Below are 57,671 nucleotides of genomic sequence, written 5' to 3' on the forward strand. Positions count from 1 at the left end.
CTTTAACAGTTTTGCGTCCCCATTTTTGAGCAGCGCTATCTGATCCAAGTAGGATGTCGATACGGTTACCTTTAATTGCACCGCCAGTATCTCCAGCGATCGCTTCTCCGTAACCTTCTACCCATACTTTAGATCCTAATGGGATTACTTTTGGGTCAACAGCGATCATTTTCATGTTTGGGTTCGCTGTTAGGTCATGACCCATTGCAGTTAATACACGGCCGCCGTATGTGCCACCGTTTTCACTTGGGTGAGCTGTATATGCTGTAGCTACAACTGTTAACTCACGACCATTAGAAGGTGTGCTAGTCTCAGCAGCTTTCACAGCAGGCTTAGCAGCTGGTTTTGCTTGTGCTGCAGGTGCTTGAGCTTTAGCTGGTGCTACAGTTTTAGCAGGAGCAGGTTGTTCTTGTTTCTCGATAACAGGTGCTGTACCTGTTAAGAAAGGAACGTGAACATAAGCTGTTTTCCCGTTATATTCAAATTGTAACCACTCATTTTGTACTTGGTTCGTTGTTTCGATCATATCGTCTTTCTTAAGCGTTCCAAGAATTTCTGAGTTTGTGTTCGCTTCAGCACGTACATTTAATACGTTAGCTGTTACATAGTAAGAGTTCTTTGTAAACTCTGCACTTACGAATGCGTCTTTACCATCTAATTTGATTTGTGACCATCCGTTTTCTGTATTTAGAACATCTAATTTATGACCATTCTGTAATTTACCGACAACTTTTGATTCAGTAGTAGGGTTTTCTCGTACGTTTAGTACGTCTGTTGTTACAACAGTTTCTGCATTAGCAGATGCGGTGAAAATCCCAAGACCAAAAACTGCTGCTGTTGCTATTCCAATTAATTTTTTCATGATAGCCTCCATTGCGTTTGTTTTCGTGTCCTCATTATAGCAACAGATTTTTTCGGATTTTGGGAAAACACACAATTACAAACCATTCGTAATAAGTCATTAACACTTTGTAATATAGCTAGAATGAGAGGAAAGCGTTTTTCATTCCATATAATTAGTAGGTTTCTAGTTATATTCAAAATATTTAATACAACGTATTTTTTTCGGCGCAAATAAAAATATTACAAGAGTGTTACATAATGATTACTATACAGTTACATTCCTTGAGTATTTTCCCGTTTTATGGGTAATATAGTTATATAAACATAAACATCTCGTTTGTGAAGTTATAAACACGCGCTATATACTAGCAAAAAACCGCATAATTGTTACAAGAAGAAAGGGTTGTAAAGAATAAATCTGCCCTTTTTTAAAACTGTAACACATCCTTTTTTGGGAAAATCTCTTCCCATCCGCATTTTTCTCACACAATTTGACAGTAGTATTCCAATCTTGTAGCTCTTGCAGAGTGGAAAGGTTGTACGGAAGGTAAGGCTGTCCATAAGAACTCTAATTGGTGAAGGCAAACTTGAGAGAGCCGAAAGAAAATCACCACAAAAAACTATGGTTTTCTATCCGATTTAACATATCGGAATTTATGATTTTTACAAGAAATGAAACATACGAAGGGGGATTTGATGAGGAAACTGACGAAAACATTTATTGTCTCATTAACATTATGTATTGCATTTACACTTTGGGGGATTATTCCCGAATCTATTATTGGAAAAGGTAGCTTAGGAAATGTAACGACTGTAATTCAAGCTGCGTTAGTTAGTAAGTTTGGATGGTTCTATATTATTTCCGTTTCTATTTTCTTAGGAATTGCTATTTTCTTAATTGTTTCTAAGTACGGTTCGATTCGTTTAGGTAAAGATGATGATGAACCTGATTATAGTTATATGACATGGTTTGCTATGTTATTTAGTGCCGGTATGGGAATCGGTTTGGTTTTCTGGGGTGTCGCAGAACCGATGAACCATTTATACACACCTCCGTTTGGAGAGAGTGCGACTGAAGAGAGTGCACGCCTTGCACTTCGTTTCTCATTTTTCCATTGGGGATTACATCCGTGGGGATTATATGCACTTGTAGCATTATGTATTGCGTATTTTACATTTAGAAAAGGAAGAGCAAGTACAATTAGTGCGGCGGTCGGTCCGCTATTTAAAGGCGGTGAACATGGCCGTATTGCCCATATGTTTGATGTTCTAGCTGTATTTGCGACAGTATTTGGTGTGGCGACATCATTAGGACTTGGGGCAAAGCAAATTGCCGGTGGTGTTAGTTATTTAACATCCATTCCAAACTCATTACCAACGCAGCTAGTAATCATCGGAATTGTAACTGTTCTTTATATGCTATCTGCGCAAACGGGACTCGATAAAGGAATTAAATATTTAAGTAATGCGAATATTATTTTAGCGTTTGCACTTATGATAATTGTATTATTTGCAGGTCCAACAAACTTTATTATGAATTATTTCACTTCAACAATCGGTTCATACATTCAAGAATTGCCGAGTATGAGTTTCCGTTTAAGTCCATTAAATGAAGGCGGAAATCAATGGATTCAGTCATGGACAATTTTCTACTGGGCATGGTGGATTGCATGGTCACCATTCGTAGGTACGTTTATTGCTCGTGTGTCGCGCGGGCGTACAATTCGTGAATTTGTTGTTGGTGTGTTACTCGTACCAACAGTAATTGGTGCGCTTTGGTTCTCTGTTTTCGGAGGAACAGGTATTCACATGGAGCTATTTGATGGTGCAAATATATATGGACAAATTAAAGAAATGGGCACAGAAGTAGGATTGTTTGCTATGTTAGACCAAATGGGTAGTATGGGACCGGCTTTATGTGTGTTAGCCATTTTACTTATTTCAACATTCTTTATTACATCGGCAGACTCTGCTACGTTTGTTCTAGCGATGTTAACGACACATGGTAGCTTAAACCCACCAAATCGTATTAAAATGGTTTGGGGTATTGTTCTAGCGGCGTTAGCTTCGATCTTATTGTATGTCGGAGGATTAGAGGCGCTGCAAACTGCGTCGATTATTGCGGCCTTCCCGTTCGTATTTGTTATTTTCTTTATGATTGCAGCACTATTTAAAGAGTTGCAAAAAGAAGGACGTATGAAACAACATTAATAATAGAAGAAAAAAATTCTGTATATATAAATAGTATTAGGACTGCCGACATTCGGCAGTCCTTTTTCACTGTTCTATACCATTGTAGGAAAAGCATTACTTTGTTGCGGAATACTATAGATATCGGTAATTTAAAAAGAAAAATCGATATAGTTCGACATTATCCGATATTTTACACATTATATTCATATTTTTGACAAAAATATGTCGGAAATGTGTTGTTACTTTTATGTATATGTGCTATATTATTTCCTGTAAGCGATTTCAAATAGTTTTAAAGCGCATTCAAGGGGGACAACTAGAATAATGAAACGTTACGAAAGAAAGTGGAAGCATATTTGTTTGAAACGTGTGGCACATCGAAATGCCCAAGAAAGCACGGAACCAAAGACTGAAACTCGTAAAGAGCATCAAGAGAAGCAATTGGTTCTACAAAAATAGCAATCACTTTTTCGTATATAAATGAAGGTCGATCGTTCGTTGGGGGATGGACGTGAAATAACTTTCAGCTAAGGGGTATTGTCTGATATATATAGTATTACGGTAAAAAATAAGCACAGAGCATACGGCGCTCTGTGCTTATTTTTTAATGAAATCTATTTTTCTTTTTTAAATCGTACTGTTTTATCCCAACCAATTACTTGTTTCTTGCTCTTTGCACGTAAGTAAAGAATGAGACTGCGAATAAACAAATACGTAAAGAGCTGTGCGTACGTAAAGTACATAATGACGCTTATGAAAATATTGGTCGGTGTAAAGGTTCGTTCGACGCTCTGAGCACTAAATAATTGAGAAACATATGTAATATATGCGACATACCACATAAATAGTAATGGAATGCTATATTGAATTTGGAATATGCCGAGCAGTCCAATTATAAACCAAACGTTTGAAATGATTAGGAATAGCCAAAATACGACATACACTAAAACTTGTTGTAAGGAATGGACGAGAAGTTTCCCTTTAAAAAAGCTTAATGAAGAAAACATTTTTTCTAAAATGTATAAGTTTCCTTGAAGCCAACGTGTCCGCTGTTTTATAAGAATTTTTAAATGTTCAGGTTCTTGTTCCCATGTAATCGATTCCGGGACGATTGGTAAGAGATAGCCCTTTTGGGTAATTCTTAATGTTAATTCAGCATCCTCTGCAATTGCATAAGGATCATAGCCGCCAAGTTCTTCTAATGCGGAACGACGAAGAAGCATGTTTGTTCCGGTTAGTGAACCTGTTTGGAATAATAGCCAGCGTCCAGATTGCATAAGGAGCTGGAAAATCTGAAATTCTAATGAAATCATTCGTGTAAGCCAGTTTCTTTTCTCATTTACTGTACGAACGTGTCCAACTGCTCCAACGGCATCCTTTGTTGTTTCAGCATGTTCTACGAGCATTCGCAGTGCATGTGGTTCAGGTTGATTATCTGCATCGTAAACACAGAAATATTCACCATCCGAAATGCTAAGGCCGTAGTTTAATACACGCGATTTTCCTTTCGGTTCGCCAGGTGGTACACGAATGTGATGAATATGAGCATAAGCTTTGTCGAAATCATCGCCAATTTCAGGTGTTTCATCTTGAGAGTTATCGTTTAATAAATAAACGTTTAGTTTGCCTGGGTATTCAATCTTTGCCATTGCTTCTAATGTATCTTTAATAACAACCCCTTCATTATGGGCAGGTATTAAAATATCTACACTTGGATAATGTTCTAGCGTACGATCTTTTCGCTTACTATTTCGATGAATTAAGCCTGCGAGTGTTAAGAGAGAGTAGTAAACGAGTAGGCCTGAGAATAGAAAGGCCGTAAAAATAAGTACATATTTGATTGAAAATGTGATGCTAATCCAAAATACGAGTACGCAGAACAGAAGGAATAAAAGGAGTATAACGAGTGTCATCATAATAATGTCTGTCCTTTTGTCGTGATTTGTTCTCGTTTTATTTTAATGTCCTGAATTGCTTCAGCAGCAAGCCATTGCTCCATTTTTGGATGTAGACGGTTCATTACAATGTCAGCACCGGCTTCATTTGTATTTTGTAATAAAATGACTAATGTGTTGCTGTCATATTCACCAGCAAGGTCAAAGTCAGCTCTGACTGTATCAACTAACAATGAAGCTACACGATCCATGACACTTTCCTTCGTATATTTACTAAAGGAAGTGAAATCAAAGAAAATGATAATGCCTGTTTCATTACGACGATTCATCGCAGTTGTTAATAAAGCTTGTCGTCTTTCGAATTCTTGTCTTGTTAATAATTTTGATTCTCCAATGTATTGCTCAAGCACTCTTACCCGTTCAGTTAACTCTTTATTTTTAAGGATAACCTTTTTTAATAGATGGGTTGAAATATAAACAATGAAGAAGTTAGCTGCCATCAGGAAGTGGGTAATAATATATTCCCATTGATCTGATGTACTCCATAAGTGAAGCCACGCTTGATAAAATAAATAGAATACTGAAATGATTGTTCCCAGTATGAAGAAAATAAATGCTGTTTTATCAGGTAAAAATAGGAATAGTACATTTATGATGACATATATAATTGTAAAAATGAGCGCGTGCTCATATTTCGTCACATGTACAGTAGTAAAATAAAATAAAATTTGTAAAATCCACATAGAGAGGACTTTATAGGACTTATCTTTCACGAAACGTTCCTCCTTAAAGCTAATTCGTGCTGGATATTTGTAGTATGCACAATTATTAAGAAATGGACCATGTAGCTGGAAGTCTTTTTTTAGCGAGCGATATCAGGTAGTATCCCTCTTGTACAAGAAAAAATAAACAGACATACTAATTATTGTAACATAGCGTCTATACATCTATACATAAAGTATTTAATATATATGAAAATTATATTTATGTTATATAAAAAAGCCTCCTCTTTAAAAGAGGAGACTTTACATGAGTTTATAGGAACATCATACCTGCGACTGCTGCGTTTAAGAAGTTCGCTAGTGTACCAGCGATAACTGCTTTAATCCCTAATTGTGCAATTTGTTTACGGCGAGTAGGAGCTAACGTTCCTGTTACACCTAATTGAATTGCGATAGAAGAGAAGTTTGCAAAACCACAGATTGCAAATGTTAAAATCATATTTGTTTTTGCAGAGAACTCTGCCATGTGTGGTCCTAAGTTTGCATATGCAACGAATTCGTTGATTGCAAGTTTTTGACCGATGAAACTAGCTGCTTGCACGGCTTCACCTGGAGAAACCCCGATTAAGATTGCAAATGGTGATAATAAGTAACCGAAGATTAAATCAAGGCTAAGTTTAATATCGAACCAAGAACCAACCCATCCTAATAAGCCATTTAATAAAGCGATTAATGCAATGAAGGCCATTAGCATTGCAGCTACGTTAATAACAAGTTGTATACCTTCAGATGCACCGCGTGCAGCTGCATCGATAACGTTTGCGTCTTCACGCTCTGTTGAAAGTTGAACATTATTATCTACTTTTTCTGTTTCTGGCATAATTAGTTTTGCAATTAATAAACTTGATGGAGCTGCCATAATTGCTGCTGCTAATAAATGTTCTAACGGAATTCCCATTGCTGCATATCCGACAAGAACTGATCCGGCAACAGCTGTCATACCACTTACCATAATAGTGAAGAATTCACTGTTAGTTAAACGTGCTAAGTATGGTTTAATTAAAATTGGTGCTTCTGTTTGTCCTAAAAATACAGTTGTTACTGCATTTAAGCTTTCTGCCTTAGAAGTTCCAAGAAGTTTACTTAATGCACCACCAACGATACTAACAAATTTCTGCATAATACCTAAGTAATATAAGATTGCAACTAATGAACTAATAAATACAATTGGAAGTAGTGCTTGAATAACGAAAACAAATCCCCAAGGGCCTTTTGCGTTGACTAAATCCCCAGCAACGAACCTAATTCCCTCGTAAGAAAAATTAATTAATCCTTGAACGCCGTCAGCAGCAACTTTTAAGCCTGCTTTTCCAGCATCCCATCGCAATACGATAAATGAAAATGTCATTTGTAATGCTAGCGCGATTAAAATTGTGCGCCAATTAATAGCTTTGCGGTTAGAAGATAGTAAGAAAGCAATTGCTAATACTCCAATCACGCCGCCAATTCCCCATAAAACATTCATGCAGTGTATGCTCCTTCCTCATAGTAAAAAAGTGTATAAACCAGTTGTCTATACTTTTGCGAATATAACATCTTAAGTAACTTATCATAATGGACATCGGAGGTCAAACGTCTAATGAAAAGTTTAAATAAAAAGAAAATTCTTTGAAAAAACACATATAAAATGAATAGACATGAAATAGGTTATGTTTTTTGTGGGAATATATTCATTATGATAACATTTTGGGAAATTTTAATAGAATATAGTGTATGAAATAGGAAAATGAACGCATAATTTTTTCGTAGAGAGAATGAAAGGGAAGTACTATATCGAGTCCTTTAAAAAAAGCCTTCTAGTAAACTAGAAGGCTCTGAAACTATAAATTAAGGTGCTTTCGTATACCCTAAGAAATGGCTTTTCCAATAAGAATTGTTTAATGAAGCGATTGCTACACCTTTATCTCCGGATTGGATGAATGACCCCCCGCCAAGGTAGATACCCATGTGAGAAGGACCTGCTTTATAAGTATCTTTGAAATAAATTAAGTCTCCAGGTTGTGGACTTGAAGTTTGTGGTAAGCTGCTCCAATATCCAGCAACACTTTGGCGGCTAATGTTATGACCAAATTTCTTAAATACGTGGTAGATGTAACCACTGCAGTCAACACCATTAGCAGAAGTACCGCCCCAAACGTATGGTACGCCTTGCATAGATTTCGCGTATGCAAGTAGAGAAGAACTGTCACCGCTATTATTATTGTTATTGTTGTTATTATTTTGATTGTTATTTTGGTTGTCGTTAGGCTTATTATCTACTGCGCCACCAACTGGTGTTTTAGATAGGAAACGTGTTCCGATGTAACCAGTTTGACCGTTGTAGTTGATTTTGCTCCATCCAGAGTTTTCAGAGATTACTTGAACCTTCTGTCCTTGTGGAAGTGCGCCTATGATTCTATAATTTGTACCTTCGCCGCTACGTACATTTAGTGCAGAAGCATTAATGTAGTAGTCGCCAATTGCACCTTGATCAGGTTGTTTTGGCTGTTCAGGCTGTTTCGGTTGTTCAGGAGTAGCTGTGCCACCTTTAACGAATTTTACAAATTCGCTACTAACATAGCCTGTTTTTCCTTGGTAGTTTACTTTAAACCAGCCGTTTTCAGATCCGACTACGTTTAATGTTGTGCCATTTAACACGCCGCCAATTACACTATGGTAAGCAGCAGGGCCTGTACGAACACGTAGAGATGTTGCGTTAACAACGTAAGTACCACCAGTTTGAATAGTTCCATTATTATTTTGCTCTTGGTTGTTACCTTGAGTGACGTTTTCGTTAGAACCGCCTTTTTTTACGTAGTCCTTGCTTAAGTAAGCTGTTTGTCCTGCGTAATTGATTTTGAACCAATCTTGAACTTCGCCTACAACTTTTACTACTTGTCCTTGTTTAACAGAACCTACAGTTGGATGAGAAGTGCTAGGACCTGTACGAACGCGAAGGGAAGATACATTTACTGTATAGTTTCCACTTGCTGGTTGAACAGTTGATTCATTGTTACTATTGTTGTTATTGCTTGTAGAGCCAGTATTTGAAGAAGCGCCTGATACAAATTGGCTACTAACATAACCAGTTTGTCCGTTATGGTTGATTTTCACCCAACCATTTTCTTCTCCAATTACGTTTAAAGTTTGTCCTTCATATACACGTCCTGAAACAGAACTAGAAGTGTTAGGAGCTGTACGTACACGTAATACATCAGCAGTAACTTTATTGTTTCCACCTGTGCTTACATTGTTATTCGTTGCTCCGTTTTTTGATACAAACTCGCCACTAACAAAACCAGTTTGTCCATTAACGTTAATTTTGAACCAACCATTTTCTTCTCCAATTACGTTTAATGATTGACCATTATAAACGCGAGAGATAACGTCGTGAGAAGTACTTGATCCTGCACGAACATGTAGTACGCTAGCATTCACCGTATATGATGAATTGTTTGATGCGGAAGCTTGGACAGTTTGTGTAGCAGCTTTTTGTGTATTTTGTTCAGGGGCAGCTTGAACACTATCAAGTGTAGGAGCTGCTCCTCCTGCTACAGACACTGCCGCAAGACCGGCAAGGTATTTTTTCATAATTTGTCGATTCCTTTCTGTCTGTAATGTAGTGAAGAAATATTTACCAACTGTTAAAAATTCTAAAGAGCATGTCGATTACTGTCAAGACTTATGTGGTAATCTGAATATGACAAAAAGGTTACAAAAAAAAAATCAAGGTATAAATCCGTACCTTGATTTCCATTTAAATACATATATTTGATGTGGAAAATGAGAAGATTATTCGTATTTAGGAAGATGTGCTGTTGGATTTTAAAAGGCTTTGAGAAAATGACCTTTGCAGTAATTTGGTGATAGGGCCAACTTGACCATCTTGAATCGCAGTTCCATCGAGATGGGTCATCGGTAAAATTTCAATAGTCGTTCCCGTAAAGAAGCATTCATCTGCTTGATAAACATCGCGAACGCTGAAAAGCTCTTCCTTTACAGGAAGTTGAAGAGTGTTAGCTAAAGAAAGGACGTACTGACGAATAATGCCGTTTAAAATAAGGTGATTGGCTGGATGCGTATACAGTGTTCCGTTTTTTATAAGAAAGAAGTTAGAGTGGCTACCTTCAGTTACAATACCATTTCGTACGAGAAGTGCTTCTTTACAACCTTTGCGTTCAGCTTTCGTATAAGCTAATACATTTGGTAATAAATTTAACGATTTAATATCACAGCGGAGCCAGCGTGTATCAGGTTCTGATATAGCACGTACACCGTATTCAATCCATAAAGATGGTCTTTCTTTTTTTGAAATATAAGCATAGATTGTCGGAGATATGTCATATGAAAATGCATGTGCTCGAGCTTGTACACCACGAGATACTTGTAAGTAAATTGTTCCGTCTTCGTGGAAATTATTGTTTTCAATTAATTTGTAGAGTAAGATGATGAGTTCGGCTTTTGAGAAAGGAAGTGATAATTCTATTTCTTCAAGGGATCGATATAATCTTGTTAAATGTGGGTCTAATAAGTGAAAGTTTCCGTTATAAAGGCGAATAACTTCATAGACGCCATCACCAAATTGTAAACCTCTTTCTTCAAGTTCTATGTACGCGCGATGTTTTGTTGTATCAATAACTGCATCATTCCATAGTACAAATCTTTCGTATGCCAATTTTCGTCCCATCCTTTCGTTAGTACATGAATAAAAATCACTATAGTAATTTTTATGTAAGCAATTCTCTACATATGACGTATATGTATTTGTAAATCACAGAGAAGTAGTGGTGATTTATCCTGCATTAACTGCCCGTAAACGCCCGATTGGTGAGGGCTAATAATCAGTGGTGGATGAACAAAACACCCACTGATTAAAGTTTCACTTTATAGCATTTTGTATATACAAATTCGGAAATGAGAAATAAGAATCCTTCTTTTTGAAAAAAAAAAGCAACATTCGTATGGAATGCTGCACAAGGAGGGTAGCTATCATTCATAGGGACATCGTCTTTAAAGGTTTCATTTATGCAAACAAAACACTTGGAAAGACAATTATAAGAAAGTTGAAAACAAATGATGCACACATTTCTCTAAGGGATCTTATTGAAGATGAGAGATAAGAAATATGTGGAACCTTGTTTACATATTTTATTATAAAGATGTTTCGTTAATGTGGTGTAAATATTAGGTGAAGGTTATGTAATTTTAAAGTTAATGAATAGGAGAGGAAGGATAGCAGAAAATAAAAAAAGAGGCTGAGATTACTCAGCGCTCTTCTTTTCTTCTTTAATAGCTGTCTTTACTTCACCAGTTTTGATCTTGTTACTTTCAGAGAAGCGAAGTAAATCACCTTCAATGATTTTGTCAGACATGTTCAATTCATTTTGGGCACGATCAATTAGTGGTTGAGATTCTTCTTTCGGTAATTGTACAACTTCGCCAGTAGTACGGTCGTAGAATGTACTGTTCGTGTACATGTACTTATCCGTAACGAAGCTACCGTCACGAAGAACAACGAATCCTTTATTTTCTGGTGAGAATACATCATGACCGAATTGAATTTGATTCGTAGAATCTACACCAAGTAAGTTTAGAATTGTTGGCTTAATGTCAATTTCACCAGTTGGTTTTGAAATTGTTTTACCTTCTTTTTGACCTGGAACGTGAATAAACATCGGTGTTTTTTGTAAGTTCATATGGTCAAATGTAGTGATTTCTTCTTTTCCTAAGAACTGTGCCATTGCACGGTTATGGTTTTCAGAAATACCATAGTGATCACCGTAGAATACGATAACTGAGTTGTCGTAAATACCTTCTGCTTTTAGACGCTCAATAAAGTGTTTCATTGCTTCGTCTAAATAGCGAGCAGTTACCATGTAACGGTCAAATACGCCATCACCAGAATTGTATTCATCGATTAATTTCGTACTGTCATCATAAGTGAATGGGTAATGGTTTGTTAAAGTAAGGAAGCGAGTATAGAACGGTTGCTTCACTTCTTTTAACATATCGATAGATTGATCGAAGTATTCGATATCTTTTAATCCCCAATTTAATTTTGTTTCTGGCGTAATTTTGTAGTCAAGCTCGTTGTAGTAACGATCATAACCAAGTGCCGGATACATAATGTTACGGTTCCAGAACGTTGCGTTATTCGCGTGGAATACTGATGTGTGATATCCTTGCTGACGCAAAATTTCTGGAGTTGCTGTATATTCGTTATTACCGTGTGTGAAGAATACAGCACCACGGTCTAGTGGATACATTGAAGTATCTACTAAGAATTCAGCATCAGACGTTTTACCTTGCCCAGTTTGATGGAAGAAGTTATCGAAGTAATAACTTTCTTTCGCAAATTGGTTTAGGAATGGTGTAACTTCTTGTCCGTTAACTTGCGCACCAATTAAGAATGTTTGTAATGATTCAAGAGAGACAACAATTACGTTTTTCCCTTTTGCAGTACCAAACATATTTGGATCTGGTTTACTTTGTGTTGTTTTCACATAGTTTTCTGCTTCTTGCAATTTACTACTATCAGCAAACGCTTTTTGTGAACTTGATTTTGCTTGTAAGCCAAGATCGTATGCTTGGTGTACATATAATCCTAGGTTTTTAACAAGCATAACGCGGTCGAATGAACGTGTTAATAGCTCTGGACGCTCAGCTTCTGCAAATCCTAGGTTTACGCAGAAAATAGCAACCGTTGACACGAAGTATAGAGAACGCATCGGACGTGCTACACGTTCTGTCGGTGCAAAATCTTTCTTCTTCTTCAATAGAACGAAGAATACGATAATATCCGCAAATGCAAGGATGATTTTGTAGTTAAATAATTCTTTCACACTAGAACCTAAACTTCCGAAATTAGACGTTTGTCCTAGTACTGGTAAAGTAACGAAGTCATTGTAGAATCCGTAGAACATTACGTTACCAACAAGAATGAACGTTAAGATAAAGTTAATTCCTAGTGCTATATAGTTACGTTTTTTCCCTTTTGCAAATAATGCAAGACCCACAAACAGTAATGATGCTGCTAATGGACTAATGAATAAAATGAATTCTTGCATGAAAGATTCAAGTTTTAAATCGAAGCTAGTGCGTGTAATGATGTAGGTTTTTAGCCATACGGCCAAAGCTACGAATAAAGTGAAACGCACATTTTGAAATTGTGATTTCATGGTTTCTTTCATTCATTTCCACCCTTTCTCTATCAGGCTTGGTCGATTTTGGAGCGAAAAATGTTAAAATAAAAAATACATAGTTTTCTTGGTCATAATTAGAGTTTCTATATTCACCCATATACGACTTTAACTATGCATACCCTTTTTGGTTTCTTGTGCTGCTCATAAGCATAACGTCATTTCTGTATTATACAACAAAATTCATTTCTGAGAAACACTATAACATTTTACATTTTTTGTATGTGATTTGTCACTACCAGAGAAAACTTTAACATTCGTTTATAGGCTCGTCAACTAGAAAATATAACAAAAATAGAAAAGAATGTTAAGCGGAATTGAAAGTTTTTGGTTGAGAAATATGGAATAGAAATCTTTAAGTGGTTGTCTAGAAAACTATTATATGAAGGAAAATACGAAAAAATTAACGAACACTTGTTCTTTTTGGTTTTGTTTGTTACAATGAAATTTCATTGATAGATTATGTGTAATTTTGATGAACTTTTACTGATAACATAACATATTGTAGCTTATTTTTTTTGAAAATAGGGAGGCTTTTGAATGAAACAAAAATTTTCAGTTGAAGCGTTTTGGAAGAAAATAAAACATGTTGCGAAGCAGGCAGGGCAGTCGGTAATCTATGCGAGTCTATTGTTGTTTTACGTGTTGCAAAGACCGGATGTTCCAAAACGAGTGAAAATTATTGTAATCGGAGCACTTGCTTATTTCATTGCACCGATTGATGCCATTCCAGATTTCATTGCTGGAGTCGGTTATACGGATGATTTAGGTGCGTTAATGGCCGCACTATTACAAGCATCGATATACGTAAATGAAGATGTGAAAGATAAGGCACGAGTGAAGTTGGCAGAATGGTTTGGTTCGGATATAGACACATCATTTATCGATCAAAAATTAGATCAATAGGTGAGAACTGTCATAGGATGACAGGGCGAACGTAAGCGAGGAAGTGCATTATGCCATCAGGAAGAACGCATACGAAAATAAACTTAATATCCCTTCCGGTTGTTTTGTTTATGCTCTTTTCGTATGGATTAACAAGTTTTGATTTTTTATTAACTTTTGCAATTGGCTTTTTAGTAGGTACTTCATTTTTAACACCGGATTTAGATACGTACAGTAATGCGTATAATAAATGGGGATTCCTCCGCATTTTTTGGTATCCATATAGGAGCGTAATGCCCCATCGTTCCTTCTTCACACATACGATTATAATTGGTGATATTATTCGTATTGCATACATGTTAATCGTGTTTTCTCCGTTTTTATTCCTATTAAATATAATCGCATTCGGTGGAAATTTAATAGGAATTGCGAAGGAACACGAGGTTGAAATTGTAACGTTTGTAATGGGGATTGTTGTGGCGAGTACGCTTCACATTATAGCGGATAAAGCGAATACGCGCCGAAAGAAAATGATGAGAAAAAAGAAGAAACGCAGAAGATAAAGAAACCGTCCCAAAAGGTATTTTGGGACGGTTTCTTTCTTATTAATAGGTAGGTTACTCTTGTTGAATCGCCGATAAAATTTCATTTACGATCATGCGACATTAATTTTTGGGCAGTTCCTTTTTAATTAAACGTTTGTTTAAAACTAAGCTTTCAGTACCTTAATACCTTTCACGATATTCCAAATGAAGTAGTATAAGCTAATGATTCCGCAAATGCATAAGACGATGATTGCTCCAATTCCAAGTGTTACGTCTGGTTGATCAGATCCGATGCCCATAATTCCTAAAATAACTAATCCAATAAATGAAGCGATGCTTGGAACGATATGTGTCCATAGAGCACGTTTCGCATGTGGTTTCGTTTCAGAATCGCCCACAATCCACACGATAATAGGGAATAAGATAGGTGCAAATAATACACTAAAGTATGATAAAGCTGCTAATATTTTGTTTCCGTTCATATATATCACCTCATAAGTAATGTCCGTTGTTATACTTTTAGTATGCGATAAATTTGGCAACCTTCCTATCGATTAACATTACAAAAACGTGACGCTTTTGTAAGATTTCCTTTTTAAATAATGAAATTTTCAAAAAAATCTTTTTAAATAAAAATTGTTGTGATAAAATTATTGAAAACGTTTTCTTAAACGTTTTGTATTTTTTAGACTTAAAGGTATGATGACCTGGTAGTCTATTGATAAGGTTATATCTTATTTAAAAGGGGATTCTTTAGGGGGAGAGAACAATGAACACATGGACACAAGTTTACGATCCGTTCGGTAACATTTGGATTTCGGCAGCAGTCGCACTTATTCCAATCATCTTTTTTTTCTTAGCTTTAGCGGTTTTCCGCATGAAGGGGTATGTGGCAGGATTTATTACAGTTGTATTAACGATTTTGGTGGCGTTATTTGCGTATAAAATGCCATTCACAATGGCAATGGCAGCGACCGGATACGGTTTCTTATACGGATTATGGCCAATTGCGTGGATTATCATTATGTCAGTATTTTTATATAAAATTTCTGTGAAAACAGGTCAATTTGATGTCATTCGTGCATCTGTATTATCCATTACGAATGACCATCGTTTACTCGTTATTTTAATCGGATTTTCATTTGGAGCATTTTTGGAAGGGGCAGCAGGATTTGGTGCACCAGTAGCGATTACGGCAGCGCTTCTGGCAGGTCTTGGGCTAAATCCTTTATATGCAGCAGGTCTTTGTTTAATCGCAAATACTGCACCAGTAGCGTTCGGAGCGATGGGGATTCCGATTACAGTTGCTGGACAAGTAACAGGCATTGATCCGCATAAAATTGGACAAATGGCTGGGCATCAATTACCGTTCTTATCTTTATTTGTTCCGTTCTTTATCGTATTTTTAATGGATGGCTTTAAAGGAGTAAAACAAACGTGGCCTGCTTTATTTGTAGCGGGTAGTTCATTTGCAATTACACAGTTTATTACAGCGACGTTTTTAGGACCAGAACTTCCGGATATTACGTCAGCGCTTGTAAGTTTAGTAAGTTTATCGCTATTTTTAAAAGTTTGGCAGCCGAAAGAAATTTATCAAACTAAGCAAGCGAATAGTGAAGTAGCCGCGGCGACGACAACGACATCTATGCCGAAACTAACGGTAGGAAAAGTAGTAAAAGCGTGGTCTCCGTTCATTATTTTGACTGTGATGGTAGTCATCTGGAGCCAGAGTTTCTTTAAAGCGTTATTCGCTCCGGGCGGCGCTTTAGAAAGTCTCGTATTTAAATTTGAAGTTCCAAGCTTGCACAATTTAGTAATGAAAGCAGAGCCAATTGTAAATAAACCAACACCTTATGAAGCAATCTTGAAATTAGATATTTTATCAGCGACTGGAACAGCAATTTTAATTGCTTGTATCATTTCTATCTTTATTTTGAAAATGAGTGCAAAAGATGCAGTAGCAACATTTAAAGAAACGTTAAATGAACTAAAAATGCCAATTCTATCTATTGGATTCGTATTAGGATTCGCATTTATCGCAAACTATTCTGGTCTATCTTCTACATTAGCGTTAGCACTTGCAGGAACTGGCGGATTATTCCCGTTCTTCTCACCATTCTTAGGATGGATTGGCGTATTCTTAACAGGATCAGATACGTCAGCGAACGCACTGTTCTCGAATTTACAAGCAATTACAGCGCAGCAAGTCGGTGTATCTGAAGTGCTTCTTGTTGCAGCAAATACAACGGGCGGTGTAACAGGTAAAATGATTTCTCCGCAATCAATTGCGATTGCTTGTGCGGCAGTTGGACTTGCTGGGAAAGAGTCAGATTTGTTCCGCTTTACATTGAAGCATAGTTTATTCTTCGTTACTATTGTTGGGATTATGACGTATGTGCAGGCTTATTATTTAACTTGGATGATTCCGTAAACAACAAAAGAAATAAACTTTGCATTTTTCAGATTATAGTGTATGATGGGAAAGTATTGAAAATTAAATCAGTGATAAACTAGGGGTGCCTAACGTATGCGTGGGCTGAGAGAGAAGCGTGTGAACTTCTTAACCCTTTGGACCTGATCTGGCTCGTACCAGCGTAGGGAAGTTAACGGCTTTACATAATTATGTCTTTATGAGCCAGGTCCTTATTCTTTTATGGACCTGGCTCTTTTTATTTTGGCATGCGCTGGCCATATCTCGTCCTTGTCACGAACAGGGGGGCAACAAAGGTTATGAAACAGTCTGTTTCAGCTGAGCAAATTGAATTGAAATCGAGTTTACCAGGAAGTAAGAAAGTGTATGTGGATGGAACACATGAAGGTATGAAAGTACCAATGCGCGAGATTGAACAAAGCGATACGAACGGTGTTCAAAATCCGCCAATCCGTGTGTATGATACGAGTGGACCTTATACAGATCCAGAGTATAAAGTGGAGCTGGAAAAAGGGTTGCAGGCGCCGCGCCACTCTTGGACCTTGGGGCGTGGTGATGTGGAAGCTTATGAAGGACGCGAAATTAAACCTGAGGATGACGGTGTGAAAGTGGCTTCAAAACATACACCTGTTTTCCCGCAAATGGATCGTAAGCCGCTTAGAGCGAAGCAAGGTGCAAATGTTTCGCAAATGCATTATGCGCGTAATGGCATTATTACGTCTGAGATGGAATATGTTGCGATTCGTGAAGGGGTAGAGCCTGAATTTGTTCGTAAGGAGATTGCAGAAGGTCGTGCGATTTTGCCGGCGAACATTAACCATCCTGAAGCGGAACCGATGATAATTGGACGTAATTTTCACGTGAAGGTAAATGCAAATATCGGAAACTCTGCTGTATCGTCTTCTATTGCAGAAGAAGTAGAGAAGATGACGTGGGCGACTCGCTGGGGTGCAGATACGATTATGGATTTATCTACAGGTAAAAACATTCATACAACACGTGAGTGGATTATTCGTAATGCTCCGGTACCAGTTGGAACTGTGCCAATTTATCAAGCGCTTGAAAAAGTAAACGGAATTGCAGAGGATTTAACGTGGGAAGTATATCGTGATACGTTAATTGAGCAGGCGGAGCAAGGCGTTGATTACTTCACGATTCACGCTGGTGTATTACTTCGTTACATTCCAATTACTGCAAAGCGTATGACAGGTATTGTTTCGCGCGGTGGTTCGATTATGGCGCAGTGGTGTTTATTCCATCATAAAGAAAACTTCCTATATACTCACTTTGAAGAGATTTGTGAAATTATGAAGCAGTACGATGTTTCGTTTTCTCTTGGAGATGGATTACGTCCAGGTTCTATTGCAGATGCAAATGACGAAGCGCAGTTTTCTGAGCTTGAGACACTTGGTGAATTAACAAAAATCGCTTGGAAACATGATGTGCAAGTTATGATTGAAGGACCTGGGCATGTACCGATGCATTTAATTAAAGAAAATATGGAGAAAGAACTTGATATTTGTCAGGGTGCGCCGTTCTATACACTTGGGCCGTTAACGACAGATATTGCACCAGGTTATGATCATATTACTTCAGCGATTGGTGCTGCGATGATCGGCTGGTTTGGAACGGCGATGCTTTGTTATGTAACCCCGAAAGAACATTTAGGTTTACCGAACAAAGATGATGTTCGCGAAGGGGTTATTACGTACAAAATCGCTGCGCATGCAGCCGATCTTGCGAAAGGGCATAAAACGGCTCATCAGCGTGATGATGCACTTTCAAAAGCACGATTTGAATTCCGTTGGCGCGACCAATTTAATTTATCTTTAGATCCTGAACGCGCGATGGAGTACCATGATGAAACGTTGCCAGCAGAAGGGGCGAAAACAGCGCATTTCTGTTCAATGTGTGGCCCAAAGTTTTGTAGTATGAGAATTTCACATGATATTCGTGAATATGCGAAAGAAAATGACTTAGAAACGACAGAAGCGATTGAAAAAGGAATGAAAGAGAAAGCGGTAGAATTCAAAGAAACTGGTAGTCACTTATATCAATAACACGTTACACCTCTTTACTTGATTGATCACACTGTACCTAACTTAAATATAGAAGAAGCCCCCTTTGCTAAGACGGTAGCAAAGGGGGCTTCTGTCGTCTATCCCGCTATTTGTGGGCAGTAAAACTCCCACCTCAAAATTCGGCTGGAGCAAAGAAGTTAGGTGGGAGATAAACTGTCCGTAAACGCCCGATTGGTGCGGGCTAATAATCAGTGGGGGATGAACACCCACCCACCTTATAAAGTTTCACTTTATAAGGTGAAGAATAATTGTACCCAGTAGTATAAGAGGAATAATGTGACGACTGTTGTGAGTGGGATTACGATGAGAGATACGCTTAAATAATCTTTCCATTTCACTTTAATTTTGTTTTGTCTTAAGATATACATCCAAATGAGGGAAGCTAGTGTACCGATTGGTAATAATAGTGAACCGATGTCACTACCGATGATATTTGCGAGATAGATAGTTTTTAATGTGACTGGATCTAGTCCCATTTCTGTTAATGTGATTGTACCAATCATAAGTGCAGGGTGGTTATTGAAGATGTTAGAGAGGAGGGAAACGAGTCCGCCCATTGCAAAGCTGGCATAGAGTAGATGCTGACTTACAACTGGTTCGAGCCAACTTACAAGTGCCGCTGTTAACCCTGCGTTATGAAGCCCGTAAATAATTACATACATAGAGAAAGCGAAAATTAAAATGTGCCACGGTGTCTTTTTCAAAATATCGACTGGGTTTGTTCGTAAGTAGTACCATCTCCAGATGAGAAGAACGAGTGAACCGAGTACGGCAACGATTTCGATTGGAATCGATAAGAAGGATGCAACGAATAGAAGACAGCGCATAAGGAAAACGAAGCCTAATACTTTTAACATGAATTTCGTACGTTTTTGTTTCGTATTAACAGAATTTTGTCCTTTTAACGGATGGAAGTTTTTCGTGAAGAAAATTTCTTCAATATCATATGAAGAAACAGGTAATCTTTCTGGAAGTTTTTTCTTTAAAACTGTATACATGAGCCATGACATAAACAGTAGTCCTAGTGTTGCAGGTACAAACATCATAGCTGTATGCATATAAAGAGTCATATTAACAATATTTAATGCGATTAAGTTTACGATATTACTTACACCGATTGGTGCACTAGATGCAGTGGCAATTAAAGCACCGCTTAATAAATAAGGGATTTGTTGATGAGGTTTTAATTGAAGGTTTTTCAGAAGTAAAATCAAAATCGGTGTTGTAATTAAAATGCTACCGTCATTATTAAATAAAAGAGTCATAAGAAAACATAGTAATTGAATGTACCAGTATAGGCGTCGTCCGGAACCTTTCGCTAAATTCGCGAGCTTCGCTGCAGACCAGTGGAAGAAGCCGAAGCTTTCTAATATAACCGCCATAACGATGGTCGCTAATATCGTTATAGAGGCACCGCCGATTTTACTTATAATGTCCATGACGTCTGGTTTTGATACAAGTCCAGTAATGAGGATAATGCTAGCGCCGACTGCTGCCGGCCACGCCTCATTTAAACCGCGAGGTCGCCAAAAGATAACAATCATCGTTAAGAAGAATACAATAATAGTAATCCATATTTCAATGCTCATATTTAACCTACCTTTCTATTTTCCCTTGAACAAATGTAGCTTGTCTCAAGTTTATATAGCATTATATTCAAAAGAAAATAAGAAGAACTAGGCATCTACCTTAATCTAGTGAATATGTGTATTTTGAGCAACAAGGCAAGTATAAGGGGTAGTGTAATAACTATTAGGAGAGGAGTCTAATAAATTAGGGGCATTCTATGTGTGAATGCCCCTAATTTACTATTTTTCCTTTAAAAATGTTCGATCTTTTAAGAATAAATTCCAGAAGAAAATAAATCCTGGTAGTAAAATTGCAATCCCGATTGCGTAAAGAATAAGAAGTGCATAGAATGTTTCGACCGTCGTAAAGCTTGTAAATACAGTTACGTCCGGGTAAATGATATAAGGTAAATGGGCGACGCCGTAAGCGTAGCTTGCAAATGCATATTGAGCGACGACAGCTAAAACTGCAATGCGAGGAAAGCCTAGTGTGCCATATTTCTTATTTGTCCACCAAAGAGAAGAGTATCCGATAACAAATAAAATGATAGAGACTGTAAACCATGGGAATTGCTTTATTAGTCCTTGCATAAGCCAGTGTGTTTCAGGGTCCATTACAACGAGAGCGATAATAGCAGTCACGAGCGTTGCAGGACCAAGTATGATGGCATTTCTTCTATAAATTCGGTACGTATCTTCAGAACCTTGTTCCCTAGCAAAATCAGCAAGAAAGAGAGATGATAGAAATAGTTCCGAAGTTAGTCCGAAGAGCATATAACAATAAATAACGGGACTAGAAAGAAGTTTTCCGTAAAGGAGCACTTCTTTTCCTTCAGACATCGTAATATAGGCACCTTCTGTAACTGGTAGAACGGTAATTAATAGAGCTGGGATTAAGAACCCGGTAATACCTGAAATAATCCGAAGAAGGTGTTGGTATTTTGGCAGGGAGTAAGCAAATACCATAAATGTACTACGAATCGCAACGAGTACTAAAATTAACATAACTGGTACAAACATAACGGTTGCAAGGGTGAAGGCCGCTTTTGGGAAGAAACCGAGAAAAGCAACGACGACAAAGACAAGAAACGTATTCGTTACTTCCCAAGTTGGTGATAAGTACCGATTAGCAAGCTTGGCAGCAAGCGTCGGGTGTTTAGCGTATACCATGCCCCAAAAACCAGCTCCAAAATCAATAGACCCTAGTATGCTATATACGAAAATAAGAGCCCATAAGATGATGATTGCAATGCTTTCCTCATGCACGAGAATCGCCTCCTTCGTGATGTAAATCATTCTTTAACGGATGTTTCTTAAAGAATGTCCGTAGTACAAAGACTGTTAAAATACCAAGTCCGATATATAAAATGATGAATAAAACAAATAAAGGACCGACGAAATCAGCGCGCGTAGAAGCATCTACCGTGCGTTGCATGCCATAAATTGTCCATGGCTGACGACCACTACAACTAAAAATCCATCCGAATTCAATACCGAGCAACATAACGGGTCCACAGGCGGCAGCTCCCCAAAGAAGCCACTTCGGTAACTCTACTCCTTTTTTTCGGTAAACAAAGTACCAATATAAGAGGGCAATAGCTGCAACTGCAAAGGTAAAGGCAGCGGTGCCGACCATTAAATTGAACAGTGTATGTGTGTAAAATGGTGGCCATGTTTCTTGCGGGAATTCCTTTAGACCTTTTACAACGGTGTTAGGGTCTAGTCCCACTAATAAGCTAAGCATGTTCGGAATTTCAAGGGCATAGTTTAGTTCAAGTGTGTTAGGGTCCACAACCCCGCCAATCGATAAAGGCGCGTGTGATGTCGTTTCAAACAAAGCTTCAGCAGATGCTAGTTTTTCAGGTGAATGTTTATGTAAGGCAATAGCAGATTCGTGTCCTGAAAGCCACATCGTAGCACCTGTGATAAATGTAACGACAAGCCCTAACAGTAATCCTTTTTTATGGTAAGCAATTTCACGAGCGCTTAAATTTTTCTTTAATAATTTAAATCCAGCGATAGAAGCGATAACAGCTGCTCCAGTTGTATAGGCCGTAATAACGACGTGGAATGCACTTGTGCCAAAGCTCGGATTAAAGAAAGCTTTCCACGGATCAACGTTAAAAACTGAGCCATCTGGATTCATTGAAAAGCCCGCAGGTGTATTCATCCATGTGTTTGCCGATGTAATAAGCACGGCAGATGCAGTGGCGCCAATCATAACGAAAAATAGCGAGATTAATCTCATAACTGGAGGTAGTTTATCAGCCGCATATACGTAAATAGACATGAATAAGGCCTCTAAAAAGAAGGCGAAAATCTCAATTTGAAACGGAACGGAAATAACTTGCCCAACAATTTTGGCGAAACCAGGCCAAAGAAGTGAAATTTGTACACCAACAATTGTTCCAGTTGGAATTGCTACACCGAGAAGGATAGCAAAAGCCTTTGTCCATCTTTTTGCCATAATGGCATAGTCGGAATCTTTCTTCCAGTGATAGAGTATTTCACTTATAAAAATCATTAAAGAAAGCCCGACTCCAAGCGTTGCAAAGATAATGTGGAATGCTAATGAAGAACCAAAAAATGCCCTTGCTAATGTTACGGTATCCATATGTATACTCCCCTTCTTTTTGCCATTATTTTCTGATTGAATTGGAAAATTTATTCAAAAAACTACCAAAAATATATATGTATTTAAAAAATGAGTACGGTAATATAGTGTTTAAATATTCTAAAAAGAAAGAAATTGATGTTTGGTAATATTTTATTTGTTTTTTAGGGCTGAATCTTTTATAATCTTTTATGCGAACGTAAGTTCTATTTCCGGGATGAGGAAGTTTATGTGAAATGGAGAGGGTGTTTTATGTATCCTGAAGTCATTAAAAAGATGGCATTTTCAAGAGAGCATAGAGATTTATTATTAAAGTTGTATAATAAAGAAATTACGCGTCGTGAATATGATCGACTTGTGGAATCGCTATATAGACCTTCTAAAGAGGCTTGCGAAGGATAAGGTGAGAGAGACAATCTAAAGGATTGTCTTTTTTATATTTGCGTATGTTCTGGTAAAATTAAGGTTAGCCTTAAAAGGAGGTGAAAAGCTTGCGAAAACGTTTATATATAGGGATTGGGGTTATTCTCTTAATCGCTTTAGGTGGAGTTGTATTTTGGTCAGCTTTACAAGGAAATCGTACCGAGCATTTTATTTTACGACATATGGTGAATGAAAATGAAACACTTGCAACGTATCGCTTAGAGGATACAAAGGCAGGTAAGGGTGAAGCGAAGGGGCATGAAGCTTTATCAGAATCTGCAGGGTTATGGCTACAATATACACTTGATAAAGATGATCAAGCTTTATTTGATGAACAAGTGAAGGTTATTCAAAATAACTTTGTACACAAGGATCGCATCGTTATATGGAAAATCTCTGAAAAGGGAGAAATGCAGTCAGCTACTAATGCACTTATCGATGATCTTCGTATTATAGAACAATTATATCGTGCTTATGAAATGTACAAGGAAGATCGCTATAAAAACCTTGCAGATCAATTGAGTGATTCTGTACTTCGTTATAATAAAAAAGGTAATTATTACGTTGATTATTATGATGCAGATACAGGAAAACAAAATAACTTTGCAACAACATCTTACATAAATCCGCATGCATTCTCTTATATGAAAAAGTATGGAAAAATTTCTGCACAGCAGTATCAGGAAGTTGTTCAGTTTTTAGCGGATTATCCAAGGCAGGGCTGGGCATTCCCGAAAGAGTATAAAGATGATGGGACATTTACGTACGATAAAGAAGTGAATCTTATTGATCAATCATACGTCGCTTATCATCGTAGTTTAGGCGGTCTTTCATCAGATGCTTATTTGGAATTTATAAAGAAGAAATTTCGCGAAGACGGAAAGTTATATGGTCGTTATAACTTAGAAACGGGAAAACAAGCTGTGAACTATGAATCACCAGCATCTTACGGATTAACAATTTTGTACGTACTACAAACAGGTGATACAAAGTTTGCGAAGGAATTGTATGGGCGGATGACTACATTCCGAAATGATAATGTATTTAGTAGATATTATGGTGGATATGTAACAGGTGAGAATAATAATACACATATTTTCGATAACGTATTGCCGCTTTTAGCGGAAATGGAATTGGGTAAGAGTAAAAAATAGAAGGTGCCACCCTATGGGGATGGTACCTTTTATTTGTGTCGTTATTTGTTTGTAAAGCGATATAATTTTACGCCCTAATATTGGAGAAGTAATCAATCACGAATTCACGAAATTGCTGGGCGGTGTTTGATAAATAGCGCTTCTTCGACCAACTTAAGCCGATAGTTCGTTCGCAATTAGGTTCAATAATACGTAACTTATTTGATGCTAAAGTAGAATTTTTTAATAAAGTTAAACTTGGGACAAAGGCGATGCCAAGACCTTGCTTAATGAGATCGCTAATCACGGTTGGTTCATCTACTTCAAAAGCGATATGTGGAGTGAAACCAGCTTTTTTACAAAATTCATCTGTTAAGTGCCGAAATCCGTAACCAGTGTTCATACTAATAAACGATTCGTCTTTTACTTCATGCAAATAGATACTTTCGCGGTTTGATAACCGATGTCCTGAAGGAACAGCTAAGAAAATTTCTTCTGTGATAAGTGGTTCCCAAACCATTTCCTCGCCTTCAATTGGTATAGAGGAGATACAAAAATCAATTTCCATATTATCTAGTTGCCGTTTCATAGAAGGAGTAGATGCGAGAAATTGTTGGAATCGAACGTTAGGGTGTTCTAGTAAAAAAGAACCGAGTAACTCGGGTAATATTCTTGGAATAGAAACTGCAAGTGTAATAGAGCCTTGTTGTAATTCAGCTAAATCTTTAATTTCGCGTTCCCCTTCACTCAATTCATGAAAAATGCGTTCTACTCGTTTTAAAAATACTTTGCCGAAAGAGTTTAATGTAATCTGTCGACCTTGGCGATCAAATAAGGGGACGCCTAAGTCCTTTTCTAGTCTAGCGATTGTTTTACTGAGTGAAGGCTGCGCGATATGCAATTCTTCAGCTGCTTTTGTCATATGTTCTAGTCGTGCGACTGTCTGAAAGTATTTTAATTGAAGAAGTTCCACTTCGAATCTCCTTTCTATAGACCAAAAGGAATGAATTGATAATTAAAGATGTATTATACAGTATGGAAAGTGACGTGTATAGTAAATCTGTTAAACCATTCGAAGGGTGTTAAATTAGGAGAAGGAGTATGTTTCATGAAGGGAATTCAACTTATATTTAAAGATTGGAAGGCGATGTGGAACCATAAACATGGACGTATCGCTTTAATTTTTTTATTAATCGTTCCTTTAATTTATTCAGGATTCTTCTTAGCTGGATATTGGGATCCGTACGGAAAATTAGATAAATTACCTGTTGCAGTTGTTAATTTAGATAAGGGTGCTGTGATGGATGAAAAAAAAATCCAGGCTGGAGACGATTTTGTTAAAAATTTAAAAGAGAATAAGGAATTGGCGTTTCATTTCGTATCAGAAAAAGATGCTGATGAAGGGCTAAAAGAAGATAAGTATTATATGGTGGTTACGATTCCGGAGGAGTTCTCTAAAAAGGTAAGTACACTAATGGATGAGAAACCAGAGCCGGCACAATTGCAGTATAAAGTAAATCCAGGTAAAAACTTTGTAGCAGCTCAAATTGGAACGACAGCTGTTGAAAATATGAAAACAAAAATTTCAAATAGTATTACGAAATCTTATACAGAAGGTGTCTTTTCAAAGTTTCAAGATTTGGCACAAGGGTTGAGTGATGCAAGTAATGGCGCTGAGAAGTTACATGAAGGAACGACGGATGCAAAAAATGGGGCGAATCAGCTTACAGATGGTATTCATCGTTTAAATGATGGAACAGTGAAGTTAAAAGAAGGAAGTGATAAGCTTGCCTCTAGTCAATCGGCCTTAACTGGGGGAGCAAATGAGCTTAGTCAAGGAGCGACATCACTTCATAATGGTATGGAGCTGCTAGCACAGGGTGAGAAGTCTTTACAATCAGGAGTTAGTGAATTAAGTGCTGGTACAAATGAATGGGTGAACGGAAGTGAGAAACTTGCTGAAGGGCAAGTGAAAGCGGACAATGCAGCAAATAGTGTAAAACAACAATTAGAAGAGTACGTGAAAAGTCATCCAGAAGTGCAGCAAGATCCTGCTTTTCAAAAGATCATTGCTACTTCTAACGGATTAGCTAAAGCAACAAACACTTTAAATAATAGCCAACAACAATTGACACAAGGTGCGCGGAAGCTTACTGATGGTCAGCATAAGATTGAGGAAGGCATGAATACATTCGGAGTTAAGTTAAACGAAGCTACCGCTGGAACGAAAAAGATAGCAGATGGTGCTGAGAATGTAGCTGATGGATTTACGAAGTGGGGAAATGGATTTACATCATTACAAGAAGGTGTAAATCACCTTGCGAGTGGCGGAACAGAGCTGAATCATGGTGCTGATAAGTTAACGAACGGACTTGTTAAACTTGACGATGGTGCGAAAGAACTTTCTACGAAATTGGGAGAGGGCGCAGAGAAGATAGCGGATGTTCGCAATGATGATGCACGCAATACGATGTTCTCAGAGCCGGTTCACTTAGTGAAGTCGACAGTTTCTGATGTGCCTAACTACGGTTCAGGTATTGCACCATACTTTTTATCACTGGCATTTTATGTTGGCGGAATTATGGCATCGAATATTTTACCTCTTGGCCGTAGACAAAATATGAAGGTAAGCGGAACAGTACATTTTATTAATAAACTAGGATTAGTATATTTAATTGGACTCATTCAAGCACTACTTGTAGATGTGGTAGTGTTAGGAGTTATGAAATTAGAAGTTGCAAGTGTATCACTCTTTGTTTTATCAAGTATTGTTATTTCCTTTACGTTCATGACATTTATTCTTATGTTAGTAACGGTATTCGGCATTGTTGGGAAGTTCGCAGCGGTAACGCTTCTCGTTCTTCAATTAGCGACGAGCGGAGGTACTTTCCCAGGAGAGTTAAATATAGCTGTGCTTAGCAAAATTGGACAGTTTCTCCCAATGTCTCATTCTCTTAGAGGATTACAAGATGTTATCTCTTTAGGAGATTGGTCGCAATTGCGAATGCAAATTTTAATTTTATTATGCTATCTCGTTGTCGCTGGTGGAATCACATGGGTTACGAGTCATATACAGCATAAGGAAACGAATGCAGAGCAAGTTTCTTAATAAAAGAAGCTATCCGAAAAGGTTTTATTATGACCTTTTCGGATAGCTTTTTCTTATTTCTTTTCCATAACTGCAAAGTAGTTATTTTCATTATCAGCAAAGTTGAACGCTCTACCAGTGGGTAAATCTACAACTTGTCCAACTGTAACATTTTTCTCAGAAAGATCTTTATACAGTTGATCTAAGTTATTAGAGAAGAACATAAGTGAAGGGGTATTTAAGTTTAATTCAGGTTGCATCTTCGCAATTAACGCCTTATCGTGAAGGACGATGCTTGTTCCAGCTTCTTTTGCCGGCGCAATTTCAATCCAGCGAAATCCTTGACCGTTATTTTCTTCCGCAACGATTTGGAATCCTACTGTTTCTGTCCAAAATTGTACTGATTCATCTTGGTTATTTACATATAACATAATTTGTCCAATTTGATTAATCATAGGTGTGTCCTACTTTCTTTTCTTATATGAAATACTATTATATCAAATATATGGTTTAAATACTTTTTCATGATTTTTCCGAATGGCAATCTTCGCCCATTTCATATTTGTCGTAGGGGAAGGCCCTGTAATCCACGTATGAAATGGTAGTATGCTGCCAATGACCATTGCTGAAATAGAGATTGTGGTCGTTAATATAAATAGTAATAGGCTATATAATATTGTGTTTTCTTGCAGTGCGAATAAGGAAAGAAATTTTGTACATAGTTGCAAGAAGAAAAAATGAGCTAAATAAGCGCCATACGTGTAATTCCCAATAAAACGTAAAGCTTTATATAAGAAACCACGTCGCTGTACAATTGTAATAGATAACACGTACAGTATCATAATTTCACAAACAATATATAAAAACATGGACGGTTTTAAATAAGTAGAAACCGTTAAATGAATAGAATTGGCGCCGTAAAAACTAAATAACTCATAATTGATGAATAAAAATAAGATGAAAAATAAGATTGTTATAAGCGGAATATGTTTCATGACAAATATACGCCAAGTTTTTAATGATACAGCAGCTATTCCTCCTATGACGAAATAGAATGAGTAGAAGAAGAAGGAACGATCTGTATAATGTAAAATGGTTGAACTAGTCAGTTTCTCTCCATTAAAAATGTAGTGAGAAGAGTACCACATTAAGAAGAAATATAGACAAGCGAAAATGGTCATATATTTATATATGTCTTTTTTATTTTCTGTTCGTTTTTGAAACCAATAAAATAGTGTGCATAGTAAAGGGAACAATAAGTGAATTTGGAACATCATAATAACGTACCAAAGATGAGGTGCAGCTGTTCCGAGTAATAAACTTTTTATTCCGCCTTGTAGTGTAATGACATCGTTTGTTGTTAATAGGTAAAGAATAGACCAGAAGAAATAAGGAATGAGTAAATGTGCGGCTTTTTCATAAATATATTCTCTGTAAACGAGTTGCTTCGTATATAGCCGAATTAAATGGAAGCCGACGATAAATATGAATGCAGGCGCTGAAAATTTTGCAAGATTAAATAGCATGCCCATAATGAGGGATTGCTCGAGTAAGACATTTCCTTGATTCATTGTATATAATAAGGAACTTTGCAAAACGACAGCAAGAAATGCAATGCTTTGCAAAACTTTAAATTCTGGTGCACTTTGAGTCATTACGTCCATCTCCTTTTCCATACATGATTATAGTACGGAGAATGGATAATGGATGTGGAATATTTGTGAAGATTATAACAAATTTGTGGCGGGATGGGATTATATCGACATTTCGACAAATAACAACAAAAAAGAGGATGCTCCACCGAGCATCCTCTTTCTATATATTAAGCAAATTTATTTTTGATCCAGTTTTTACCTTCTACAAGGCGAGCTGTCATTACGGCACAAGCGTTATCTCCTGTTACGTTTAACACTGTTGCAGGAGGATCGATGATTGTACTAATTGCTGCGATAATTGGCAATGCTTCTGGTGGGAATCCGTATAGAGAAACGATTAACATTTCACCAATCATACCCCCGCCCGGAATAGCACCCATTACTGTTCCTACTAATAGAGAAACAACAAGTGCAATTGCTAATGTTTTCGGTCCTTCGAATTCCATGTTGAAAATACCGAATAAGAAAGCAATTTTCAATACCCCGCCTAAAACAGATCCGTCTTTATGAAGTGTAGATCCAAGAAGGACAACTGTTTCACGAACGTCAGAAGAAATACCCATTTTCTTCGTTGCTTCTAAGTTCGCTGGAATACTTGCGGCACTACTACAAGTTGCAAGTGATGTAACTGTAGGAGAGACCATGTTCTTCCAAAATACTTGTACACCTTGTTTGCGACCTGCAAGGTACGCATAGAATGTAAAGAATACAAAGAAGTAAATAAGAGAAGCTGGATAGTATACCATTGCTGCTCGGAAGTAAGTTCCAAGAAGTTGTGGTCCGAATTCACCAACTAATGCTGCGAAGTAGGCAGCTAGTCCGATTGGAGCGTAGTACATAATGAAAGATACGACTTTCATTGAAATTTCTGCACCAGCTTGTAAGAATGTAGCGAATGGTTTCCCTTTTTCGCCAACTGCTGAAGTTGCAACCCCCATTAAGATAGAGAAGAAAATAAGAGCTAACATGTTCTCGCGAGATAGTAACTTTGAAAAGTCTGATACTGTTATGATACCAACAATTTGATCAGCAACGCTAACTGCTTTTTCAGCTTTATCAGGCTGCGTTAGTTCTAATACAACACCTTGTGCTGGCGGGAATACTTTCACGATAATAATCATAAAAATAGCAGCTAAAATACTTGTAAATAAGAAAGTTCCAGCCATACTAGACATAATTTTACCGAAACGTTTTAATCCATCCATATTAGCAATAGATGACGCGATGCTAAAGAATACTAAAGGTACAACAATCGTAAACATTAAGTTTAAGAAAATGTCACCAAGCGGCTTTAAAGCAACTGCATCGGCACCCATGAAATAACCAATGAAACCACCAATTAGGATAGAAGATAATAAAATAAGCGGAAAGCGATATGCCTTCATAAATATACCCTCCTATCGATTATAAAAAATCATACTGAATCATTATAGCGAGTTAGAGACTTCTTTACTAGGAAAATACGGATAGATGGAATAGCGTGAAAACCGAGAAATTTTTGTTTTTAAGCTCGGCATACAGTTAGAAATCTAGACATATATATTTGTAACCTAGTGGTGGCAAGGGCTACACCATAACTTAGGTTTGGAAAAAGGGGGAGGGGAGCGAGATGAATATTTTACTTTGCTGTGCAGCGGGAATGTCTTCCAGTTTGATTGTTACAAAAATGGAGAAAGCAGCAGAGGCAAGAGGGATACAGGCAAAGATTTGGGCAGTATCAGGTTCAGAAGTGCGAAATCATATTGATACTGCAGATGTACTTTTACTTGGACCGCAAGTACGTTATTTATTACCGAAAATGAAAGAATTATGTAAGGAGAAGGGAATACCTGTTGATGTCATTCAATCCGTCCATTACGGACTTTGTAATGGAGAGGCTATCTTACAAGCAGCTTTGTCCATGAAACCATGAGGAGAGTGGGATAGATGATAAAGTTTTTAGAGAAATATGTGATGCCAGTGGCAGGGAAGGTTGCAGAGCAGAGGCATTTGCAAGCGATTCGTGATGGAATTGTTTTAACGATGCCTTTCTTGATTATTGGATCATTTTTCCTTATTATTAGTGCATTACCAATACCAGGATATAATGATTTTATGGCAGGTTTATTTGGTGAGAATTGGCAGAGGGCTTTAGGGTATCCAGTTAGTGCAACTTTTAATATAATGGCTTTAATAGCTGTTTTTGGAATCGCTTACAGACTTGGAGAATATTATAAAGTGGACGCTTTAGCATCCGGAGCATTGTCGCTTGTGACGTTTTTACTTGCAACTCCATTTCAAGTTGCATATATTATACCAAGCACGAAGGAAAGTGTGATTGTAGATGGAGCAATCCCAGCGGCGCTAATGGGAAGCCAAGGTTTATTTGTAGCGATGATTATTGCAATTATATCTACTGAACTTTATCGGTTTATTGTACAAAAAAAGATGATTATAAAGATGCCGGAGACAGTTCCACCAGCTGTGACACGTTCATTTGCGGCACTTGTTCCAGGTTTTATTGTTGTAACGGTTATTTGGATTTTGCGCTTAATTATAGAAAATACTTCTTTTGGCAGTATCCATAATATTGTGGGGCAAATTTTACAGGAACCACTTAGTGTACTTGGTGCTAGTCTTTGGGGCGCAATAATAGCAGTTATTCTTGTTCATGTTCTTTGGTCGTGTGGAATTCATGGTGCTACTATTGTTGGTGGTGTAATGAGCCCCGTTTGGTTGTCGTTAATGGATCAAAACCGAGTTGCTTTCCAAGCAGGGCAAGATGTACCGAATACGATTACCGCACAGTTTTTTGATTTATGGATTTATATGGGTGGTTCTGGTGCAACACTCGCTTTAGTTGTAGGAATGTTACTATTTGCGCGAAGTCAGCAATTAAAAAGTTTAGGGCGATTGTCAATTGCGCCGGGTATATTTAATATTAATGAAATGGTAACTTTTGGTATGCCAATTGTAATGAATCCAATTTTACTTATTCCATTTATATTGGTTCCAGTTGTGTTAACGATTGTTTCTTACTTTGCAATGGATTGGGGATGGGTCGCACGTCCGAGCGGAGCGGCTGTACCTTGGACGACACCTATTCTTTTTAGTGGATATTTAGGATCAGGCGGGAAAATTTCAGGAGTTATTTTACAGCTCATTAACTTTGCACTTGCATTTCTTATTTATTTTCCATTCTTAAAAATATGGGATAAACAAAAAGTAGCGGAAGAAAAGGGGGAGTAAAGAACTAACATGGATACGATAGAGACGAAAGCTTTTCACTTAATTTTGCATGGTGGTAATGCGAGAAGCTGCTCAATGGAAGCAATTGATTGCGCAAAGCGCGGTGAATTTCAGGAAGCAGAAGCGAAACTACAAGAAGCTTTAAATGAATTGCAAGAGGCGCATCGCTTACAAACAGAGCTCATACAGAAAGAGGCTGCCGGGGAAAAAAACGAAGTTACCCTTTTGATGGTGCATGCACAAGACCATTTAATGAACGCAATTACGGTGAAGGAATTGGCGAGTGAGTTTGTAGAATTATATAGGAAGATGTCGGTGGATGAATGAACCTTGCTTAGGCAAAGTTTTTTTATGTATGTGTCCGTACCATCAGTGGAGTGTTTGTTCCACTGATGGTATTTACAATCCTCCTTTTTACGGATGAGTAAGAGTGATAATTAATCGGCAGTAATAATCTCTCCTGTACCACGAATTAGTTTTTTTATATGCATCTCATTTGGTCTTAATATACTTACGATATAATCAATCGCTATTTGCGGTTCAACGGTCGTACCGCACGTATAACAGTCGATGGCTGCAAAGTTTTTTTCTGGATAAGTGTGAATTGAAAGGTGGCTTTCGGATAGTAAAACTAAAACAGTAACGCCATGCGGATCGAATTCTTTTGTACTTACGTTTAAAATATGGGCACCAGAGCAATCTGCAGCGTTAACTAAATGATATTCTAAAAAGTGAACATCATCTAATAGGGAAAAGTCCACTCCCCATAAATCTACTATTATATGCTTACCAAAAGTAGAATATTCCATAGGGTAGCACTCCTTACTATAATATTGTCAAAACTCCATTTCCTTTTTGTAACATTGATGTAGGATAAGATTCGATTCTGAGTTTAAAAGAGCGAGATTACGTTGTTCTAAATATTCTTCTTTAAATTGAAACAAAGGAGAAAGAAGAGAAGGTAATGTTCGAGGAGTTGGTATTACATATAATTGCTCAATTTGATCGAGTACATAGGCAGAATTAGCAGCAATATGAAATCCCCAGTCAGTTCCGAAAGAAGGAACGATTGTATGATAACTTTTCACAGTTAATCCAGCATGTTCAATAGTGTTACCGATGCTCCAATATACTAGAGGTGCATCAGCAGGTGAATTAGATTGGCAGACGAACGCACCATCTTCTGTTAAAAACGTAGCTATACGAGCAAAAAGTTCGCTTGTATATAAAGTACTTAATAACTCTGTCGCTGGATCAGGGAAATCAATGATGATTACATCGTATAAAGATGAAGGTGAATTTAGAAATTCTTTTGCATCGCATACGTGCACGTTCACGCGATTATCAAAAAAAGCGTTTTTGTTTAAAGATACTATTTCTGGAACATTACGTGCCATATTAATCATTGCCTCGTCTAAATCAACAAGGTCTACGTGTAGCACAGTTTCATATTTCAAAACTTCTCGTAAGGCAAGACCATCGCCACCACCTAATATGAGAACGCGTTTTGGATCAATTACTTTTGCCATAATCGGATGTACAAGCGCTTCATGATAAATTTGCTCATCAACGGAGCTGAATTGTAGTTGCTTGTCCAAGTATAAGCGAACATCGTTTACTTGGACTAAATTAATATTTTGATAATTACTTTTTTCTTCAAATAAATTTGTATGTTCCCCAGCTTGTATTTCCTTTAGAGAAATTTCATCCCATATATCTAAGTTGTGTGAATCTGTGGGTACTATAATTACATTTTCCGATTGTACTTGCTTATCGTCTTCATCCTCGTCGTGTTTATCTGGTTCGTCGTGTTTGTCAGGTCTGTCTTGTTTATCTTCAGTGTCCTGTCGATCTAGTGCATCCATGTTGGAATTTAATTCAAAATCCTCTTCTTGTTTATACCATTTATTTTGAACCTGTATTCTATAAATCTTCATTCTCTTCTTTTTTCTATGCTTTGGCATTGGAATCCCCTTTCAAAATACTTTATTTTATTCTATGTAATTTAATAGAGTTTGACTGGACAATAACTAGACGGGTGTCTTGAATAGGTATTTGTTTTGATTTGAGTTGAAATATTATATTTTTTGGTACTATATTTTCACACTTTTAAAAAAATTAGTGTTTTTTTGTTTTAAACACAACTAGACAACTAAACACTAATCTATTTTCATACAGTTATGTGTTAAAAGTGAGGTGTTTTATAACACACTGTGTGTTTTTTTGGGGACACACTAATTGAAAGCGGTAACACACAAAGAAATCACTCGAAAAAACGCTGATTTTAGGCGTTTTGAAAAGTTGGCACGGTAATTGCATTAATAAATAGCGTAAAGAAAAATAAAAAACATAAATTTTTTATACCACACAAGGGGGATTTATAAATGAATATTTTATTATGTTGTTCAGCAGGGATGTCTACAAGTTTACTAGTTACAAAAATGGAAGCGGCTGCAAAAGCTCGTGGTCTAGAAGGTAAGATTTGGGCTGTATCTGGGGATGCAGTAAAAAACAATATCGATCAAGCAGACGTACTATTATTAGGACCGCAAGTTCGTTACATGCTTTCTACAATGAAAACGCTTGCCGATGAGAAAAACGTTGGAGTCGATGTTATTAACCCAATGCACTACGGCATGATGAATGGAGAAGCAGTTTTAGATCACGCATTAACACTAAAAAAATAATTAGGGGGGAAGCGAAATGCAAAAAATTATTGCATTTATGGAGAAATATTTAGTTCCAGTCGCAGGAAGAATCGGATCGCAGCGTCATTTAGTTGCAATCCGTGATGGTTTTATCGCAGTTATGCCTCTTATTTTAGTTGGATCGTTTGCAGTACTTATAAATAATCTACCGGTTGATGCATTCCAAAAACTTATGAAGGGTGCATTTGGGGATGTTTGGAAAGATATCGGCGGTGGTATGTGGACAGGGTCCTTTGCAATATTAGCCCTCATAGCCGCAGTTGGGATAAGTTATAATTTAGCGAAATCTTACGGTGTAGACGCGTTGTCAGCAGCAATTATTACATTCGGTGCATTAATTATTATATCTCCGACAACACCAAAAGAAGGCGGTATTGATTTAGCTTGGACAGGATCACAAGGTTTATTCGTTTCTATCATTGTAGCTCTTCTTGTAACCGAGGTATTCAGGTTCTTTGTTCAAAGGGATATTACAATTAAGATGCCAGATGGTGTTCCACCAGCAGTAATGAAATCCTTTGCAGCATTAGTACCAGCATTTGTTATTTTAATCGCAACAGCAAGTATTCAATTAGCTGTGAAATTAGCGGGAACAAGTATTCATAAAATCGTATTTGAAACAATTCAATTACCTTTACAAGGTTTAGCAGGTACATTACCAAGTGCAATTATTGTTGCTCTACTTATTCACGTATTATGGTTCTTCGGATTACATGGCCCTAATATTATTGGTGGTATTATCGACCCAATCTATTTACCAGCACTAGAAAAGAACATTAAATTATTTAACGATGGTATGTCTGCATATGATGTACCGCACATTTTCACAAAGCCATTCTTTGATGTATACGTATACATCGGTGGATCAGGTGCAACATTAGCATTTTTAGTAGCAGTAATGCTTGTTGCAAAGAGTGCGCAACTTCGTGGTGTAGGTCGCGTATCTATCGGTCCTGGTTTCTTCAATATTAACGAGCCAGTTATTTTCGGTACACCAATTGTATTAAACCCAGCGTTAATCATTCCATTCGTACTTACACCAGTTGTATTAGTTATTACTTCTTATACAGCAATTTCCTTAGGATGGGTACCAAAAACAGTTGCTTTAGTTCCGTGGACAATGCCACCAATCTTTAGTGGTTATCTTGTAGCGGGCGGAAGCATTGCTGGTGCTGCATTGCAGCTAGTAAACTTTGCAATCGCGGTAGTTATTTACTATCCATTCGTATTAATGTGTGACCGTACGTATGTACAAGCTGCGAAAGCTGAAACAAAAGGAAACGACAATTCAGTATCACTTTAAAAAGTGTTGTTCTGACGAGTTTTTATAGCTCGTCAGAACAACTAACTTTTATATCATGTTCAGAAAGATGAGACCCATCTACAAGAACACCAAACTATCATTAATAAAATAATAATTTAATAGAAATGTTCAAACTGAAGGGGTATTTAAATCGGTTGAACCATAATAGAGAGGGCGGTAATTATGATGACTACAGCAGAACAAATTCCATTCCAATTGATTTTAAATAGTGGTAATGCACGAAGCTTTGCAATGGAGGCACTGCAATTCGCCAAACAGGGGAAAATGGCAGAAGCTGATGAAGCGATGGTAAAGGCGAAAGAAGCGATTAATGAAGCGCATCATTTCCAAACAGAGCTCATACAATCAGAAGCAAGAGGGGAAAAAACAGAGATTAGTGTTCTTTTAATTCATGCGCAAGATCATTTAATGAATTCTATTACGGTAAAAGAATTAGCGGCAGAATTTATTGACCTTTATAAAAAGCTAGAAGCGAAAGGGGAATAAAGCATGACTGGAATTAAAATTGCTACAATCGGCGGTGGCTCTAGTTATACACCAGAGTTAATTGAAGGATTTATTAAACGTTATGACGAGCTTCCTGTTCGTGAAATTTGGTTAGTAGATATTGAGGCAGGAAAAGAGAAGTTAGAAATCGTTGGTGACTTAGCGAAACGTATGGTGAAAAAATCAGGTTTACCAATTGATATTCATTTAACACTTGATCGCCGTGAGGCATTAAAAGATGCTGACTTCGTAACAACGCAGCTTCGCGTTGGTTTGTTAGAAGCACGTGCAAAAGATGAAGCAATTCCATTAAAATATGATGTAATTGGTCAGGAAACGAATGGTCCTGGTGGTTTGTTCAAAGCGCTGAGAACGATTCCTGTTATTTTAGATATTTGTAAGGACATGGAGGAACTTTGTCCGAATGCATGGTTAATTAACTTTGCGAATCCGGCTGGTATGGTAACAGAAGCTGTACTTCGCTACACGAACATTCAACGAGTAGTTGGTCTATGTAACGTTCCAATCGGAATTCGTATGGGTCTTGCAAGATTACTTGAAGTAGATGCAAGCCGGGTACACGTTGATTTCGCTGGTTTAAATCATATGGTATACGGATTAGATGTATACTTGGATGGCGTAAGCGTAATGGATCGTGTATTAGAACTTGTAACAGATCCAGAAAAGCAAATTACGATGGAAAACATTGCTGCGCTTAACTGGGAGCCAGACTTTATTCGCGGTCTTCGTGCAATTCCGTGTCCATATCATCGTTACTACTATAAAACACGTGAAATGTTGGAAGAAGAGAAAGCAGCTTCGATTGAAAAAGGTACACGTGCAGAAGTAGTAAAACAATTAGAAAATGATTTATTCGAGCTATATAAAGACCCGAATTTAGATATTAAGCCACCACAATTAGAAAAGCGCGGCGGAGCTTATTATAGTGACGCAGCATGTAGCTTAATTACGTCTATTTACAATAATAAAGGTGATATCCAGCCTGTTAATACACGAAACAACGGAACAATTGCAAGCTTGCCACATGATTCGGCTGTTGAAGTGAACTGTATTATTACGAAAGAAGGTCCAAAACCAATTGCGGTCGGAGATCTTCCAGTACCAGTTCGCGGTTTAGTACAGCAAATTAAATCATTTGAGCGCACAACAATTGAAGCTGCTGTTACAGGGGATTATCATAAGGCGCTGCTTGCTATGACAATTAATCCACTTGTACCATCAGATAAAGTTGCAAAACAAATTTTAGATGAAATGTTAGAAGCTCATAAAGAACATCTTCCACAATTTTTTAAGAAGATAGAGAAATAAAGCGGCGCTATTTAGCCCGCTTTTTTTTATTCTAGTAGGAGGTATTGCGATGATTAAGCTAATTGTAAATGCAGATGATTTCGGTCTTACAGAAGGTACGAATTACGGAATTATTGATGGACATAAAAACGGGCTTGTAAATTCAACGACGATGATGATGAATATGCCAGGGACAGAGCATGCCGTACGCTTAGCGAAAGAGTATAAAACGTTAGGAGTAGGAGTGCATCTCGTATTAACGGCAGGAGAACCGCTTCTTAAAGACGTTCCATCACTTGTGAGTAGCGATGGATTGTTTCATAAACAAAGTGTTGTATGGGAAGGCAATATAAATCCAGAAGAGGTTGAAAGAGAGTGGACGGCTCAAATTGAGAAATTTTTGTCTTACGGTTTAACACCAACTCATTTAGATAGTCATCATCACGTGCATGGATTACCGCTTTTACACGACGTTCTTGAGAGCTTAGCAAGTAAATACAATGTTCCAATTCGTCGTTGTGAAGAAGAGCGAGCGGTGCGCCCATTTTCAGATGTATTTTACAGTGACTTTTACGCTGACGGTGTGACGGAAGATTACTTTGTGAAGTTAAAGGAAAGAGTACAGGATAAACAAACGGTAGAAATTATGGTGCATCCAGCTTATATTGATCCAGAGCTTGTGAAGCGTTCTTCTTACGTAATGGATCGCGTGAAAGAGTTGCGTATTTTAACGGAGAGCGAGTTGCCTGAGGGAATGGAGCTTGTGAAGTTTTAATAGAAAAAACGACGGCTAAATGGGGCCGTCGTTTTTTGTGCTTACAAAATGGATAGAACATATCCACCGAAGGCTCCGATTATAACGATAACCCAAGGTGGTGTTTTCCAAAAAGCGAGTAAGCAAAATAGAAGAGAAGCAAAAACGAAATCTACAGAATTCATAATTGTACTCGTCCAAATTGGATCATAAAAAGCTGCAAGTAAAATGCCGACAACGGCTGCGTTTACTCCAAGTAGTGCACCTTGTATGTAAGATACTCTCCTTACACTGTCCCAAAATGGTAAAACGCCAACAACGAGCAGGAAGGCAGGAAGAAAGATAGCGATCGTTGCAACAACTGCTCCGGCGGTTCCATTTAGCACTGCTCCTATATAAGAAGCGAATGTAAATAGTGGCCCTGGCACTGCTTGTGTTAATCCGTATCCAGCAAGAAATTGTTCTTTTGTCATCATCCCGTTTTGTACAAACTCACTTTCAAGAAGAGGAAGTACGACGTGCCCTCCTCCGAATACAAGTGCACCAGAGCGATAGAAGCTGTCAAATAAAGAGATGAAATAAGAGTACGGTCGTAACATTGGTAGCAGTATTAATAGCCCGAAGAATAAGATGAGACAAGACATGGCTACCATTTTTGAAATAGGTACGTTTATTTTATTTGCTTGGCTAATTGGCTGACCGCGATATAAAAACCAACCAATAAAGCCAGATACTATAATGAGAATGACTTGTGTCCAGCTACTTGGCCATAATAGGGCGATTGCGGCAGTTACAATCGCGATTGTTACACGGTTTCGATCCGGTGTTAACTTTTGAGCCATTCCCCATATTGCATGAGCGACAATTGCGACCGCTACAAGTTTCAGTCCATGAATCCAGCCTGTACTTCCAAGTTCGAACTGGTTCAGGAAGGAAGCGAAAAAGACTAAAACGAGCACAGACGGGAGAGTGAATCCAATCCATGAAATAATGGCTCCTAATAATCCGCCGCGTAATAATCCAACTCCCATCCCGACTTGGCTGCTAGCAGGGCCAGGAAGGAATTGACATAGCGCTACTAAGTCCCCGTAACTTCGTTCATCCATCCATTTTCTTTTTTGCACGTATTCGTGGTGGAAATAACCAAGATGAGCGACAGGGCCTCCAAACGAAGTAAGTCCTAATTTAAATGATACGAGAAAAATCTCCATTAATAATCGAAAAGAGTAGTTGTTAATCTTCAAAAGAACCTCCTAGAATGTTTTTCTATGTGCATTATACAAGAGGCAGTAAAGTGAATGAAATGATTTCTATGTAAAGATTTTGTGAATCTTTTAGTTGTAATTAAAATTTGAAAAAGTCATAAATGATTATGTCTAAACCATAAAGTAGTAGAAGTAGTGCTGGGAAATTTATATGAGGAGAATGCCCGTATGACAACACATTTCTTTGCTAGGTTAACAGGAAAGAGGGAAGTACCTCCTGTAAATACAGAAGCTTACGGTGTGACAGAGCTCATTTTTAGTGAAGATTTAAAGAAGTTGCAATATCGGGTCATATTAAAAAACATAAAAAAAATCACGTCATGCCAAATTCATTTAGGAAAAGCGAATCAAATTGGGCCAGTTGTTTTAAGTTTGTTTGGTCCGTTAGAGCAAGGAATTAGTGTGAATGAAGGAGTCGTTACTGGTGTAGCTAGAGTAGAGGATTTTGAAGGGCCTTTACAGGGGAGAGCATTTGACAGCTTGTTTCAAGAGATAATGCAAGCAAATGTATATGTAAATGTTAATACGAAATCTAATAAAAAGGGAGAAATAAGGGGGAGAATAAGGGAAGTAAAGAAGTAAGCGAAAAGGCTGTCCAAAAAACATTTTGGAACAGCCTTTTCTAATTATATAGAGTGCTACAATATCCCCTAGTTTAATTTTTTACAGGCTGATTTTTAATGAAGAAGTCCATTATATAAAATACTTCGTCATCTGGGATTTGTATTTCAAATGTATTTTCAATAGGTTGCAATGCTTTTTTCACTTTCATATACATCCAGTACTCATCTTGTCTTCGTTTCTCTTTATCAGGATGAGGGAGGAGACTTTCACCTTTTTGAAGACGGTCAACCATGCAGCTCATATGCAAAATCACACCCATTAAACTGTCGGGAGTTAGCTGTAAAGAAATCAATTCTTGAATTGTATTTAATGCATAACGAATTGTTTTAATAAGTAATGCTCCATCGTTACGCTGCATTTGTTGTTCAAGAATATCAGCCATTTTTGCATAGGTTTCTTCATACGTAATCAATTCTTGAATTGGTTGAATAGCTGTGTAGTTCACAATGTCTTGGAAATGATATGTTAAGCAAGGTATTTGCATATCGAAATTCGTGACGATACAAATGATATTACGCTCTTTTTTTATGTTCTCGATCATTTTCGTTAAATCTTTTTCATGAACGATGCTAATCGGAATAATTTCAATTAAGTCTTTATCAAAGCGTAAATAGTTCTCTAACATTTTTTGAATTGCTAAAGCACTTCCTTCGCCGGTTAAACAAGCTGTTAAAATCACGGATTTCATTGGCGATAGTGGCTTTTTCTTTTCTTCCTGTACGTTTAAATAGAACGGCGTTAAGTTCTTCACTGTTTCGTATAGTGCATCTAATGAATAGCCAAGCTGAGCTTTTCGAGCTGCTTCTAGTGCGTGTGGTGTACTCGTCATGGAAAGAACACGTACAGGGATTTTGAATTCAGTTTCTAATATATCACCAATATAAGCGAGAGATCCCATATCAACAAGTAAGAGAAGCCCGTTTACATTTTGAAGTGTTTTCATATACACTTTAACACGCTCTAAGAAGTCTTTTGGTGATTCATGCAAGGGCATATCGATACCAGTTACTTCATCGATACCGAGAAGTTCGTTTGCAACGTTTGCCATTTCTGTTGCGATACCATTACCGTGTGCTAATATTAATACTTTTACTTCTGTTTGTGAGGCAGGAATTGGATCAACAACGAAGAACATTGTTAAAAAGCCAGCTTCATCAATAGGTATTGTTATTTGTAATTCTTCTTCTAATAGCTGAATACATTGCATAGCTACGGAAAAAGCTTCTTTATATTTCGTACGAATTTGATTTAATTGTGGGTGGTGAATTTGTTTCCCGCCCTGTAAACGTTGTAGAGTTGTCTGTACATGTAAACTTAAAGCGAGAAATACTTTTTCATCGAAAGTTTTAGATAAATATTTTTCAGCTAGTTCCGCAATTTTTTCACATACGGAAACGATATTACGATCCACAATTTTAAAAACATTTTCATGACTTGTTTTTTTAGATATTTGGTTAAAGTATTGGACAAAAAAGCTTTGAATATCATTTTCTATTAGTAATTCTAATTCTTCCTCTTCAATGCCGCGTGCTTGAAGTTCTTCATATTTATAATCAATATAATCGTAAATAGAAGAGCGACTTCCTTCGGGTTTTATTGTATGTTTACTCCAACCTTCATCACCTGTAAATACAAATGTTTCATTTGGTATTTGATATAGATGACGGCTCTTTCTTTCAATAAATAATCCTTCTTTCATATACCAAGGTAAATCTGTACTTGAAACACAGACAGAATCACGTTTTTTTGTTACGAAATCAGAATAAGCTTTCGCACAGGCAATTTGTACGTCTGTTTTCAATTGACCGATGTTATTTGGACAATTGTAAAAGACGAAAGCACGCATTGTATTTGGACTAACATGAATCTCTTTCCTTAGACGAATTGCTTCATTTGTGAAAAATAGTTGCAGTAAAGCAAACCGTTCTTTATGTGTTCGCTCACGAAGTGGTGGAAGCGTAACGGTCATCGGAATACGTCTTGTAAATGTTTTTAATAAAAATGAATTTGGTTCTTCGGTTGTTGCAGTAATAATCAACACTCGTGCCTTACGTTCATTTTCCGTTTCTCCAAGGCGGCGGTATACTCCGCGATCAATAAATGTGAAGAGCATCTCTTGTCCTTCTGGAGGAAGGCGATGTACTTCATCTAAGAAGAGAATTCCTTCATGTGCTTTTTCAATTAACCCTTTTTGATCACTGGCACCTGTGTAAGCTCCTTTTTTTATCCCAAATAACTGTCCAAGTAGTAGTTGTGGATTGTTTGCATAATCAGCACAGTTAAAGACGATAAAAGGTGCATCTTTTGGAAGTTGTTCCACTTCAATTGCGTATTCGTGCATTAAAGAAGCGAACATCGATTTTCCGACACCTGTTTCTCCAAGTAGTAAAGTATGCATACCGTTTGGAGGATAGAGAATAGAAGCTTTTGCCTTTTCAATTGCAATTTTTAGGCTTGTATTTTCAATAGCAAATGTATCTAATGAAGTGCCCTTTGTTGAATGCGTTTCCAATGAAGTGTTCGTTTCTATATAAAAACGGACAGGGCGTGTACTCGTTTTTAATAAACGATTATCTTTCACAAGCTTGTTTAAATCGCTACTAACATTTGCACGGTCTAACTGTAGAAGTGTAGCGAGTTCTGATGCTGTTATACCTTCTGTATAATTCCCTTTTTGTATTGCGTTAAAAATGAGATCTATTCGTTTCATTTCTATTCACCTCGAAACTTCATCACTATTTAAAATTCTACACAAAAATGAGAAGTGTGGGAAGAGAAAAATAAAGTGAAACTTTAATCAGTGGGGTTTTTGTTCATTCCCGCTGATTATTAGCCTTCACCAATCGGGCGTTAACGCGGGGTAAAACAGCTTTAGTACATAGGCACTAAAGCTGTTACAATCTTGTGTCTTTCCAAAAATTCACTTCAAGATGGGAAGATGGATTGTAGGGAAGTAGTTTATATCCTTGTGAGTGTAAATAATCAATTACTTTTGGGAGTATTTGCACTGTGACACTAGAATCATGCATTAAAATAACCTCTACTTGTTCATCGCTTTGATTTCGTACTCTTTCTAGTATTGCGGAAGGATTATCATAGCTTTTCCAGTCATATGTATCAATTGTCCAATCCCACATTTTATACTGGGCAGATACGAGTGCGTCACGGTAATTCTTTTTTAAGTAAGGCATGCTACCGTATGGGACCCGAACGAGATGTGTATTTAAATGTGTAACTTGCTGGACAATGTTTTGGGTTTGCTCCATTTCTGCAATTAAAACAGATGGATCGCCAGTATAAAGACGTTTTACATCATGCGACATACTATGGAGACCGATATAATGTCCATCTTTAATCAATCGCTCCATCATTTTTTTATAATGTGGCACCTTTCCGCCAATAACGAAGAAAGTTGCTTTTCCGTTCTTCTCTTTTAAAATATTTAAAATTTGTGGTGTGTATTTATTTGGTCCGTCATCAAATGTTAAGTACGCAATTTTTGTTGTAGGAGAGGTAGTTTGAGTACTTTGGTAATCTTTTAATTGAATGTCTGTAGTTGCTTTTGTATTCGATGATGCGTACATAGTAATAGTTAAAAATAAAATTATACATTGAAGTAATCGCTTGATCATAACATTCACCCTCAGTTTGACAATCAAGATGTAAAAATGAAAATTTGATACTTTTTTCGTTATACGTATATCTTTCTCCAATAGAGGCACTCTCAAACAATCTATATTTTGGAAATGGGGAATAAGGATTAAAAAATAAAAAATAGCATCCTCTTATGAAAAGAGGATGCTATTTGAATATTTCATAATAGTAAAGGCTATACTACAATTAGTCTTCGCGTTTTTTCACTTTTTTATAGAAGGAAATAATTGGTTTGTAACGTTCGTGTACAAGACCGATTACTTCAGCAATGATTTCTGTAAAGAAGATTAAAATGAAAAGAAGAATAATGGATAACCATAATGTTGCACTACTGAAAATAATTGCATTTACACTAAAGAAAATACCCAATGCGTAAATAATTAGTACCGTTTTACGATGAGAGAATCCCATTGCAAGCAAACGGTGATGTAAATGCGATTTATCAGGTGCTGAAATAGGCTTTTTATTTACGATACGGCGGATAATTGCAAATGTCGTATCAAATATAGGTACACCTAAAATAATGATTGGAACGATAAAACTGAATAACGTTACGCTTTTGTATAATCCAAGTAACGATATAACAGAAATACAGTATCCTAAAAATAGTGCTCCTGTATCTCCCATGAAAATTTTTGCTGGATGGAAGTTGTAGAATAAAAATCCAATTGTACTTGCTAATGTAATCAGTGCTAGAGGTAATATAATAGCTGCTCCAGTACCCCATGGGCTAGTGAAGGCCATATATGCTAGCGTTGCAAGTACGATAGATGAAATCCCTGCGGATAATCCATCTAATCCATCAATTAAGTTGATGGCATTTGTAATACCTACAATCCAAAATACAGTAATTGGATAAGCAAGCCATCCGAGTTCAGTATCTCCGAAAATTGGAATATATAATACTTGCACTAATAATCCACTTTTGACAATCATGATGGCAACTAATAGTTGTCCACCGAATTTTACCCTCGCAGATAGTTCGTACATATCATCTAAAATCCCGATGATAACAATGATGATAGCACCTAAAGTTATCGATAACATTCTTTGTTCGTACAATCCACCGACAACAAATCCTACGGCTACACCGATGAAAATTGCTAACCCGCCAAGACGAGGCATAATTTTTTGGTGTACTTTACGCGCATTTGGCTTGTCTGTTGCTCCTATTTTGAAAGCTAATTTAATAACTAAAGGAGTAACGACGAGTACAGTGATGAAAGATGCCAAAATGGCATAAATCACTTGTGAGTCCATTAATACCCCACCCTTTATAGTTTAACGTAATTTTTTCAATCTTATTTATCTGAAAATTATGATGTTTATTTACAGGCTCATAACATATGGTATCACAAAAAGATTAGAATTCAATCTTTTTTTCTTTTGGCTGTAAAGGGCAGTGAATAGAATATATGACAATTGGATATGGAATGTTGTGTCCTTAGAGAAGGTTGATCTCATATTGTGTCTTGTAATATGACATTGTACTCCCCTCTCATATAGCGATGACTTTTGTTTCAGTATTATAAGTGTTGCACGTAAAATGAGTAAGTTCCGTGTTAAATTGTGGGAATTTACATTTTGTATATATTGCATCATTTAACTTTACAAAATCTTAAAAAATAATAAAAAAACGATTCATATAATAAAGAAGTGAAAGAATTTTCTCATTCTTAGTGTGAGAGGGGGAAGCGCAGGAGGAGTTCTATGTATTCGTATATTTTCTTATGTATATTCCTGTGCGAAAAGAAAATGAAAATTACGATAATAGGTACCGGATATGTTGGATTGATTACAGGAGTAGGATTGGCGAGATTGGGACATTCAGTCACATGTTTCGATATAAATAGTGGGAAAATTGAACGGATTAAACAAGGCGAGTTACCTATTTATGAATGTGGATTAAATGAATTAATAGATGAAGCATATGAGAATAATCATTTAACTTTTACAGCAAGTAAATCAGCGGCATTTAATGATGTAGAGTTTATATTTATTGCAGTTGGAACGCCATCTTTATTAGATGGAACAGCAGATTTAACGTATATTCGTAGTGCTTGTGATGATATTGGAACATATGTGAATAACGATATTATTGTTGTTACGAAAAGTACGGTTCCTGTAGGGACAAATGATGTAATGAGAGAATGGATTGAGGATAAACTACAAGGTAGACATGAATTATATATTGTATCGAATCCAGAGTTTTTAAGAGAAGGTTCTGGTATTTATGATTTTTTTCAGGGTGATCGTATCGTAATTGGAGCATGTAGTGAAGAAGCTGCAAGGAAAGTAGAGAATTTGTACAGTAAATTAAGCTTACAAACGTATATTACAGATATTCGAAGTGCTGAGATGATTAAATATGCATCTAATGCTTTTTTAGCTACGAAGATTAGTTTTATTAATGAAATTTCTAATATATGTGAGCAAGTGGGTGCAGATATAGTAGATGTAGCTACAGGGATGGGGATGGATAAGAGAATTGGTGCATCTTTTTTAAATGCAGGCATCGGATATGGAGGATCTTGTTTTCCAAAAGATACGAAAGCGCTTGTGCAAATTGCAGGGAATGTTTCTCATGATTTTCGCTTGTTGAAAGCAGTCATTGAAGTGAATAATAAACAACAGTTGTTGTTAGTTGAAAAAGCGAAGAAAATTATAGATATGAAGAAAAAGCAAATTGCGGTTCTTGGTGCAGCATTCAAACCGAATACTGACGATATTAGGGAAGCACCATCTCTTATTGTAATAGAAGAATTAATTAATATGGGTGCGGATGTGGTTTTATATGACCCACAAGCTATTCAAAATGTAAGAAGTTTATTTGGAAATACGATACGATACGCTGAGTGTATAGATGAATCGATTAGAGAGGCGCATGCAGTTTTTATCGTAACAGAATGGGAATCAATTCGAAATTATCCGCTAGAAAAGTATGCACAGCTTATGAGGGAACCTATTCTATTTGATGGGAGAAATTGTTATACTAATGAGGATGCCGAGAAGCATGGATTAGATTATTACTCAGTTGGGCGAAAAGACGTCTGTAATAGTAATGTTTCTCAGGCTCGTTAAAAAATGTATTTTCACATGCATATTTTTATATGCGATAATAGAAGTTTTAACTAGTGAAAGAAAAGAGGCAATGAAATGACTGAACGTTTAAAAGTAATGACAATTTTCGGGACACGACCAGAAGCAATTAAAATGGCACCTCTTGTATTAGAGTTGCAAAAGCACCCAGAAAAGATTGAATCAATTGTGACTGTAACAGCACAACACCGTCAAATGTTAGATCAAGTATTAAATATCTTTGGAATTACGCCGGATTTCGATTTGAATATCATGAAAGATCGTCAAACGTTAATCGATATTACAACACGTGGTTTAGAAGGTTTAGATAAAGTAATGAAAGAAGCGAAGCCTGATATCGTACTTGTGCATGGTGATACAACGACGACATTTATTGCAAGCTTAGCTGCTTTTTATAATCAAATTCCAGTAGGACATGTTGAAGCAGGACTTCGTACATGGGATAAGTATTCTCCATATCCAGAAGAGATGAATCGCCAACTAACAGGTGTAATGGCGGATCTTCATTTCTCACCTACAACAAAATCAGCAACGAACTTACAAAAAGAAAATAAAGATGAGTCACGCATTTTCGTAACAGGAAATACAGCGATCGATGCACTGAAGACAACTGTAAAAGAAACTTATAGCCATTCGGTGTTAGAGAAACTTGGAAATGATCGTCTTGTACTTATGACAGCACACCGTCGTGAAAATTTAGGAGAACCAATGCGCAATATGTTCCGTGCAATTAAGCGTCTTGTTGATAAGCACGAAGATGTACAAGTTGTATACCCTGTTCATATGAATCCTGTTGTTCGCGAAATAGCGAATGATATTTTAGGCGAGCATAGCCGTATTCATTTAATTGAGCCGTTAGATGTAATTGATTTCCATAACGTTGCAGCTCGTTCATACTTAATGTTAACTGATTCTGGTGGTGTACAAGAGGAAGCACCATCACTAGGTGTGCCAGTCCTTGTCCTTCGTGATACGACGGAACGCCCAGAAGGTATCGAAGCAGGTACGCTGAAATTAGCAGGAACAGATGAAGAGACAATCTTTGGTCTTGCTGATGAGTTGTTATCTGATAAAGAAGCTCATGATAAGATGACGAAAGCATCTAACCCTTACGGCGATGGTCGTGCATCAGAGCGTATTGTAGAAGCGATTTTACAATACTTTAAGAAGTAACAACAATTACGTGAAATAAAAAGAGCCAAATCGTATACGATTTGGCTCTTTTTTTATTCATGATTCCTCATAATCCACTCTGCATGAGCATTTGTAGAAGGGGGAGGAGGTGGTGTTTTGTTCTCACTCGGCTCTTTCTTTGCTTTTGCGCTGGAGTTAGAATTTGAATCGGAATTTGTATTCTCATTTTTCGTAGTCTCTGTTGGAACTTTTGCTTTTTCTCCTATTTCCTTTTCAATTTCGTTACGTGCAGTCTCTACACTGATTGGATCTGGAAGGAAGTAATAAATACCGCCAATTTTTCTGTCTTCTCCTTCAAGTTTTAACGTTTGTATTGTAGAAGGATCGAATCCAGAGATTTTATTGTAAAGAGCAAGTCCGTCTGAAATAGGAATATCGGTTTTTATATATTTTCCAACTACCTTTGTTAAATCTTTAATTTTAAATACGGTAGAAGCAGAGTTTAGCTTTTGGGCAACAGCAGCCAGTACTTGTCTTTGTCTAGCGGCTCGACCATAATCACCGTTAGGATCTTGCTTTCGCATACGGACGTATGCGAGTGCTTCTTCACCATTTAAGTTCTGTTGACCTTGTTTAAATTGGATTTTTTTATAGTAATCCACGTCAGAGCGTTCCCAGAAATCGAAGGGGACATCAACGGTAATACCGTCAACAGCATCAACGATACCTTTAAATCCTTGGAAATCAATTTTAATATAATGATCAACAGGAACTTTTAAAAACTCTTCGACGGTGTCGATTGCCATTTTTTCTCCACCGTAAGCATGGGCAGCGTTAATTTTGTCTTCTTTATTTTTGCCAACAATCTTAACACGAGAATCGCGTGGGATACTCATAAGTGAAACCTTTTTTGAGTTTGGATTAACTGTCGCGAACATGAGTGAATCTGTTCGGCCGTTTTGACCATCTGTTGCGTAATCCTCAATACCCATAATTAGTATTGTGAAAGGTTTTTTTGTGATTTCCACATCTTCTGCTCGTAATTTAGATTTTTCACGGCTAAATCCACTGTACATCCCCATGAGAGAAGTGTAGGAATTTAACATATAAAGTCCTACGCTACCAAATAAAAATGCGAAAATAAGAAAGATGAAAAGTTTTCTTCTACGTTTCTTTTTTATTCTGCTATTTTGGAGATGATTATAACGTTCTTCCATATATAATCTCCTTAGTTCATTTGTAGGGAATTAATTCACTACATTAATCTTTAAAGGCGAGACGTTAGCTATTCTTAGACAACGCCTTGTTCTAAGTACAACATATCTCCTTCTTTAATTGTACACTTCCCGTTTGTTAATTCAATCATCCAATCTGTGAATGGTTGTCTTTTGTCCTCTTCTACATACGCATCAAATGTGACATTTTCTAGATAATGTATATCTTTAATAGCATATTCTGAATTGCGTAATTCATTTTCAACTTTGCCAAGTAAAGTGTAATCAATTTCTGTTTGCATAACGCGCATTAGTTTTCGTTCAACAACGCCTACATGGTTAAGACCTTCACTTGTACATTTTCCATATGCGCGAATTAATCCACCAGCACCAAGTTTAATGCCGCCAAAATAGCGCGTAACGACGACGACAGTATCTTTTAGACCTCGTTTTTTTAATACCTCTAACATAGGCACACCAGCTGTGCCGCTCGGTTCACCGTCATCGTTCGCTTTTTGAATTTGATCTTGTTCGCCGATTAAATATGCGGAACAATTATGTGTTGCATTCCAATGCTGTTTTTTTATTTTTTGTATAAATGTTTGAGCTTCCTCTTCCGTTGTGGCGCGATTCACATAGCAAATGAATCTTGATTTTTGAATCACAATTTCGTGCTCTCCATAGCCTTTTATTGTTAAATATTGTAATAACAATGGTATACGCCCCTATCTTTCAAAATAACTAGTACTTTACATTTTAAAAGCGAGCGTTTTTATATTCAAACATTTTTTACAAATATGTTGAAATTTTTGGTGAGTATTTTATCTTTTTGTTGTAATTTGTCGAGCGAGTGATTGTAGTTTCTAGCCGGCATTTTTATGTATGGATGCACCTTTTCTAGTTTTCGTGTAAAATTAGGGGATAAAAATTTTTTATAAGGCAGGTACGAAAATGAAAACAGCTATTGTTACCGATAGTACAGCATATATACCGAAGCATATTCGTGACGAACTCAATATATATATGATTCCATTAAACGTTGTGTTTGGAACGGAATCTTATCAAGAAGAGGCTGAAGTTTCAGCAAATGATTTTTATATAAAAGTACGTGAACAAGAGGAACTTCCGAAAACTTCGCAACCAGCAATTGGAAAGTTTTTAGAGTTATATGAAGAGTTATCTAAAGAATATGATGCAGTTATTAGCATTCACCTTTCCAGTGGAATTAGTGGTACATATCAAACAGCAACGGCAGCTGGACAGATGGTAGATGGTATTGATGTATATACGTACGACTCTGAAATTAGTTGTGAAGTACAAGGGTTTTACGTGCGTGAAGGGGCAAAATTAGTAAGTGAAGGGAAAGCCCCAGAAGAGATTATCGCTCGCTTTGATGAAATGAAGCAAACGATGGATGCTTATTTTGTAGTGGATGATTTACATCATTTACAACGTGGTGGAAGATTAAATAGTGCACAAGCTTTTATTGGTAGTTTGTTACAAGTAAAACCAGTATTATACTTTAGAGATAAAGTAATTATTCCATTCGAAAAAATTCGTACGCGTAAAAAAGCGTTAAAGCGTATCGTTGAAATCTTTGATGAGCAGGCAAATAAAGGTGTGCCTATGGAAGCTGTTATTATTCATGCGAATCGTGAAGAGGAAGCTAATGAATGGAAACAAGAATTAGAAGAGATATACCCTCATGTTACAATTCGTACGAGTTATTTCGGAGCTGTAATTGGGACGCATTTAGGTGAAGGTGCGCTTGGTTTAGGTTGGTATACGAAGTGATAAAGATATAAAAGCTCTCTTACTTGAAGAGGGTTTTTTTACGGGTATTTTACGGGTATTTGACAAGTTAATATTTGGAAATGGTAAAATGTATGTAAAATTAAATAATGAGGAAAGTTTTATTACTTACTTTTTACAAGAAACTATATTATAATAGAAGAGAGGTGAAACATATGGAGCATAATTCTTGTTTATGTCCAAAGTTTGAGTCAGCTTTTACAATGCTTAGTAAGAAATGGACTGGCTTAATTATTAAATCTTTGCTCGAAGAGCCGAAACGTTTCAGAGAAATCGCAGATATTATACCGAATATGAGCGATCGTATGTTGTCAGAACGTTTAAAGGAATTAGAAGGCGAAGGTATTGTAGTTCGTAATGTTTATCCAGAAGTACCAGTTAGAATCGAGTACGGTGTAACTGATAAAGGGAAAGCGTTGGAAAGTGTTATGGATGAGGTCCAAAATTGGGCTGAAAAATGGATGAAGTAACGTTTCTATTTCATTCATATTGGAGTATTTTCAAAACGTAAGGGGTTCCCTTACGTTTTTTTTCAATCCTATAAAAAACGGTGTAAGGCTCTTGAAATTCTACATATATATACAAATTTAGATATACTTTGCTATAGAGATAAATGTAATATTACATTTATTTTACAAAACCGTAACATTAGCAAAAAAACTCCCGAATTATGGTATAAATTTTAATAGGTTATATACGGAAAATGAAAAAAAGAAAAAAGAAAGCGGTGTAAAAAATAAAATGAAAAAGCTAAAAATGGCATCTTGCGCATTAGTTGCAGGGTTAATGTTTTCAGGGCTAACACCAAATGTATTTGCAGAAGATAAAATTTCTGACGTGAAATCACAAATTAACACACAAAATGATACTTTACATAAACAACAACAAGAACGTGATGAATTACAAAAACAAATGAATGACTTAAACAAAACAATCCAAGGTTTGGATAAGTCTGTTCAAGAGAACGCTTCAAAACTTGATGAAACAACAAAAAAAGTTTCTGATACTGAGCAATTAATCGAAAATAAAAATAAAGATATTGCAGAACTACAAACAAAGATTGCAAAACGTGAAGAGTTATTAAGAAAACGTTTAGTTGCACTACAAGAACAGCCAAATACGAACATTGTAACAGAAGTTCTTGTAAACTCTAAAAACGTTGCAGATTTAGTTGATCGTTTAGCTTCTGTGTCTAAAATTATGGAATCTGACGAAGATATCATGAAAACACAACAAGAAGATCAAACGAACGTGAAAAAAGATGTTGAGACAGTAAAAGAAAAACAAAAAGAATTAAAAGAAGCACAAGCTCAAATTGAAACTGCTAAGAAAGAACTTGACGTTGAAAAAGAGAAAAAAGCAACAGCAGTAAACGATTTAAGCGGTAAAATGGATACAGTTGTAACTACAATGACAAGTACGGAAGGTCAATTGAAAGAGCTTGAACAACAGGCATTAAAATTACAACAAATCGCTGAAAAAGAAGCGCAAGAAAAAGCTGCACAAGAAGCTGCTGCTCAAAAACAAGCAGAACAAGCTGCTAAAGAAGCACAAGCTCAACAAGCTGCACCAGCGCAAGCGCCTGCAGAACAAGCTGCACCAGCAAACAATGCTGGACAAGCTCAAAAAGAAGAACCTAAAAAAGAAGAACCTAAAAAAGAAGAGCCTAAAAAAGAAGAGCCTAAACAAGAAAACAAAAAACCAGAGCCAGCACCAGGTCCAACTCCGGCTCCTGGCGTAATTGGTAAAGCGCAACAATACTTAGGTAAGCCATATGTTTGGGGAAGTGCATCTCCATCAAACGGTGGTTTTGACTGTAGTGGATTTATTTCTTACATTTATGGTGTAGGTCGTCAAGACGTTGCAGGTTACTGGAACTCAGTTTCGAAAGTAAGTAGCCCACAACCTGGAGATTTAGTATTCTTCCAAGGTACTTATAAAGCAGGTCCATCGCACATCGGTATTTACGTTGGTAACGACCAGATGATTCATGCAGGTGATAAAGGGATTGCTTACGCTAGCTTAAGCAGTAGCTACAACCAAAAACATTTCTTAGGTTACGGTAGATTATAGGATTTATAATTGAATAAAAAACGTGTATAAAGTCGATAGCTTACTATTTTATAAGTAGGTTATCGGCTTTTTTGAGTTTTTACGAGATAAAGAGAAGGATTTATAGTAGTGCTGGAGGTGGCTATTGATGATGTTAGCTGGTAGACAGTTACTGTTAGAAGAACTCTCTTCAGATTTACAGAATAAATTGGATCATCTGAAAAGGAATCGAGACGTCGTTTGTGTACAAGGGGTAATTAAGAAGTCTTCAAAATATATGTGTCAGCGCTGCGGAAATATAGAGCAGCGACTATTTGTATCATTGCTATGTAAAAGGTGCAATGAAGTATGTACGTATTGCCGGAAATGTATAACGATGGGCAGGGTAAGTGAATGTACTGTACTTGTTCGCGGGATTGCTGAAATAAGCGGAGAAAGTTATTTGAATCCGTTACAGTGGGAAGGCGTTTTGTCTGACGGTCAGGAGTTAGCTGCGCAAAGTGTCGTTGACGCTGTTAAGCAGAAAGAATCATTTTTTATTTGGGCAGTGTGCGGGGCTGGAAAAACAGAAATGTTGTTTCGCGGAATTGCAGAGGCACTACAAAAGGGAGAAAGAGTTTGTATTGCAACGCCGAGAACGGACGTTGTACTTGAATTAGCACCAAGATTACAAGAAGTGTTTCCAAATATAAATGTAGCTGCTTTATACGGAGGGAGTTTAGACCGAGAAAAAGATGCGGCGTTAATCGTTGCAACTACACATCAATTGTTACGTTATTATAGGGCGTTCCATGTCATGATTGTAGATGAGATAGATGCTTTTCCATATCATGCAGATAAGATGTTGCAGTATGCAGTAAACGAAGCGATGAAAGAGAAGGCAGCACGTATTTATTTAACTGCAACTCCAGATGAAAAGTGGAAGCGTAAGTTGCGAAGTGGTAAGCAAAAAGGGGTTATTATTTCAGGGCGATACCATCGTCATCCATTGCCAGTTCCGATATTTCAGTGGTGCGGAAATTGGAAAAAGGGTCTTATACGTAAAAAAATTCCTCGTGCTTTATTACAATGGTTAAATCTGTACTTATCGAAACGATACCCCATTTTTTTATTTGTTCCTCATGTGCGATATGTAGAAGAAATTAGCCAGTTATTAAAATCATTAAACAATCAAATTGACGGTGTGCATGCAGAAGATCCGGCGAGAAAAGAGAAGGTAGCAGCTTTCAGAAAAGGAGAAATCCCTTTATTAGTTACAACGACGATTTTGGAACGAGGAGTAACTGTTAAAAATTTGCAAGTTGCAGTTTTAGGAGCTGAGGAAGAAATATTTTCAGAAAGTGCTCTCGTTCAAATTGCAGGGCGTGCTGGCAGAAGCTCTGATGAACCGCATGGAGATGTTATCTATTTTCATTATGGAAAGACAGAGGCGATGGTTCGTGCGAAAAAACATATTCAAAGTATGAATAAGAATGCTAAAGAACAAGGATTGATAGATTGATGCATTGTCTACTTTGTGATGAGTATATTTCATATGCGATTAGTTGGTACACTTTTTTTGTTAAGCTTCATAAAAAGTATATATGTGATAGATGTGAGCAAAAACTTTCCTATATTATAGGAGATATTTGCAAGGAGTGTGGTCGGCCTTTAGAACTTGTACCAGCTGAATATAAAAATGGGGATATTTGTATGGACTGCATAAGGTGGACGAACGAGCAGGGGTTTCCGTCTCTCATAAATCGTTCGTTGCATGTGTATGATGAAGGGATGAAAGAAATATTAGCACAGTTTAAATTTCGAGGAGATGCTGAATTAGTGCATATTTTTCATCAGCCTTTTCGAAGTCTTTTTCAAAAATATTTTGCGAATGTTTCAGTTGCCATTCCGGTTCCTCTTAGTGAAGAGCGAGAATACGAGCGTGGTTTTAATCAAGCGGAGTTACTAGCTTCTTGTTTGCCTATCAAAATGTTTTGTACATCATTAAGAAGAATAGAAACAGAAAAACAAAGTAAGAAGAAGCGTAAAGAAAGGATATCGGGAGTTAATCCTTTTTATTTTCAGGGAGAAGAGATGTTTCATGAGCAACACGTTTTAATCGTGGATGATGTGTATACGACAGGAATTACTGTTAGGCAAATTGGAAGCCTTTTGTATGATCGAGGAGCGAGAGAGGTTTCTTGTTTGACGCTTTGTAGAGGTTAATATGTGAATGTCGAAAGGAGTAATAAAAAGACGACAGGTCTTCTTTGACTTACAGTCTTGTCATTCGCTATAGTCAGAATATGGGGCGAATGCCCTGATTTTAAGAGTGAAGGGAATGGAATGAACATGCAAGGACGAGTAAAATGGTTCAATGCAGAAAAGGGATTTGGGTTTATTGAGCGTGAAGATGGTGACGATGTGTTTGTTCATTTTTCTGCTATTCAACAAGATGGGTATAAGTCGTTAGAAGAAGGTCAACAAGTGGAGTTTGATATTGTTGATGGAGCACGTGGGCCACAAGCGGCTAATGTTGTGAAACTGTAAAAATTAAGTTTTTGGAAAAGATAGAGCTGTATTTTTAGCAGCATTATATAGATGGCGAAAGCTCTTGTTCGTAACAAGGGCTTTTTTGTTTTAGAGGAGTTGTCAAAAAGTTGTTTCTTTTCTGTAACTAATTGTCCACAGTTACATTCGTTATTCACGATGTTAATAGGATAAAATAAAGATAGAAACGATGCATCTTTTCATTTCAACAAAAAACGATAAAAAAATCGCAATTCCACTAATTTTTTAAAAAAATTAGAAGGAGTTTTTAAGCCAAGGTCGAAATTATAGTACATAGGCTTGAAAGGAGGAATTCATCTATGAAATTCAACATTCGTGGTGAAAATATTGAAGTAACTCCAGCATTAAAGGAATATGTAGAGAAAAAACTAAGTAAATTAGAGCGTTATTTTGATACATTCCCAGAGATTAAGGTTAATTTAAAAGTATACTCTGACAAGCAACGTATCGAGGTAACAATTCCATTTACAGATTTATTACTTCGTGCAGAAGAAACAAATAGCGATATGTACGCTGCGATTGATTTAGTAGTTGATAAAATTGAGCGACAAATTCGTAAACATAAAACAAAAGTAAACCGTAAATTACGTGAGAAAGGTTCTGTGAAAACTAACTTTATCCTTCCGGAAGCAGTAGCTGTTCTGGATGCGGTAGAAGAGGATGAATTAGAACTTGTACGTACAAAACGATTCGATTTAAAACCGATGGACGTTGAAGAAGCGATCTTGCAAATGGATATGCTAGGACATAGTTTCTTCGTCTTCACAAATGCTGATACAAATGAAACTAATGTTGTATATGGCCGTAAAGACGGGAAATATGGTTTAATCGAAACTAAATAATCATTCAAAAGCGCAGCCGAAATGGCTGCGCTTTTTTTATATGTTTTTGCCTTCCTATCTTGTAATATTGATATGAATTTAAATGGCTTATTCGTAATAAAATTTAGAAGTCATGTTTTGTAACGGTCAATTGTATTACTATTCCAAAAGGATCTCGCACAATGGCGTAACCAGGGCTGAAGGAGTTTTTTTCAAAAGGTGTTAAAATATAAAGCTCATCATGTTGAATTAGATTGTGATAAAGTACTTCAATGGTTTGGAAATCTTTAGATTGAATGCATAATGATGAGCTATTACTTAATT

The 57,671-nt window shown here is 36.9% G+C and carries 51 protein-coding genes and 1 riboswitch (2 of these 52 running past the window's edge); of the genes, 27 read left to right on the forward strand and 24 right to left on the reverse strand.

Annotated features, from left to right (window positions below; genetic code table 11):
• A protein-coding gene (locus JFU54_RS05765) for a cell wall-binding protein EntA (RefSeq protein WP_088040447.1) crosses the window boundary here: on the reverse strand, positions 1-862 show its 5' portion. It extends 17 nt beyond the left edge of the window; only the first 862 of its 879 coding nucleotides appear in the window; its start codon is at positions 860-862; its stop codon lies off the left edge, out of view.
• A gap of 677 nt (positions 863-1,539) precedes the next feature.
• Between JFU54_RS05765 and opuD the strand changes: the two genes are divergently transcribed.
• Complete coding sequence (gene opuD / locus JFU54_RS05770; protein WP_088040446.1) at positions 1,540-3,054, forward strand: glycine betaine transporter OpuD; 1,515 nt, start codon at positions 1,540-1,542, stop codon at positions 3,052-3,054.
• A 306-nt stretch (positions 3,055-3,360) separates the two neighbouring features.
• Positions 3,361-3,495 carry a hypothetical protein gene (locus JFU54_RS30070; protein ID WP_002068447.1) on the forward strand — a complete coding sequence of 45 codons (135 nt, stop codon included), beginning with the start codon at positions 3,361-3,363 and terminating at the stop codon, positions 3,493-3,495.
• A 155-nt stretch (positions 3,496-3,650) separates the two neighbouring features.
• On the opposite strand, the gene JFU54_RS05775 is transcribed toward JFU54_RS30070, so the two are convergent.
• The 6 genes from JFU54_RS05775 to JFU54_RS05800 form a co-directional block, all read right to left on the reverse strand.
• Positions 3,651-4,952 carry a glycosyltransferase family 2 protein gene (locus JFU54_RS05775; protein ID WP_002129979.1) on the reverse strand — a complete coding sequence of 434 codons (1,302 nt, stop codon included), beginning with the start codon at positions 4,950-4,952 and terminating at the stop codon, positions 3,651-3,653.
• On the reverse strand, positions 4,949-5,704 hold the full coding sequence (locus JFU54_RS05780; protein ID WP_201063933.1) for a nucleotidyl cyclase domain-containing protein: 756 nt from the start codon (positions 5,702-5,704) through the stop codon (positions 4,949-4,951). Before JFU54_RS05780 ends, JFU54_RS05775 begins: the two co-directional genes overlap by 4 nt.
• Before the next feature lie 262 nt (positions 5,705-5,966).
• Positions 5,967-7,178 carry a NupC/NupG family nucleoside CNT transporter gene (locus JFU54_RS05785; RefSeq protein WP_033731081.1) on the reverse strand — a complete coding sequence of 404 codons (1,212 nt, stop codon included), beginning with the start codon at positions 7,176-7,178 and terminating at the stop codon, positions 5,967-5,969.
• Between the two features lie 362 nt (positions 7,179-7,540).
• Entirely contained in the window at positions 7,541-9,283 is a 1,743-nt protein-coding gene (locus JFU54_RS05790; protein ID WP_201063935.1) for a C40 family peptidase, read from the reverse strand.
• A 211-nt stretch (positions 9,284-9,494) separates the two neighbouring features.
• The gene (locus JFU54_RS05795) at positions 9,495-10,379 is read right to left on the reverse strand and encodes a D-amino-acid transaminase (RefSeq protein ID WP_002016184.1); all 885 of its coding nucleotides are present in this window, start codon (positions 10,377-10,379) and stop codon (positions 9,495-9,497) included.
• Positions 10,380-10,953: 574 nt separating this feature from the next.
• Entirely contained in the window at positions 10,954-12,882 is a 1,929-nt protein-coding gene (locus JFU54_RS05800) for an LTA synthase family protein (protein WP_012262002.1), read from the reverse strand.
• A 549-nt stretch (positions 12,883-13,431) separates the two neighbouring features.
• Between JFU54_RS05800 and JFU54_RS05805 the strand changes: the two genes are divergently transcribed.
• Both JFU54_RS05805 and JFU54_RS05810 read left to right on the forward strand, forming a co-directional pair.
• Positions 13,432-13,797 carry a YkvA family protein gene (locus JFU54_RS05805; protein ID WP_002016186.1) on the forward strand — a complete coding sequence of 122 codons (366 nt, stop codon included), beginning with the start codon at positions 13,432-13,434 and terminating at the stop codon, positions 13,795-13,797.
• 50 nt (positions 13,798-13,847) lie between these two features.
• The gene (locus JFU54_RS05810; protein WP_201063937.1) at positions 13,848-14,339 is read left to right on the forward strand and encodes a metal-binding protein; all 492 of its coding nucleotides are present in this window, start codon (positions 13,848-13,850) and stop codon (positions 14,337-14,339) included.
• Between the two features lie 146 nt (positions 14,340-14,485).
• On the opposite strand, the gene JFU54_RS05815 is transcribed toward JFU54_RS05810, so the two are convergent.
• Entirely contained in the window at positions 14,486-14,803 is a 318-nt protein-coding gene (locus tag JFU54_RS05815) for a magnetosome magnetite crystal formation protein family (RefSeq protein ID WP_002191186.1), read from the reverse strand.
• Positions 14,804-15,090: 287 nt separating this feature from the next.
• Here JFU54_RS05815 and lldP point away from each other — a divergent pair, with 287 nt between their 5' ends.
• Together lldP and thiC are read left to right on the forward strand one after the other, a co-directional pair.
• Positions 15,091-16,752 (forward strand): L-lactate permease, encoded by a 1,662-nt coding sequence (gene lldP / locus JFU54_RS05820; protein ID WP_061688709.1) that lies wholly within the window; start codon positions 15,091-15,093, stop codon positions 16,750-16,752.
• A 71-nt stretch (positions 16,753-16,823) separates the two neighbouring features.
• A riboswitch (TPP riboswitch) is annotated at positions 16,824-16,939 on the forward strand.
• A 112-nt stretch (positions 16,940-17,051) separates the two neighbouring features.
• Entirely contained in the window at positions 17,052-18,812 is a 1,761-nt protein-coding gene (gene thiC / locus JFU54_RS05825; protein ID WP_201063939.1) for a phosphomethylpyrimidine synthase ThiC, read from the forward strand.
• A 251-nt stretch (positions 18,813-19,063) separates the two neighbouring features.
• On the opposite strand, the gene JFU54_RS05830 is transcribed toward thiC, so the two are convergent.
• The 3 genes from JFU54_RS05830 to cydA all read right to left on the reverse strand — a co-directional run bounded on the left by JFU54_RS05830 (position 19,064) and on the right by cydA (position 23,015).
• Positions 19,064-20,422 (reverse strand): arsenic transporter, encoded by a 1,359-nt coding sequence (locus JFU54_RS05830; RefSeq protein WP_002143778.1) that lies wholly within the window; start codon positions 20,420-20,422, stop codon positions 19,064-19,066.
• Positions 20,423-20,641: 219 nt separating this feature from the next.
• A complete protein-coding gene (locus JFU54_RS05835) occupies positions 20,642-21,667 on the reverse strand; it encodes a cytochrome d ubiquinol oxidase subunit II (protein WP_201063941.1) in 1,026 nt (341 codons plus the stop codon).
• The gene (gene cydA, locus JFU54_RS05840) at positions 21,660-23,015 is read right to left on the reverse strand and encodes a cytochrome ubiquinol oxidase subunit I (protein WP_002034780.1); all 1,356 of its coding nucleotides are present in this window, start codon (positions 23,013-23,015) and stop codon (positions 21,660-21,662) included. The genes JFU54_RS05835 and cydA overlap by 8 nt, the downstream gene beginning before the upstream one ends.
• Before the next feature lie 252 nt (positions 23,016-23,267).
• Between cydA and JFU54_RS05845 the strand changes: the two genes are divergently transcribed.
• Both JFU54_RS05845 and JFU54_RS05850 read left to right on the forward strand, forming a co-directional pair.
• Entirely contained in the window at positions 23,268-23,417 is a 150-nt protein-coding gene (locus JFU54_RS05845; RefSeq protein ID WP_002016173.1) for a hypothetical protein, read from the forward strand.
• 89 nt (positions 23,418-23,506) lie between these two features.
• Entirely contained in the window at positions 23,507-24,592 is a 1,086-nt protein-coding gene (locus JFU54_RS05850) for a transcriptional regulator (protein WP_201063943.1), read from the forward strand.
• Between the two features lie 67 nt (positions 24,593-24,659).
• Here the strand turns inward: JFU54_RS05850 and JFU54_RS05855 are convergent, their stop codons facing one another.
• Positions 24,660-25,544 (reverse strand): LysR family transcriptional regulator, encoded by an 885-nt coding sequence (locus tag JFU54_RS05855; protein WP_044439411.1) that lies wholly within the window; start codon positions 25,542-25,544, stop codon positions 24,660-24,662.
• 135 nt (positions 25,545-25,679) lie between these two features.
• Here JFU54_RS05855 and JFU54_RS05860 point away from each other — a divergent pair, with 135 nt between their 5' ends.
• Positions 25,680-27,680 carry a YhgE/Pip family protein gene (locus JFU54_RS05860; protein ID WP_201063945.1) on the forward strand — a complete coding sequence of 667 codons (2,001 nt, stop codon included), beginning with the start codon at positions 25,680-25,682 and terminating at the stop codon, positions 27,678-27,680.
• Positions 27,681-27,733: 53 nt separating this feature from the next.
• Here the strand turns inward: JFU54_RS05860 and JFU54_RS05865 are convergent, their stop codons facing one another.
• The 3 genes from JFU54_RS05865 to JFU54_RS05875 all read right to left on the reverse strand — a co-directional run bounded on the left by JFU54_RS05865 (position 27,734) and on the right by JFU54_RS05875 (position 30,699).
• The gene (locus JFU54_RS05865; RefSeq protein WP_000609851.1) at positions 27,734-28,114 is read right to left on the reverse strand and encodes a VOC family protein; all 381 of its coding nucleotides are present in this window, start codon (positions 28,112-28,114) and stop codon (positions 27,734-27,736) included.
• Between the two features lie 42 nt (positions 28,115-28,156).
• Entirely contained in the window at positions 28,157-29,314 is a 1,158-nt protein-coding gene (locus tag JFU54_RS05870) for an acyltransferase (RefSeq protein WP_201063947.1), read from the reverse strand.
• A 167-nt stretch (positions 29,315-29,481) separates the two neighbouring features.
• Positions 29,482-30,699 (reverse strand): dicarboxylate/amino acid:cation symporter, encoded by a 1,218-nt coding sequence (locus JFU54_RS05875; RefSeq protein ID WP_002016167.1) that lies wholly within the window; start codon positions 30,697-30,699, stop codon positions 29,482-29,484.
• 224 nt (positions 30,700-30,923) lie between these two features.
• Here JFU54_RS05875 and JFU54_RS05880 point away from each other — a divergent pair, with 224 nt between their 5' ends.
• The 3 genes from JFU54_RS05880 to JFU54_RS05890 are packed head-to-tail and all read left to right on the forward strand — an operon-like array spanning position 30,924 to position 32,869.
• On the forward strand, positions 30,924-31,226 hold the full coding sequence (locus JFU54_RS05880; RefSeq protein ID WP_201063949.1) for a PTS sugar transporter subunit IIB: 303 nt from the start codon (positions 30,924-30,926) through the stop codon (positions 31,224-31,226).
• A gap of 14 nt (positions 31,227-31,240) precedes the next feature.
• The gene (gene celB, locus JFU54_RS05885; RefSeq protein ID WP_201063951.1) at positions 31,241-32,542 is read left to right on the forward strand and encodes a PTS cellobiose transporter subunit IIC; all 1,302 of its coding nucleotides are present in this window, start codon (positions 31,241-31,243) and stop codon (positions 32,540-32,542) included.
• 9 nt (positions 32,543-32,551) lie between these two features.
• On the forward strand, positions 32,552-32,869 hold the full coding sequence (locus JFU54_RS05890) for a PTS sugar transporter subunit IIA (protein WP_044439402.1): 318 nt from the start codon (positions 32,552-32,554) through the stop codon (positions 32,867-32,869).
• A 110-nt stretch (positions 32,870-32,979) separates the two neighbouring features.
• Here the strand turns inward: JFU54_RS05890 and speD are convergent, their stop codons facing one another.
• Both speD and JFU54_RS05900 read right to left on the reverse strand, forming a co-directional pair.
• Positions 32,980-33,351 carry an adenosylmethionine decarboxylase gene (speD, locus tag JFU54_RS05895; protein ID WP_002191178.1) on the reverse strand — a complete coding sequence of 124 codons (372 nt, stop codon included), beginning with the start codon at positions 33,349-33,351 and terminating at the stop codon, positions 32,980-32,982.
• Positions 33,352-33,378: 27 nt separating this feature from the next.
• Complete coding sequence (locus JFU54_RS05900) at positions 33,379-34,506, reverse strand: polyamine aminopropyltransferase (RefSeq protein ID WP_201063953.1); 1,128 nt, start codon at positions 34,504-34,506, stop codon at positions 33,379-33,381.
• Positions 34,507-34,926: 420 nt separating this feature from the next.
• On the opposite strand from JFU54_RS05900, the gene JFU54_RS05905 reads away from it, so the two are divergent.
• The 5 genes from JFU54_RS05905 (at position 34,927) to chbG (ending at position 39,143) form a co-directional block, all read left to right on the forward strand.
• Positions 34,927-35,229, forward strand: a complete 303-nt coding sequence (locus JFU54_RS05905; protein WP_001023565.1) for a PTS sugar transporter subunit IIB — start codon at positions 34,927-34,929, stop codon at positions 35,227-35,229.
• Between the two features lie 16 nt (positions 35,230-35,245).
• Complete coding sequence (gene celB / locus JFU54_RS05910; RefSeq protein ID WP_201063955.1) at positions 35,246-36,553, forward strand: PTS cellobiose transporter subunit IIC; 1,308 nt, start codon at positions 35,246-35,248, stop codon at positions 36,551-36,553.
• Between the two features lie 183 nt (positions 36,554-36,736).
• Positions 36,737-37,060, forward strand: coding sequence for a PTS lactose/cellobiose transporter subunit IIA (locus JFU54_RS05915; protein WP_000989054.1), 324 nt, complete (start codon positions 36,737-36,739; stop codon positions 37,058-37,060).
• A 3-nt stretch (positions 37,061-37,063) separates the two neighbouring features.
• Positions 37,064-38,389, forward strand: a complete 1,326-nt coding sequence (gene celF, locus JFU54_RS05920) for a 6-phospho-beta-glucosidase (protein ID WP_002016156.1) — start codon at positions 37,064-37,066, stop codon at positions 38,387-38,389.
• Positions 38,390-38,438: 49 nt separating this feature from the next.
• The gene (gene chbG / locus JFU54_RS05925) at positions 38,439-39,143 is read left to right on the forward strand and encodes a chitin disaccharide deacetylase (RefSeq protein WP_201063958.1); all 705 of its coding nucleotides are present in this window, start codon (positions 38,439-38,441) and stop codon (positions 39,141-39,143) included.
• A 41-nt stretch (positions 39,144-39,184) separates the two neighbouring features.
• On the opposite strand, the gene JFU54_RS05930 is transcribed toward chbG, so the two are convergent.
• Complete coding sequence (locus tag JFU54_RS05930) at positions 39,185-40,366, reverse strand: chromate transporter (RefSeq protein WP_033716001.1); 1,182 nt, start codon at positions 40,364-40,366, stop codon at positions 39,185-39,187.
• Positions 40,367-40,555: 189 nt separating this feature from the next.
• On the opposite strand from JFU54_RS05930, the gene exsM reads away from it, so the two are divergent.
• Positions 40,556-40,969, forward strand: coding sequence for an exosporium regulatory protein ExsM (gene exsM, locus JFU54_RS05935; RefSeq protein WP_050000995.1), 414 nt, complete (start codon positions 40,556-40,558; stop codon positions 40,967-40,969).
• A gap of 73 nt (positions 40,970-41,042) precedes the next feature.
• Here exsM and JFU54_RS05940 read toward each other — a convergent pair whose 3' ends face one another.
• From JFU54_RS05940 to JFU54_RS05950, 3 genes are all read right to left on the reverse strand, one after another.
• On the reverse strand, positions 41,043-43,721 hold the full coding sequence (locus tag JFU54_RS05940) for a sigma-54-dependent transcriptional regulator (RefSeq protein ID WP_002034748.1): 2,679 nt from the start codon (positions 43,719-43,721) through the stop codon (positions 41,043-41,045).
• Positions 43,722-43,905: 184 nt separating this feature from the next.
• Positions 43,906-44,643, reverse strand: coding sequence for a polysaccharide deacetylase family protein (locus tag JFU54_RS05945; RefSeq protein ID WP_088040429.1), 738 nt, complete (start codon positions 44,641-44,643; stop codon positions 43,906-43,908).
• Between the two features lie 208 nt (positions 44,644-44,851).
• Complete coding sequence (locus JFU54_RS05950) at positions 44,852-45,925, reverse strand: glycosyltransferase family 4 protein (protein WP_012261991.1); 1,074 nt, start codon at positions 45,923-45,925, stop codon at positions 44,852-44,854.
• 450 nt (positions 45,926-46,375) lie between these two features.
• Between JFU54_RS05950 and JFU54_RS05955 the strand changes: the two genes are divergently transcribed.
• Together JFU54_RS05955 and wecB are read left to right on the forward strand one after the other, a co-directional pair.
• Complete coding sequence (locus JFU54_RS05955) at positions 46,376-47,746, forward strand: UDP-glucose dehydrogenase family protein (RefSeq protein ID WP_201063960.1); 1,371 nt, start codon at positions 46,376-46,378, stop codon at positions 47,744-47,746.
• A gap of 75 nt (positions 47,747-47,821) precedes the next feature.
• Positions 47,822-48,937 carry a non-hydrolyzing UDP-N-acetylglucosamine 2-epimerase gene (gene wecB / locus JFU54_RS05960; RefSeq protein WP_201063962.1) on the forward strand — a complete coding sequence of 372 codons (1,116 nt, stop codon included), beginning with the start codon at positions 47,822-47,824 and terminating at the stop codon, positions 48,935-48,937.
• A 53-nt stretch (positions 48,938-48,990) separates the two neighbouring features.
• On the opposite strand, the gene JFU54_RS05965 is transcribed toward wecB, so the two are convergent.
• Together JFU54_RS05965 and JFU54_RS05970 are read right to left on the reverse strand one after the other, a co-directional pair.
• The gene (locus JFU54_RS05965; RefSeq protein ID WP_201063964.1) at positions 48,991-50,115 is read right to left on the reverse strand and encodes an LCP family protein; all 1,125 of its coding nucleotides are present in this window, start codon (positions 50,113-50,115) and stop codon (positions 48,991-48,993) included.
• A 74-nt stretch (positions 50,116-50,189) separates the two neighbouring features.
• Positions 50,190-50,825 (reverse strand): YigZ family protein, encoded by a 636-nt coding sequence (locus JFU54_RS05970; protein ID WP_002143754.1) that lies wholly within the window; start codon positions 50,823-50,825, stop codon positions 50,190-50,192.
• Between the two features lie 238 nt (positions 50,826-51,063).
• Here JFU54_RS05970 and JFU54_RS05975 point away from each other — a divergent pair, with 238 nt between their 5' ends.
• The 7 genes from JFU54_RS05975 (at position 51,064) to hpf (ending at position 57,368) form a co-directional block, all read left to right on the forward strand.
• Positions 51,064-51,906: a DegV family protein gene (locus tag JFU54_RS05975; RefSeq protein WP_002016143.1), complete on the forward strand. Its 843-nt coding sequence runs from the start codon at positions 51,064-51,066 to the stop codon at positions 51,904-51,906.
• A gap of 173 nt (positions 51,907-52,079) precedes the next feature.
• Positions 52,080-52,394 (forward strand): winged helix-turn-helix transcriptional regulator, encoded by a 315-nt coding sequence (locus JFU54_RS05980; RefSeq protein ID WP_002089608.1) that lies wholly within the window; start codon positions 52,080-52,082, stop codon positions 52,392-52,394.
• Positions 52,395-52,665: 271 nt separating this feature from the next.
• The gene (locus JFU54_RS05985) at positions 52,666-53,997 is read left to right on the forward strand and encodes a C40 family peptidase (protein ID WP_207192601.1); all 1,332 of its coding nucleotides are present in this window, start codon (positions 52,666-52,668) and stop codon (positions 53,995-53,997) included.
• A 130-nt stretch (positions 53,998-54,127) separates the two neighbouring features.
• Entirely contained in the window at positions 54,128-55,477 is a 1,350-nt protein-coding gene (gene comFA / locus JFU54_RS05990) for an ATP-dependent helicase ComFA (RefSeq protein WP_193652142.1), read from the forward strand.
• Positions 55,477-56,181 (forward strand): ComFC family protein, encoded by a 705-nt coding sequence (locus tag JFU54_RS05995; RefSeq protein ID WP_002129929.1) that lies wholly within the window; start codon positions 55,477-55,479, stop codon positions 56,179-56,181. Before comFA ends, JFU54_RS05995 begins: the two co-directional genes overlap by 1 nt.
• Positions 56,182-56,307: 126 nt before the next feature.
• Positions 56,308-56,505, forward strand: a complete 198-nt coding sequence (gene cspC / locus JFU54_RS06000) for a cold shock protein CspC (RefSeq protein WP_001990088.1) — start codon at positions 56,308-56,310, stop codon at positions 56,503-56,505.
• 320 nt (positions 56,506-56,825) lie between these two features.
• Positions 56,826-57,368, forward strand: a complete 543-nt coding sequence (gene hpf / locus JFU54_RS06005; protein WP_002034758.1) for a ribosome hibernation-promoting factor, HPF/YfiA family — start codon at positions 56,826-56,828, stop codon at positions 57,366-57,368.
• A 103-nt stretch (positions 57,369-57,471) separates the two neighbouring features.
• Here hpf and JFU54_RS06010 read toward each other — a convergent pair whose 3' ends face one another.
• Positions 57,472-57,671, reverse strand: the 3' portion of a protein-coding gene (locus JFU54_RS06010) for a VOC family protein (RefSeq protein WP_307838306.1). 169 nt of this gene lie beyond the right edge of the window; 200 of the gene's 369 nt are visible here — the last part of the coding sequence; the start codon falls outside the window, past its right edge — the gene reads right to left on this strand; it ends in the stop codon at positions 57,472-57,474.

The organism is Bacillus sp. TH19 (genome assembly GCF_016651075.1).
Lineage (GTDB): Bacteria > Bacillota > Bacilli > Bacillales > Bacillaceae_G > Bacillus_A > Bacillus_A mycoides.

What these genes read in the sequence shown, in the direction of transcription:
- JFU54_RS05915 (WP_000989054.1), top strand. Translation starts at nt 36,737, where the DNA reads ATGATGACTACAGCAGAACAAATTCCATTCCAATTGATTTTAAATAGT.
- JFU54_RS05940 (WP_002034748.1), bottom strand. Translation starts at nt 43,721, where the DNA reads ATGAAACGAATAGATCTCATTTTTAACGCAATACAAAAAGGGAATTAT.
- exsM (WP_050000995.1), top strand. Translation starts at nt 40,556, where the DNA reads ATGACAACACATTTCTTTGCTAGGTTAACAGGAAAGAGGGAAGTACCT.
- chbG (WP_201063958.1), top strand. Translation starts at nt 38,439, where the DNA reads ATGATTAAGCTAATTGTAAATGCAGATGATTTCGGTCTTACAGAAGGT.
- JFU54_RS05775 (WP_002129979.1), bottom strand. Translation starts at nt 4,952, where the DNA reads ATGATGACACTCGTTATACTCCTTTTATTCCTTCTGTTCTGCGTACTC.
- JFU54_RS05860 (WP_201063945.1), top strand. Translation starts at nt 25,680, where the DNA reads ATGAAGGGAATTCAACTTATATTTAAAGATTGGAAGGCGATGTGGAAC.
- cspC (WP_001990088.1), top strand. Translation starts at nt 56,308, where the DNA reads ATGCAAGGACGAGTAAAATGGTTCAATGCAGAAAAGGGATTTGGGTTT.
- JFU54_RS05975 (WP_002016143.1), top strand. Translation starts at nt 51,064, where the DNA reads ATGAAAACAGCTATTGTTACCGATAGTACAGCATATATACCGAAGCAT.
- JFU54_RS30070 (WP_002068447.1), top strand. Translation starts at nt 3,361, where the DNA reads ATGAAACGTTACGAAAGAAAGTGGAAGCATATTTGTTTGAAACGTGTG.
- comFA (WP_193652142.1), top strand. Translation starts at nt 54,128, where the DNA reads ATGTTAGCTGGTAGACAGTTACTGTTAGAAGAACTCTCTTCAGATTTA.
- hpf (WP_002034758.1), top strand. Translation starts at nt 56,826, where the DNA reads ATGAAATTCAACATTCGTGGTGAAAATATTGAAGTAACTCCAGCATTA.
- JFU54_RS05890 (WP_044439402.1), top strand. Translation starts at nt 32,552, where the DNA reads ATGGATACGATAGAGACGAAAGCTTTTCACTTAATTTTGCATGGTGGT.
- JFU54_RS05985 (WP_207192601.1), top strand. Translation starts at nt 52,666, where the DNA reads ATGAAAAAGCTAAAAATGGCATCTTGCGCATTAGTTGCAGGGTTAATG.
- opuD (WP_088040446.1), top strand. Translation starts at nt 1,540, where the DNA reads ATGAGGAAACTGACGAAAACATTTATTGTCTCATTAACATTATGTATT.
- JFU54_RS05900 (WP_201063953.1), bottom strand. Translation starts at nt 34,506, where the DNA reads ATGCCAAAGCATAGAAAAAAGAAGAGAATGAAGATTTATAGAATACAG.
- JFU54_RS05965 (WP_201063964.1), bottom strand. Translation starts at nt 50,115, where the DNA reads ATGGAAGAACGTTATAATCATCTCCAAAATAGCAGAATAAAAAAGAAA.
- speD (WP_002191178.1), bottom strand. Translation starts at nt 33,351, where the DNA reads ATGGAATATTCTACTTTTGGTAAGCATATAATAGTAGATTTATGGGGA.
- JFU54_RS05880 (WP_201063949.1), top strand. Translation starts at nt 30,924, where the DNA reads ATGAATATTTTACTTTGCTGTGCAGCGGGAATGTCTTCCAGTTTGATT.
- thiC (WP_201063939.1), top strand. Translation starts at nt 17,052, where the DNA reads ATGAAACAGTCTGTTTCAGCTGAGCAAATTGAATTGAAATCGAGTTTA.
- JFU54_RS05865 (WP_000609851.1), bottom strand. Translation starts at nt 28,114, where the DNA reads ATGATTAATCAAATTGGACAAATTATGTTATATGTAAATAACCAAGAT.
- JFU54_RS05795 (WP_002016184.1), bottom strand. Translation starts at nt 10,379, where the DNA reads ATGGGACGAAAATTGGCATACGAAAGATTTGTACTATGGAATGATGCA.
- cydA (WP_002034780.1), bottom strand. Translation starts at nt 23,015, where the DNA reads ATGGATACCGTAACATTAGCAAGGGCATTTTTTGGTTCTTCATTAGCA.
- wecB (WP_201063962.1), top strand. Translation starts at nt 47,822, where the DNA reads ATGACTGAACGTTTAAAAGTAATGACAATTTTCGGGACACGACCAGAA.
- JFU54_RS05980 (WP_002089608.1), top strand. Translation starts at nt 52,080, where the DNA reads ATGGAGCATAATTCTTGTTTATGTCCAAAGTTTGAGTCAGCTTTTACA.
- JFU54_RS05785 (WP_033731081.1), bottom strand. Translation starts at nt 7,178, where the DNA reads ATGAATGTTTTATGGGGAATTGGCGGCGTGATTGGAGTATTAGCAATT.
- JFU54_RS05810 (WP_201063937.1), top strand. Translation starts at nt 13,848, where the DNA reads ATGCCATCAGGAAGAACGCATACGAAAATAAACTTAATATCCCTTCCG.
- JFU54_RS05870 (WP_201063947.1), bottom strand. Translation starts at nt 29,314, where the DNA reads ATGACTCAAAGTGCACCAGAATTTAAAGTTTTGCAAAGCATTGCATTT.
- celB (WP_201063955.1), top strand. Translation starts at nt 35,246, where the DNA reads ATGCAAAAAATTATTGCATTTATGGAGAAATATTTAGTTCCAGTCGCA.
- JFU54_RS05945 (WP_088040429.1), bottom strand. Translation starts at nt 44,643, where the DNA reads ATGATCAAGCGATTACTTCAATGTATAATTTTATTTTTAACTATTACT.
- JFU54_RS05995 (WP_002129929.1), top strand. Translation starts at nt 55,477, where the DNA reads ATGCATTGTCTACTTTGTGATGAGTATATTTCATATGCGATTAGTTGG.
- celB (WP_201063951.1), top strand. Translation starts at nt 31,241, where the DNA reads ATGATAAAGTTTTTAGAGAAATATGTGATGCCAGTGGCAGGGAAGGTT.
- JFU54_RS05905 (WP_001023565.1), top strand. Translation starts at nt 34,927, where the DNA reads ATGAATATTTTATTATGTTGTTCAGCAGGGATGTCTACAAGTTTACTA.
- JFU54_RS05950 (WP_012261991.1), bottom strand. Translation starts at nt 45,925, where the DNA reads ATGGACTCACAAGTGATTTATGCCATTTTGGCATCTTTCATCACTGTA.
- JFU54_RS05800 (WP_012262002.1), bottom strand. Translation starts at nt 12,882, where the DNA reads ATGAAAGAAACCATGAAATCACAATTTCAAAATGTGCGTTTCACTTTA.
- JFU54_RS05955 (WP_201063960.1), top strand. Translation starts at nt 46,376, where the DNA reads ATGTATTCGTATATTTTCTTATGTATATTCCTGTGCGAAAAGAAAATG.
- JFU54_RS05830 (WP_002143778.1), bottom strand. Translation starts at nt 20,422, where the DNA reads ATGAGCATTGAAATATGGATTACTATTATTGTATTCTTCTTAACGATG.
- celF (WP_002016156.1), top strand. Translation starts at nt 37,064, where the DNA reads ATGACTGGAATTAAAATTGCTACAATCGGCGGTGGCTCTAGTTATACA.
- JFU54_RS05875 (WP_002016167.1), bottom strand. Translation starts at nt 30,699, where the DNA reads ATGAAGGCATATCGCTTTCCGCTTATTTTATTATCTTCTATCCTAATT.
- JFU54_RS05805 (WP_002016186.1), top strand. Translation starts at nt 13,432, where the DNA reads ATGAAACAAAAATTTTCAGTTGAAGCGTTTTGGAAGAAAATAAAACAT.
- JFU54_RS05790 (WP_201063935.1), bottom strand. Translation starts at nt 9,283, where the DNA reads ATGAAAAAATACCTTGCCGGTCTTGCGGCAGTGTCTGTAGCAGGAGGA.
- JFU54_RS05815 (WP_002191186.1), bottom strand. Translation starts at nt 14,803, where the DNA reads ATGAACGGAAACAAAATATTAGCAGCTTTATCATACTTTAGTGTATTA.
- lldP (WP_061688709.1), top strand. Translation starts at nt 15,091, where the DNA reads ATGAACACATGGACACAAGTTTACGATCCGTTCGGTAACATTTGGATT.
- JFU54_RS05845 (WP_002016173.1), top strand. Translation starts at nt 23,268, where the DNA reads ATGTATCCTGAAGTCATTAAAAAGATGGCATTTTCAAGAGAGCATAGA.